Source organism: Rahnella sp. GSA61A (assembly GCF_019969905.1).
Taxonomy (GTDB): Bacteria; Pseudomonadota; Gammaproteobacteria; order Enterobacterales; family Enterobacteriaceae; genus Rahnella; species Rahnella aceris.
On sequence record NZ_JAHXYO010000004.1, the window covers coordinates 230382 to 288052 of the forward strand.

Sequence of the window (57671 nt, forward strand, 5' to 3'; positions counted from 1 at the left end):
TTACCGTGTGTCTGTGAACACCAAACCTTCGACTGTGGCAGAACTGAATCAGACATTGCCACTGCACCCTGCCAGCGTGTTTGTGCTGCACCGCGACTGGATCCGAACCTCCGGGGATCGTTTCGTGGTGGACCCTGGTATTCCTGAGGCGCGCGACTGGATCACCAGCATCGTGGCGGAAGTGGTGGCGCGTTATCCTGTCGATGGTGTGCAGTTTGATGACTATTTTTATTCCGAATCACCGGGTTCCTCGCTGGATGACAGCCTGACGTTCCGGAAGTACGGTCAGGGTTACGCTTCTAAAGCCGACTGGCGGCGTCACAATACCCAGATGCTGATTGAGCAGGTTTCACGCACCATAAAACAGCTGAAACCGGGTGTGGAATTTGGCGTCAGTCCGGCGGGTGTCTGGCGTAACGTGTCGCATGATCCGGCAGGTTCACAAACTTCCGGCGCAGCGGCTTACGATGAAGCCTATGCGGATACCCGCCTGTGGGTGCAACAAGGTTTGCTCGATTATATTGCGCCGCAACTGTACTGGCCATTCTCCCGCAAGGCGGCGCGTTATGACGTGCTGGCAAACTGGTGGGCAAATGTGGTCAAGCCCACACATACGCGGCTCTACATTGGTGTCGCGTTGTATAAAGTGGGTGAACCGTCCAAAAATGAACCGGACTGGATGGTCAGCGGCGGCGTGCCGGAGCTGAAGAAACAGCTCGATATGAATGAATCCGTACCGCAAATTAACGGCACGATTTTGTTCCGCGAAAACTACCTCAACCAGCCGCAGACGCTGGACGCGGTCCGTTACCTGAAAAGCCGCTGGGGAAGCTGAAATAAGTTAGCTGACATCCATCTATGCTGAATTCCTTTGCCGCTGCTTCCAGTCCTCTGATCACGCGACGATAGTCCCGTGCACGGACAGAGAATGACAGTAAGGCACCGCCTGAACTCGCAGGCGGTGCCTTTTTTTTATTGCGCGTTAAACCTTCATATCAGAACGTGTAATTTGCGCTGACCGAGACATTGCGCGGTTCACCGTAAACGGCGTAATCACTGAGCCACGAGTAGTACGTGCGGTCAAACAGGTTGTTGATGTTGGCCTGCACGGACAGCTGTTTTGTCACCTGATAACGCGTGAACAGGTCCACCAGCGCGGTGCTGCCCTGCGATACACGATGCGTTTCGCCGTCCGGCCCGGTGGCATCCTGGAAGGTGCGGTTCTGCCAGTTTACACCGCCGCCGACGGTCAGATCCGGCATCATCGGTAGCTGGTAGCGGCTGAACAATTTCAGCTGGGTCTGCGGCATATTGCTGTTGAGACGGCTGCCGGTTTCGTCTTTCGCCACATAACGCGTCGCACCAAAGGTCATTTGCAGGTTGTCGGTCACCGCGCCGTTGATCTCAAACTCAGCGCCTTTGCTGACGGTGCCGCTGACCGAGACATACGCCTGCTCGCTGGAGCCGTTAACGTGATTGCTGCCATCTTCCTGTGCCACGTTATCCTGTTCGATACGGAATACTGCCATTGTGGCGGTCAGACGACCGTCCATCCACGCGGATTTAAGCCCGGTTTCGTAATTTTTCCCGGTGGTTGGGGACAGATAATGGCCGTTAATATCGCGGTCAGTCTGCGGCTGGAAGATGGACGTATAACTGGCGTATGCCGACCAGGTGTCGTTGATGTCATACACCAGACCGCCGTATGGCGTGATGTTGTTCTTGCTCATGCTGCCGCTGCTGCCATTGGTGCTCCATTGGGTATAACGTGCGCCAACGATCAGCGAAAGCGGATCCGCCAGTGAGAAGCGGGTGGCAAAATAACCGGCTTTCTGGCGGATGACATCGTCCGCATTCAGATACCAGTCTCCCCACTCCGGCTCGCTGACATTGCCGTTCCAGCTGTTGCCAAAACTGCCAATTGTGTCGCTGTCGAGAGAACCGTCTGCGCTGTAAGTCTGGTTGTGCTGGCGGCTGTAACTGACGCCAGCCACCATCTGGTGCTGACGGCCAAACAGTTCAAACGGCCCGGTGGCGTAAGTGTCGAGGGAATCCACTTTGCGCGTGCCACGGTCTTTACTGCCAAAACCGCTGAGACCAGTGCCCGTCGTGTGATCCGGGAAATCCATCAGATACAGCAATTTATCATTAAACGTTTGCTCGCCATGTGTGCCGTTTACACGGAATGTCCAGCCGTTATCAAAGTCATGTTTAACGTTGGCGAACACTTTACGCGACTGAATGGCATAATTCGTCCAGTCGGCGGAAGTGTTGGTACTGCGGTCATAATGCGTGCGCGAGCCGTCTGTGTACCAGGTTGGCAGGCCGCCCCAGGTCGGGTTGCCGGTGTTATTTTCCTGATAATCGTAACCGAGCGACACGGTGGTGTTATCGGTCACATCGGCATCCACTACGCCGTAGAAGAATTTTTTACGCTTGTGATAGCGATCCAGCCAGCTGTCCTGATCCTGATAACCGGCTACCACGCGCCCGCGCACCGAACCTTCCTGATTCAGCGGACCGGAAGCATCGAGCACGTAACGCTGTTTGTTCCAGCTTCCGTAACTGGCGCTGATATCGCCGGTGAATTCTTTGCTGTCGGCGTGTTTACGCACCATGTTGACAGAGGCGGCCGGATTGCCCGCCCCGGTCATCAGGCCTGTGGCGCCACGCACCACTTCGATACGGTCATAAATCGCGGTGTCTTCGGCGGCATCACCAAAATTCCAGGTGTCGCTGACGGACGTTGGAATGTCGTCGTAGGTGTAATTATTGATGTAAAAACCGCGGGAGAAATAGGATACGCGTTCGCTGTCGATGACTTCCGTCGAGATGCCGGTGGTGTTATTCAGCACGTCGCCCACCGACTGGAGGTTCTGATCCTGCATGCGCTGTTTGGTGATCACACTGACCGACTGCGGAATATCGCGCGGCGTCAGGTTCATTTTGGTGCCCGCAGTGGTGGTTTTGACCGCGTAATCCTGCCCGTCGCTGGCAGCGGCGGTCGCCGAACCTTCAATCACCATATCCTGCTGCGAGCCGGATGCGGCGGTATTCGCGGTGCCTGTCGTCCCACTGCCGGTTTCAGCGGCCTGCGCCGGATTCACCAGAACAAAAATCGCCAGCGCCAGTGTGGAAACCGTAAATGTTTTTCTTACCTTTAACGCACCCTGCTGCACGTCATATACCCTGCCATTCAAAGACATAACACATTCCCATAGCAATTTTTTTAAGGGCGAGTCTGTTTCTATTTATTGTTTTAACCAGAACAGCTCGAAATGAGAATGTGAATAGTAATTATTAACATTAACCCTGTCGCGCAGAGGATTCATCTTAATAAGTAACAAATTATGAATGCAAAAAAATTCAGAGGAAAATAAGAACCCGGCGAAGAACTTCACCGGGTTTAATGATGAGGCAAATTGCTTTACGTCCGCACCAAAGCCCGCGACTTATCCAGCAGGAAAGGCCGCAGGTAACCGACAGTATTGGAAAGCAGAATCACGTCCTCGGAAAGGCGAATACTCAGCACGTCCGTCAGGTATTTTTTACGGGTGACCATACGCTGCCAGACCTCCGGGAACTGCGTTTCCAGCTCTTTTCGCAGTGATTCATCTGCCAGCCCTACCGTATCTTCGATGCTGCTGCCACCATAGCCGGGTAATGACGGAATAATATCAATCTGAAACAACATGCCACTTTCAAACGGGATCACTGAGCCACCGTATACCGGAGAACACAGCCACTCCTCATCTGCAACCAGATGACCGGGATTGAGATGCCAGTGATAGATGCTCTGTGGCAGCGTTTGCTCAACAAGCTGATAAAGCTCACCGCCGGTCAGCCCGATACGCAGTGCTTCAAGCCAGGTTACTACCGTGTGGTAATAGGGTATCGCAAGCCGCTGCAACCAGTCCGAAACCTCTTCCGGTAATTCATTTTCCGCCGCCACCACATACGCCGCACGGCTGGTGAGGCCTCCTTTGTATCCGGCGGTGAGCGAAAACTTATCGCCACGCCGGATAGTTTTGTCGGAAGGATACAGATTCGCATGGGCGAAACGCTCACCCGTCGCGGCAATCATAATCACGTTCCCGTGCTGGCCTTCTCCTGCCAGTAACTGACCGATTTCTTTTTCTGATTTGCCGGGTGCAATCGTATCCAGCGCCGCAAGCACCTGAGTGGAGGCCAGGTTGGCGCCGTATTCATAAAACGCCACTTCATTAGCGGTATTAATCCGCCGCGCACCATTTTCTGGCGAGGTAAACAGACCGGTGGCGTTGACCACATCTCCAGCCACGCCCGCGGCCTTTCGGACTGCGTCGAGGACAAACGCGGGCACATCAAAGGTGGTTTTATCCGTGACAGGGTCACATCTGAACAGTTTCCAGCCTGCAATGCCAACGTGCTGCGCGTCAGCAATACCGGCAGATTTAAGCAAATCGTGCAGCGGCTGATGATGTTTCATCGGCTGGTTGGGCAGGGAAAACACCGGCGCATGCAGGCAGCGACCGGCGTTGCGCGCATGGGGAACCAGTTTCAGATTTTCATTCCCCATAACATAAGTCAGCTCACCGGTCGCGCGCACCACCAGCAAGGCTTCTTCAAAGCGCGGGATAAAACCCGCAAGATATTCGAAATTGCCGCCGTGTTCTTTGTCGGCATAAATCACCAGGCTGTCGAGCTGATGCTGTTGCATCGCGTGAAGGATATGACGCAGGCGTGACGCCATGGTTTCATCGGATAATACCGGGGTGGGAATGTGAGGGTAAGTCGCGGGAGCCGGGAGGGTTTTCAGTGAATACTCATGTTCAGCTTTCATTGCCTGTCCTTTTGCATGGCGGGGGGAAAGAGGATTATGCCCCAAACGGCCTCTTAAGGCCGCATTCACCGGACAGGGAACTCTGCTAAATTTAAGGTAATTCCCTGCTGTTGCTGCCTGACGAGGTTAATAACGATGGTTACCGAGAGTGATAAGGGCAAAGACCTCAGTCAGGCTACCGCTGAGCTATTTGCCGAACTTATTCCCTATCTCCAGTTCCGTACTGTCCCCGCGGGCTCGCGCTTCCATCTGTATGAGAGGGGGGAATTTTATTGTTATTTCATTCGCAAAGGCTGGTTTAAAACCTTTCATAACGACGAACCTGTGCTGATAGGTACGTTGTCAGTGCCGGGCATCATTGGTATTGGCGGTGCGGTGCCCTCAGAGGCCAGAATGTTTATTCAGGCGCAGGATGAATCTGAGATTGCCGTCTCCACCGTGGCGGAGATGCATGCCCTGATTGATCGTCTGGAGTTGTGGGAGCCAATGGCAAAGCACTTTTTCAGGATGACCAACAATCTCTATGTCAAAAGCACAATGCTGACGGCACCGACATCCTATGAAATTCTGCGCCACCAGCTCATGGAACTCATGAAAGAACCGCCGGAAATACGCGAAAATATTCCTGCTGCCCATTACATTCAGCTTAAGACGCACCTTTCACGCAGCACGATCATGAAAGTGCTTTCACAATTGAAACAGGGGGGATATGTGAGGCTGCACAACGGTATTCTGAAAGAAGTGATCCGTTTGCCACTGAAATACTGAGCGTGGTATCAGGGGGGAAGAAAGCGTGCCGTTACGCACGCTGTTCTCTCAGTTACGCGGCTTTTACCGCACGGACTTTTTTGGCCGTGGCAGGTTTTTCAGCAACATTTTCTTCGGCAGCATTTTCTTCAGCAGCCACGTTTTCTGCGACCACTTCTTCTGCTTCTGCTTCTGCTGGCGTTTCAGCGGCGGGCTGGTGTGCGATTTCTGCTTCCGGCAATTTGCTGGTGCGCAGAATATGCTGGACGGTGTCTTTCTGCTCGGCGAGGTGAAGTGCAATGTTTTCCGCCAGTGCTTCATCCATCCCGATATTGCTCTGTAACAGCCATTCAGTAAAAGCATCCGCCATGTCCAGCATCTTGTCGTAAGCGTCTGCTTCTTTCTTATTGGCAAAAGTCATTTTCTCTTCACCTTTTCTGACCACAACAAATTTTGTTTCAACAGCCATGATTCGCTCCTTATACTGTAATTATATACAGCATACCAATAATCAGTGCAGGATACATCATCCGGCCTGATTTTTATAGTGCGGCGCGTCAAAGGCCGGGCACATACCCTGGCAACTATAACGCGGGTGAATTTCTCAGCGTTAGCCGGTAAGGTAGAAAACGACCTGTTTTCAACGAACTTGTGAGGTTCCCGTGACAAACCTGAAAGCTGTATGCAACTGGACCAAAGACACTTATCTGATCACTACCGATTTTCAAAAACTGGATATTCCGGCAATTCACGCCTACCTGACCCGGTCAAGCTGGGCGCCGGGCATTGACGAACAGACGGTGCGCGCTGGCGCAGAAAACAGCCTGAACTTCGGGTTGTTCGACGACGGAAAACAGATCGGTTACGCCCGCTTTATCACGGACTACGCCACCTTTGCTTACCTGTGTGATGTCTATGTGCTGGAAGATTATCAGGGGAAAAATCTGGGCGCATGGCTGATCGAATGTGTGCAGTCGCATCCGGTCACAGCAAAACTTCGCCGGATGGCACTCTTTACTTCTACCGCGCCGTGGTTGTATCAAAAGTTTGGTTACACACCGGTTAACGAACCTGACTACACCTGGGTCATCACCCGGCCAGGAATTTACCTGAACAAAGACGGGTAGTTCAGGCTTTCCTGAACGCACGGCTGGAAACAGAAACTGAATTCTGGTCAGGGTCTTTCGCATTGGTGAACTTATCGCCGTCGGCCTGATGGCGCGGGCCACATTCCGGACCGTTCTATATACAGGCAGCGGCTTTGAGATTTTCAGTCACCATCCGCACAAAGTTATCGCGAATGACATCTTCATTCCGGGCGTCCCATGCAATCCCCACCTGCCAGCGCGTCGCAGGGCCGGTGAGCGGAAGTATTTTCAGCTCCGGCGGCGCAATATGCACGACGCTTTCGGGTAGCAACGCCACGCCGATCCCGGCTGCTACCAGTGCGACAATAGTCTGGATATCCTCCGCCCGTTGAACCGATGAAACATGAAACAGATTCTCCTGTAAAAAACGGTCTGTCTGCGCATTCAGCCCCCCCGCCCGCTCAGTATACAAACGCAGTAACGGACGGTTCCTGAGCCTTTCACTCATATCCTCGCCGTTATCTTCAGACACCACCAGCACCAGTTTATCCTCAAACAGCGCGTGGTAACTGAGCGGTGCAGGCGGCGGGACACGCACAAAACCAATGTGCAGTTCCCCGCGTTGCAGCATGTCGTATTGCTGCGCGGAAGGCAGATCTTCCAGCGTGATATCCACGCCGGGATATGCTGCGCGGAATTTCGCAATACATTGTGGCGCCAGGATGAAACTCGACAGGCCGAATCCTGCCGCCAGCAGCCCTTCTCCCCCCTTTTCAACCTGGCTGGCATGTTGCATAAACGCGGCCATTTGTCGCAATACTTTCTCCGCTTCCGGCAAAAGCCGCTGGCCTGCGGCTGTCAGCGCACTGCCGTGTCGTCCGCGGGCAAAAAGCGCCACGTTCAGCGTCGATTCCAGCAGATTGATCTGTTTGGTGAGTGCCGGTTGTGAAACGGAAAGCGCCTGCGCTGCCTGCGCATAATTCCCTTTTTCAGCCAGTGTGACAAAAGCCCTGAGCAAACGTGTGTTCACTTTATATATTCCATTGGGTTATCAGATTTGGAAATCATTTCATTATAAAGTTATCAGTCGCATTGCTCTAATACCAGCGTCAACCGAAATCCCTGAAGACGTATGGAGAAGAACATGTCGGACCCCAAAACACTCAAAGCAGCGGTCATTCAATTTCAGCATCAGGCGGGTAACAAAAAATATAACCTGTTAATTATGGAGCGTTTTATCGAAAAAGCGGCTATTGAAGGCGTCAATATTTTGGCCTTTCCGGAAATGTGTATCACCGGTTACTGGCACGTGCCCAAACTCGATGCTGCTGGCGTTCAGGCACTGGCGGAGCCAGCCGACACCGGCCCCTCTGTTGCGCTGATCCGCTCGCTGGCCGTGAAACATCAGATGCTGATTGGCGCCGGATTTATCGAACGTGCCGCTGACGGGCGTCTGTATAATGCCTACGCCGCCTGCATGCCTGACGGTTCGTTACACATCCACCGCAAAATGCACGCCTTTGAGCATGAGGCTTTCAGTTGCGGTGACAGTTATACCGTGTTCGGGACCCCCTGGGGCGTGAAGGTCGGGATCCTCATCTGCTGGGACAACAATCTGGTGGAAAATGCCCGTGCCACCGCCCTGCTGGGAGCAGATATTTTACTGGCACCGCATCAGACAGGCGGCACACATTCACGCAGCCCGCACGGCATGAAACCGATACCGCTGGCATTGTGGCAGCAGCGTGCTGAACGCAAAGAAGAGATTACCGCAGCGTTTAAAGGTCCCAGCGGCCGGGAATGGCTGATGCGCTGGTTGCCCTCACGCGCTCACGATAACGGCATGTTTATTTTGTTCAGTAACGGCGTCGGTGCGGATGATGATGAAGTACGCACCGGTAACGCGATGATCCTCGACCCTTATGGCCGGATCGTCGATGAAACCTGGGTTGCTGCGGATGCGATGGTCAGCGCGGATCTGGATTTATCGCTGATCCCGATGAGTACCGGCAGGCGCTGGATGGCAGGCCGCAGACCCGATTTGTATCATATTCTGACTGAATATCAGGGCTATGAGCGGGATGCAATGACGGCACGTTTTTCTGAGGAATTACCGGGGATCCCAAAACGCTAAATCACCGTGGATGGATGAAGCGAATAAGGCTCCTTGCGGAGCCTTATTCCTGATCCAACAGCGATGTGCCGTATGAATTATCGATGGTACACAGCCAGCGACCGTCCGGTTCATGGCGGAAAACATAGGTGGCACGGCGGGTAGTGGTCACCTTTCCGCCCTGTCCGTCGGGGAAATGCAGCACCGTTTCCATGATCACCAGCGCATCCTCTGCCCCTTCAATCACCTGCATTTCGCCCTGTTCTACCACCAGCTGATCCTGAAAATAATCCGAGATGGCGATAAAGGCTTTGCGGATGTCGGTTTTGCCGCGGGCAATCATGCCCGGTTTAATTACCAGCGCCGCCTCTTCGGCATAATGCGCCATCAGTGCGTCAAAATCCCTGACGGATATGGCTTTGTCACAGGCTTCGATAACCTGGCGGATCGGGTGTGTACTCATCTGTTAATGTCCTTTTGCTGAGTTCCAGAGTAAAGAGATGCCCGCCAGAAATAACATGATGTCGATCAGGCGGTTGAAGGATGTCTCTGACATCTTAATAACAAATTTTTTGCCAATAAGCATCCCTGTCGTCAGTGTGCCACCCACCAGCAAGCCGCTCAAAAACACCGGCCACGGCATTGCACCAATCACGCTGAACGCTGAGGCCTTGGCGAAATAAATCGCGAACGAAGCGGCAGCCTCGGTGGAAAGCAGCGCACCTTTCACCAGCCCGTAACCGGCGAAAACCGGAATGGTCAGCGGGCCGGTTGAAAATACCACACCGGTCAGAAACCCTGTCAGCGTGCCTGCCATCGCCAGTTGCGCACTGCTGAGGGTAAAAGCCCGGTAACGGGCGTAATGACGCAAGGGGATCAGCAACAAGAAGAACGCGCCGATACACATATTCGACAGCGTGGCGGGCATTTCCCACAGGGTATTTGCGCCGAGAACGGCGGCGGGAATGCCGGGCATGGCGTACAGCAAAAATGCCCGAATGTTGATGTCTTTGCGCCAGAGAAGCACGCGGGAGATATTGCCGACAATAGCGGCAATCGCCATCACCGGAATCGCAGTTTTCGGGCCGAAAGTATACGTCAGCGCCGGCAACAGCATGATGGAACCGCCGGTGCCGACAACGCCGCTGATCACACCCGCCAGTATGCCCGTCAGAGCAATCACCACATACATCACGTCACATTTCCTTTTCTCAGGGGGAATGCGGGCGATGATAGCGTTTAGGAAATGGCGTAACCCGTGATAAAAAGTCACATAATCGTGATTAAAAAGGAACGACCATGCATGCCCTTCCCCCGATAACGGCCCTCCGTGCCTTTCTTGTCGCCTGTCATGCCGGGAGTTTTACCGCCGCAGCGCAGGAGTTATGCATTACGCACGGCGCGGTAAGCCGCCATATTCAGGGGGTGGAAAAGTGGTTTGGGGTGAATTTATTTCGTAAAGAAGGCCAGCGGCGGGTGCCGACACCTTATGCGCTGACGCTGGCACGCGAGCTGGGCAGTGCGTTCGATACCCTGTCGGATATCGCCCTGCGCTACGGTAATGGCGGGCGGAATAACGTGTTCAATGTCAGCGTGCCAACCACCATGAGCCTGAAATGGCTGCTGCCTCGCCTTGATGATTTTTATACGCAATTTCCTGAGGCAAACCTGCAAATCTCTACGGCCAATACCGAGCAGTTACACATTGTGGGGCATTACGATTTGCTGATCCGTCGTGAAACCGGTGCCACGGAATATTCCGCGATCCCTTTTCTGGCTGATACCCATTGCCTGATGGCCGCCCCGGCGCTGCTCAAACGCTTTCCGCTGGAGACGCCGGAGGACGTGCTGAAATGTCCGCGCATTGAAACCCTCACCCGTCCCGGACACTGGAATTTATGGCTGGCGGCGGCAGGGCTGGAGAAACCGCCGGTCAGCGGCTTTCGCCGTTACGATCATTTTCACGTTTCGTTGCATGCGATGCTGGAAGGAATTGGCGTCGGGCTGGGGCCGGTCAGTACGTTGTCGGCGGAAATCCGTCGCGGGAATCTGATACCGCTGTTCCCGCAGATTACCGTCGCGCCCTGCCATTACCACGCCCTGACGCCAGTGGGCGTGCAGAAAACCCTGATCCACCAGGCGTTTGAACGCTGGCTGGTGGCCCAGGGTGAATGCGGCAATCAGTCGTAATTCTCACCATATAAACCAATCAACCGCCGCACGACGCCGTTGGTCCAGCCGAAACCGTCCTGCAGCGGATATTCCCCGCCGCCGCCTTCGCGGGATGTGTCGCCTGAAATATGGTATTTCTCAATCAGTTTATGGTGTTGCTGATAATACTGATTCACGGTTTTCAGCCAGTTACGGGCAATTTCATCGCCCAGTACATCATTGCCGTATTGCTTAAAGCCCTGAATCGCCATCCATTGCAGCGGTGCCCAGCCGTTGGGTTTATCCCACTGTTGACCGGTTTCATATTCTGTCGCCATGATGCCGCCGGGTGTGAGTAAGCGGGTACGCACGGCGTCTGACAGACGTTCGGCCTGATAATGGCTGGCAAGTCCGACATACAAAGGCACCACGCTGGCGGCAGAAAACAGCGCCATTTGCTGACGGTGCCAGTCGTAATCACGGAAACAACCTTCGTTGTCATCCCACAGATAACAGTTGATGGCCTCGCGGCGTGTTTCGGCTTTCCGGCGGAATAACGTTTCGGTGACTTTATCCCCTTTCAGTCCGGAAATATTGGCAATGGTACTTTCCAGCTTGTGCAGAAACGCATTCAGATCCACCGGGATAAATTGCGTGGTGCGGATGCTGGCGAGACGATGCCCGTCACGCAACCAGCGCGACGAATAATCCCAGCCGGATTCCGCGCCAGCGCGCAAATCGCGGTAAACCTCATTTGCCGGGCGGCTCGAAAGTTTCGCGGTTTCGACATCTTCGCGCCACGATTCATCGCGCGGTGTGTCCCTGTCATCCCAGTAACGGTTGAGCAGCGTGCCATCCGGCAGGCAAACCACATGCCGGTAAGCCTGATTCGGCGCCAGAGAATCCGCGCCGTCCATCCAGAACTCATATTCCATTTTCAGATGGTCAAGGTAACGCCGCGCACCGCGCACGCCGTCTTCCTCGAACAGTTCGACCATCAGCGCAAACACCGGTGGCTGGGAACGGCTGAGATAATACGTGCGGTTGCCGTTAGGAATATGGCCGTACATCTCGATAATCCAGGCGAAATTATCCGCCATGGTGCGCAACAGATCATTACGGCCACTTTCCGCCAGCCCTAACATCGAAAAGTAAGAATCCCAGTAATAGGTTTCACTGAAACGCCCGCCCGGCACCACATAGGCCTGGGGCAACGGCATCAGTGACGACCAGGGCACGTGGTCTTCCGGCTGGCGCGTGAGCACCGGCCACAGTTTGTCGATGTGCTCTTTCAGCGAATCGCCGGGGTCGGAGACGTATTCATCATCACGATGTTCCGACAGCCAGAAATGCGCGTCCACAAATCGTTTCAGGTTGAAGCCCGGATGGTTTTTTATCCGCCGATAACGCAGCAATATGTCCAGCGGATCCATTTTCGGCGGGCAGTCGGGAAAGGTTTTGCTGTCCTCGAAAAGCCCTGAAGATTGCACACTGGTAAACAATTCCAGATAACGGTCGGCAGGCGTTAAGGCATCAGAAGGCGGCAAACCTTCGATCATCCCCGGCTCCGGTTCCGCATCCATCATCCGGTCAAGGATCAGTTCAATGGGCTCGAGCTCGCTCAGACGCGTCTCTTCGCTATCAGCGTTTTCGCTGTCAAACAGCGCGTTTTCATTCGTCTGGTAATTCGCATTTTGCATATGCAGCAAGCCTCTTGCTTAGAAAGTTTATGCGACAGCGTTGTTTTTTTCTCCCTGTGGCGAAATGGCGTATAAATCGCGCAAATAGGTTTCGCCCCAGTTCGCAATATCATTTTTACGCAGCACCGCCATCATGTCGTTATAACGCTCAAGCCGTTCTTCCAGCGGCATGGTCAGCGCTTTATCCAGCGCCGCCGCCACGTCATCACGGTCATAAGGGTTGACGATCAGCGCCGACGTTAGTTCATTCGCCGCACCGGCAAATTGTGACAAAACAAGAACGCCGGGATCTGCCGGATCCTGCGCGGCGACATATTCTTTCGCCACCAGATTCATGCCATCACGCAGCGGCGTTACCAGCCCGACATCCGTCAGACGGAATAATTTCATCAGCAGGCTGCGCTGGAAATGCTGGTTGAGGTAAAACAGCGGCGTCTGGTTGATGCCACCGTATTTACCGTTGATGCGCCCCACCTCGGTTTCCAGCTGATGACGAAGTTCCTGATAAGCCTGCACGTCGCCGCGTGATGTCGGAGCGATTTGCGAATAGCGCACTTTACCGCGATGCTGCGGGAATTTTTCCAGCAATGCCTCAAAGGCCAGAAAACGTTCCGGCAGCCCTTTGGTGTAATCGAGACGCTCGCAGGAAATGATGTTTTTCGCTTCGCGAAGTTCACGTTCCATCGCCGCCATTTTCGGTGGCAGCGGGCCTTCGGCCATTTCCTTTATGCTTTCCGGCGCAATGCTGATCGGGTATACGCCAGTGGCAAAGGTTTTGCCAAATGCCTGATGCTGATGCGCGTCGCAATCTTCAATATCGGTCAGTGCCTTGAGATTATCCAGAAATGCCAGGCGGTCCCCTTCGGTCTGGAAGCCCAGTAAATCATACTCACACATCATCTTGAGCAATTCATCGTGCGTCGGCACCGCATTAAAAATTTCCGGGGTCGGGAACGGAATATGCAGGAAGAAACCTATGCGGTTTTTTACGCCGAGTTTGCGCAGCGCAGCGGCAAACGGCAGTAAATGATAATCGTGGATCCACAAGATATCGTCTGCTTTGATCAGCGGCTGCAATCTTTTCGCCAGCATGTCATTGACCCGGCAGTAACCGTCCCAGGCTTCACGCTGGAAATCCACCAGATCAATACGATAATGAAGTGCTGGCCAAAGTACGGCATTGGAAAACTGGCAGTAATACAGATCGTAATCGTTTTGATTAAGCGGAACCGAAGCGTAAGTAATGCCGTCATCTTCCATCAGATTCAGGTCATCCTCTTCTTCGCCCGATATTTCACTTATCTCACCATTCCAGCCAAACCAGAGGCCTGATGTATTTTTCAGCGCATCCAGAATGCCCACGGCCAGTCCACCGGCGGATTTGGAACCGTCAGGAATGGCAATTCGGTTAGAGACAACCACCAGGCGACTCATAATTCAGACTCCTTGTTAAATGTTAATGTGTGACGTTGTAACGCCTCGATCCAACGGTAAACATCGCGAACGGTTTTGACGCGATAATGCGCCAGACTTGAACCTTCGCCGACTTTCACCGTGATCCCCTGCATGGCGTTAACCACTTCGAACCCTTTTTCATCGGTCAGGTCATCGCCGACGAATACCGGAATACGCCCGGAAAATGGCGTCTGTTGCATAAACGTATAAATCGCTGCACCTTTATCTTTTCCGCGGGGTTTAATCTCGAGAACGCATTTACCCGGCTGAAGAACAAGCTCAGGGAATTTTGCCACCACGGATTCAGCCAGTGCTAATACCTGCTGCTGATGCAGCATCGCCTGACGATAATGCAAAGCAAAAGCCATGCCTTTGGTTTCGAGCAAGGTACCCGGCAGTGCGGCCATGCCCGCTTCGAGGGTCTGTTGCACCTCCTGCGCCACATCATCGGGTAAGGTGACACGGTGCAGAGTGCCGTTGCCGTCGCGCATTTCAGCCCCATGAACGCCCGCAGCAGGGAGAACCAGCGGGCTGACCAACTGATCAAGCTGTTCCACCGGACGCCCCGACACCAGCGCCAGCGCGCCGGAAGAGGCCGCAAACAGCGTTTGCAGATGATCACGAACTTCAGCGGGGATGGTGACGGCATCCGGTTCAGCGCGGATTTCAGCAAGTGTGCCATCGACATCGAAAAAGAAGGCGTATTGGCGACTGTCCAATACAGGGAGAAGCGGTGTTTCGGTTGTATTTTCCTGAATTTCTGCAGTCAAAGTGACTCTCCTTTTAATGAGTTACAGCTCAACGCGTCATTGCGTTGAAAACCTCTGAAATGAATTATCAATAGGTAAATATAGCTCTGAACAGGAGAGTTGCAGCGATTATCAGATTAATCCAGACCGCGTCAGGCGGGCATTTCCGGCAAAAAATCCCTGCCGGCTGCCCGTCCGGGGGTTAAGAACCGGGGCCGGTTTCTGCCGCATTGACTATCACACTGATGCCGGAATGCTGCGCCAGTTTTATGCAATCCTGCGTGTCCTCTCCGCCGGAAAAAGCCAGCACCACATCCGGCTGGCTGTCTTTCATCATAAAGAGATTGCGGCGTATTTCGGCGTATTTACCGTGCAGTGACCAGTTAGCGGGATAACGGACAATGTGCACATCGGCGGTGCGTGCCCAGCGTTCGATCATCGCGCCCAGCGACTGATGTCCGCCGTGGATCAGCACGCTTATCGGGTGTGATTGCGAAAACGCATCCAGTGCCCGTTGTACCCTGTTGATATCTGCATAAAAGCGCCCCGCGCAAATCAGTACCCTCATGTTCTATCCTTCTGTTTTTATCATTTTGTTTTTACTTCCGCGTGTCCGTGGTGGCGTCGCTCAGGCGATCAATCACCGGATACGCCACCGCAGCGATATGATGATGAACGCGCCGGTAATCACGCAGCACACGCTGGAAAATATCGCCGGATTCCGCCCAGGCATTTTTATCATCACGCAGATTTTTGAAATGCTCGCGGCTTGCCCTGGCTTCAATCTGGCGGATCACCTCTTTGCGCGAAACCAGCTGATGCGCGGCTGAGAGATCTTCACCCAGGAATGCGGTGACCGCCAGGCGCTGGCTGTTCAGGATCTCCGTGTGCAGCAAACCCATGTTGTGCAGTTCAACGTCGCTGAAAGGTGCATTGCGGCGGGCACGGCGTGTCGCCAGCTCGGTGAGGCTGGTGGAAAGAATGTCTCCGGCGTGCTCAATGTTAATCACAAACATCAGGATTTCCTGCGCGCGGTCGGCATCGCTGTCACTCAGCCCTTCCTGTCCTAAATCCGCCAGATAGGCGCGGATTGCCGCACTCAGACCGTCAAGCGAATGATCTAACCGGCGGATTTCAGCCGCAGACTGATTATCAGCAGTCTTGAATAACGTCCGCAGCCGTTCGAGCATCAGGTTAAGCATGTCGGCCAGCCGCAGGGATTCACGCACTGAATTGGAAAGCCCGATATAAGCCACATCAAGCCCGGTTTCGTCGAGATACACCGGCATTTCTGCATCAGCGGCAGGTTGTTCCTCCGGGAAAATCCTTTCCAGCACACGGGCCAGCGGGCCGGTCAGCCCGATAAATACCCCGGCCAGCACGGCGCTGAACGCGGTGTGAAACCACACAACAAGTTGCGGCGTGGTCAGCGCAAGACCCGCGGCAACATGGCTGAGCAGCGGCATCAGGGCCAGCGCGAAAACACAGCCCGCGCCGCGCACCAGCAGATTACCCAGCGGCAGACGGCGCGCCACCGCCGAACCGGCGTTCAGCACCGGCGGCAGTGCGCCACCGATATTGGCACCCAGCACCAGCACCATGGCGGTCACCGGCGTCATCACGCCCGTGGCGGCGAGTGAGGCAATCAGCAAAATCACTGCCACGCTGGAATGACACACCAGCGTGAGAATGATGGCCACCATCAGGGCAATCAGCGTATCGCCTTCTAATCCCTGCATCACGGCGCTGAATACTTCCGTGTTTTCGATGTGTCCGAGTGTGGCACTCAGCAGGCTGAGTGCCAGCAACATCAGCCCGAGGCCGATCAGCGCACAGCCTGCACTTTCAAACCCGGAATGGTCGCGCATTTTGAACACGACAAAACCGCTCAGTATCAGCAACGGTATGGCGATCGCGGTGTTGAAACTCATCAGTTGCACCACCAGGGTGGAACCGACATTTGCGCCGAGCATGACCGCCAGCGCGGGCGCCAGGCTGAGCGTGCCCGCGGCGGTAAAAGAGGTGGCCATCAGGCTGACTGCGGTGCTGCTTTGCAGCAAACCGGTAATACCGATCCCGGCGAGCAACGCCATCCAGCGGCTGGACAGATGATGGCCCATCCAGTGGCGTAACGGTGTGCCGAAGCCACGTTGCAGCGCGGTCGAAATCATGTGAGATCCCCACAGCAGCAGCGCAATAGCGCCTGCCAGATTGACCAGCAGCGTAGTGCCGGATTGGGAGGTCATGGTTGTTACAGTGTGGGTCATAGACATAGCGGCTCCCCTTTTTCAGGGTTGTCATTGTTATTCGTTACAGCGGTTAACGCGCATCACAGCGGGTGCAGGTGCCGTCATCGCGACGGCACCCGGGTTCTGCGTATAACAGTTCAGCAGATCAGAACCACTGTTTGAAACGGCGGATATAAATCGTTTTCATACCTTGTGCCACGCAGCAGTAAGCCAGCAGCGTACCGGCCAGCCACGGGAAGTATTCCCACGGCAGCGCCTGCAATCCGACAATCGGTCCGAGCGGAGAGAACGGCACGTAGATACCGACCGCCATGACCAGACCGGTCATCAGCATCACCGGCCAGGCGGCAGTGCTCTGAATGAACGGGATCTTCCGGGTGCGCAGCATATGCACCACCAGTGTTTGTGACAGCAGCCCTTCCACAAACCAGCCAGACTGGAACAGCGTCTGCATCGATTCACTGTTGGCGCTGAACACAAACCACATCAGCGCAAAGGTGGTCATATCGAAAATCGATGAGGTCGGGCCAATCCATACCATAAAGCGGCCGATGTTTTTTGCGTCCCACTTACGCGGTTTTTTCAGGAACTCCTTGTCGATTTTGTCCCACGGCAGAGCCAGCTGTGAGATGTCATACATCAGGTTTTGCAGCAGCAAATGAATCGCCAGCATCGGCAGGAACGGAATAAACGCACTGGCGACCAGCACAGAGAACACGTTGCCGAAGTTAGAACTGGCCGTCATATTGAGGTATTTCATGATATTGCCGAAAGTCTCGCGCCCTTTCAGCACGCCCTCTTCCAGCACCATCAGGCTTTTTTCCAGCAGGATAATATCGGCTGACTCTTTGGCGATATCGGTGCCGCTGTCGACGGAAATGCCGACATCAGCATCCCGCAGCGCAGGCGCGTCGTTGATCCCGTCGCCCAAAAATCCGACAGTGTGGCCGTTGGCCTGCAACGCTTTCAGCACGCGGGATTTTTGCAGCGGCGTCAGCTTGGCAAACACCGTGCGTTCTTCCACCAGCTGGCGCAGTGAGGCATCATCGAGGCGTTCAACCTGCGAGCCGAGTAACGGTTCACCCGGCTCCAGACCGACCTGACGGCAGATACGGCTGGTCACGATGGCGTTATCGCCAGTCAGCACTTTCACCGTCACACCGATATCACGCAGTGCGGCAATCGCCGGACCCGCAGATTCTTTCGGCGGATCAAGGAAGGTCAGGAATCCGCTGATCATCAGATCATGCTCATCGTCAGTGCCATACTGTTTTTTGACGTCGGCTTTCAGGATCGTCCGGGTCGCCACCACCAGCACACGGAAGCCATCCTGGTTGTAGTCGTTGGCCATCGCCAGTAACGCGTCACGACGTGAAGGATTCAGTGCCACCACTTTGCCGTTTTCATGCATATGGGTGGAAATACTGAGCATTTCTTCCACCGCGCCTTTGCACACCAGCAGGTGATTCTCCAGCGGATCCTTCACCACGATCGACAGGCGACGACGGATAAAATCGAACGGCATTTCATCGACCTTGCGGTAGCCCTGCGGCCTGACGAAGCCCGGTGTGTTTTCGGAGAAGTAAATCACCGCCTGATCCATCAGGTTTTTGATGCCGCTCTGATGAAAACTGTTCAGCCACGCCAGTTGCAGCACGGAATCATTGTTCTGACCGTGCGTATCGATGTGGTGCTCAAGAATGATTTTATCTTGCGTCAGCGTGCCGGTTTTGTCCGTACACAGCACGTCCATGGCGCCAAGGTTCTGGATAGCGTTCAGGCGTTTTACGACCACTTTGCGCTTCGCCATTGCCACTGCGCCTTTCGCCAGATTGGCGCTGACGATCATTGGCAGCATTTCCGGCGTCAGACCCACGGCTACCGCCACCGCGAACAGCAGCGCGTCCCACCATTCACCTTTAGTCATGCCGTTGAGCAGGAACACCACCGGCACCATTACCAGCATGAAACGGATCAGCAACCCGCTGACGCTGTTCACGCCGCGATCAAAGGCCGTTTGAGCGCGGGTACCGACAATGGCTTTGGCAAGCGATCCGAAATACGTCCGTGCGCCGGTCGCCACGACCACCGCCTGCGCGGTGCCACTGACCACGTTGGTGCCCATGAAACAGATGTTGGGAATATCCAGCAGGTTTTCGTTTTCCTCATTGAGGGCGCTGGCCGATTTAGGGGCGACATCGCCCATCGTGTCGTATTTTTCGACCGGCAACGCTTCGCCGGTCAGCACCGCCTGACTGATAAATAAGTCACGGGATTCGATCAGCCGTACATCGGCCGGGATCATATCCCCGGCGTAAAGCTGCACGATGTCACCGACCACCAACTGACGCATCGGGATTTCACACAGTTTGCCCTGCCTGCCCGGCATGTCGCGGCGCAATACGGTGGCAGTGGTGCGAACCATGGCTTTCAGCGCTTCGGCGGATTTTGCCGAACGGTATTCCTGCCAGAAACGCACCAGCCCGCTGAGGCCGACCATCGCGCAAATGATGTAAACCGACACCAGATCCGTTTCTTCTCCGGCGCGCAGCGGCAGCCAGTAATCGGTAAAGAAGCTGATTATCGCCAGCACGGCGAGCACATAAATAAACGGGTTGTTGAATGCTTTGATTAACTGAACCAGCGCGTGAGGTGGCCTGTCGTGTGCCACTTCGTTGTAGCCTTCTTTCTCCAGCCGTTTCGCCGCTTCACCATGCGTGAGGCCCGAGCGGCTGGCATTAACATTAATCAGCGTCACGTCAATGCCGTTTTTGGCTTCCTGAGCCGCGCGCATGGAGAGCGCCTGTTTCTTTCTTTCTGCCGTTTTTCTTTCGAGTGTATTGTTGTTTTGTACAGTCATGGTGGTACTCCTGTCACCGGATAACGTGCAGGGGAATAATGTCGCCTGTTATTTCAGGCAGTAAAAACCCTTCACGTCATTTCAGTGATCGGTATTAAATTCATATCGCGCAGAATTCCCCGCCGTTTATTATCCTTTAATTAAAAAGGGCCTAAACAGAGTGAAATCGATAGTGTGTCTTTTATTGACGCGTAACTTCCCTGAGTTTTTTATTACGCGAAGAATTTCTATTTCGCGGATAATAAAAAGACAGAGCCGTCAGGCATCAGTCAGGACGATGTTCAGCGCAGCGTAATGCCGGGACTGAATCAGATGAGGGATAACCGACTTTGTGGTTCTTCACTGTCAGAAACGATGCAACGTTGCTCCAGTTGACCGGTGACAGGGCTGACACGCCATGTGGTGATGCGTGCGTTCACCCTGCTGATTTTAGAAGAAAAAATGGATGGAGAGTCTTTCTTATGCGCAGCCAGCGTCCGGTCGCGGGACGGGCGTACACGCAAAGTGGATGTCAGGGTTTTGACATCAGAAAAAAGGGTAGATTTGAACTTCATAACACACCTCGGGACCGTGACATTCAGGTTGAGGTGAGATTACACCAGAGCATCAGGCTCTGGTGAGGCGCACCCAAACGGTGAAATGATCACAATCGATTTTATGTTTACTGTTCCGGTGCGCTATTTCAGCGTCATCCGGCAAGTTACTGGTTACAGTGTCCATTAGTCTCTTATGTAAAGTTAATAAAGGCCGCTACTTCCGGCTCGTGCAATTTACCCATGCGCCCTATTATTGTCAACCCGCAAAAACTGCTTAATATGTTTCGTTTATATTTCAGTGAGGAAATAGCCGGACAGCATGCGCTGACCGGCTGACAGACGTCACACCGTAATGTGATAACGTCAGAAATTATATTGGATCCCCAGGCGTAAACGGGTTTGCCTTTCGTCGGTGGTTTTCCTGACCGAAACATCACCGATCTCGGCATAAGGCGTCCATTGCTTGTTAATATTATACGCGACCTTTAAATCCTGCTCATAATCCCATTTGTCGTTGTCATACAGGATCTGATCGCTGTGTTTATAAATATAGTTATATTCAAATCGCCAGTCTGCCAGACGGTAACCCAGCCATATTTCGCCGCGATTGGTTTTACGGTCTTCGGTATTTTCTTTGGTATAACGGGTATATTCATAACGATAACGGGCATTGAAATAAATGCCGCTGTCAAAGGTATATCCCGCAGTTAAAAATGGTTTGTAGATACTGCTGTCAGAGCTGGACTCCAGCGTGAATCCCGGCTGGACGAACACTTCTGGCGTCACTTTAACCTGATAGCTGATGGTGCTTTCTGTACCATTATCTACCAGATTATTAAAGGGTTTATTCTCATTGTCGCCGCCGGATTTCCATTTAGCCTCCAGCGAGAAACCGAACCCGTTGGCGAAGCGGTGGGAGACCAGCGCCCTGTCTTTATGTTGTTTACTGTCATCGAGCCATTCGTGGCGAAGGTCAATTGTGACGGCCTGACTGCTGGCGCTGGCCAGCAGTAAACCGCAGATCATCAGTCTGCTATTTTTCATTTTTATAAATCCCAGAGATATTGAGTAGTATTGTTTTATATAAAGTATTGACTATTAATAACGCCGCTTTATTTGTTTTTCAAAAAGTCAGCGTAATTAAATCCGCCGTCTGAAAGACGGGTAATCGGATCCGGCAACCGCAGAGAAATATAATCTCCCGGTTTAATTTCCTGATGCTTTGTATTCACCGTTTTGTGGTCAGCGTAAAAATAATTACTGTTATCCACATTACCGGTCACGGCATCGTCATACTTTCCTGCGGTGGTGCGCAGCGAAATGTTGTCCTTAAAAGTGCCCTGCTTGTCAGCCGTGGTGTATGGCGAAGGCCGGAACAGGAAGTTGAAGCGTTTGTTATCGACTGCGCGGTTGTCTTCGATAACCAGCGCACCCGGATTGAAGTTGTCGGTAAAGCCGTCCATGCCGTTGCTGACCGCGACGTTGTGACGCACCACATGGCTGACCGGTAATCCTTCGCCACCCAGTTTGAAGCCATTGCTGCCGTTGTTCACTGACAGGCTGTGCTCAATGGTCACACTGCCGTTCGGGCCGTCTTCGATTTTGTTGAACAGGTCGAAACCATCGTCAATGTTGTCGTGGGAATAACAGTTCACCAGCCGGTTACCCTCGCCCACGCGCATTTTGACGGCAAATCCGTCGGCGTTCTTGCGCCCCGGATCCTGATTTCCCCAGGACTCAGCATTGCTGATGAGATTATGGCTGGCCCATAATGCCCGCCCGATGCCGTCCGGCGATGCCACCCAGATGCCGGTATCATCGGCGTGATGCGCCTTAACGCGGTCGATATGGTTATAGCTTCCGGCAATATGAAAGCTTTTTTGCGTAACGGTAATGCCCTGAATATTCCAGTAGCTGGCATTGAGTGTCAGGCCGTTAAACACTACGTTGTCGCCCTGTGCACGCAGGGTTTTCCGGTTTTTTTCGGTGCCGCTGGCGGTTGCCGGGATCACGCTTTCCGGATAATCACCCTCTTTCAGCCACAGCGTGCCGCCCGGTGCTAAAAGATTAACGGCACTGTTAAAATCCAGCGGATGTTCAGCCGAGCCGTCATTACCTGCCGCGCCAGCCGGTGAAACATACAACTGGTCAGGATTGCTGACCAGCGCCATACTCACCGCAAATTCCTGCGTCACCGGTTTGCCGTCTGCCGGGGTGTAGGTTATTTTCAGCGCTGTCACCGGTTGTTCAGCATGAAACGCAACCGCGACCACTTCACCACCGCGTACCGCTTTTTGCGGCAACAGCGGTTTGCCATTCTGAACAACCTGCACCTGTCCGTCACCGTTAGTACGTAACTGGAACACGCTGTCGCGGCGGGTAATGACCGGCGATGACATCACCTCAATACGCGCATTAAGTGACGGTGTCACATACGGCGCAGAGGGCTGAGTATGCGCTTCGCTGAGTGTCAGCTTTGCGTGATCTACCGTCATTTTGGCATTGCGTGAGGCGAAGAAACCGACGTAATACCCGGTTTTATCCAGTTGTGTCACGCCGTCCGCGCGCTGCACGGATTTGCTTACCCACTGATCGCTGCCTTGTGGCGCATAGGCGACGGTAAAACCGTTGTCCGTGCGGGTCAGTCGCAGCGAAAAACGGGCTGGCGTACTCAGCGGATGATAGCTTTCACGTACCATGCTGATGCCTGTATTTCCCCAGGGTTGCTGTACGCCCTGACGGGCAATCATCGCCAGCACCGGCGGTTTATCGCCGATGGCCATGACGCTGTTCATCACCATATTTGATGCTGCCGGTAACTCCTCAATGCCCGGTTTGGTCACCGGCTCACGCGGATTGCCCAGAATATCGCGTACCAGTAATCCGGCCCCTTCCTGCCCGGCGGGTTTCGCACCATTTTCCGGCCCGAACTGGTTGAGTGTGATCTCCGCTTCAAGCTGGAAATTCACCTCCGCCGGTAAGCGTGTATAGAAATAAGTTAAGCCGTCGTGACTGTTACCGACTTTGCCGCCACGGCTTTCGAGTGTGAACGGCGTGCTGAGCACGGTGCCCGCCGCCGGAACTGCTTTGCCATCTGCCAGTAAGGTTTCGTTCATGCCGATTTTCTCCGGCAGAACGTTGGTGGCGAAATTGACGTCGGTTGACTGACCAAATGTGATGCTGTGCCAGACCAGTTTGCCGGTATCCGGCAATGCAGCGGCCAGGCTTTGTACGCTCATTCCGAGGGACAGCGCGACAATGACAAATTTTGATGCCCACATAATCGTTCTTATCCTAAAAACGTGAGGGGTCACTGGCCGGTGACCCGGCCAGTCGGAAAAGTGGAAAAATAGAGTTAAATCAGGTGTTAAGGTTGTTGTGTGGTACTCACCATCGGTTTGGGTTCGGTGACCTCAACGGCAGGCGTATCGAAAATTTTGCGGCAGACGACGCTGTTACCCCAGCACTGTTCATACGGATAACCAATCAGTTCTTCCATCACCGCCCGTACTTCCGGCTGAACTTGGCTAATCTGCCCGCCCGCTTTGATACGTGCTACTTCGCCCAGCACCACAAGGTGAGTTTTGCGGTTCAGTTTCATCTGATTACTGAACACGATAGCCATCAGCGCCAGCGCAATAACACCGATACAGAACACCAGCGCAATCGCCATCACCGCACTTTCAGGTTGGGTATGAGATTTAGACTGGAAGCCGTAGAAGCTCAAAATGGCACCCATCACGAAAACAATCACCGAGCGCATCAGTTTGCCGGAGAAGGTCATCGCACCGGCGTAAATCCCCTCGCGGCGACGTCCGGTAAAGGCTTCGTCAATGTCCGCCAGGAAGGTATAAACCGTCCACGGAATGTAATACACGCCGCCGGTACCGATACCGAAGATGACCGTGATAGTCAGCATGGCCGCTGTGGCATATTGCTGCGGCAGATGCAGGACGTGCAGCAGGCTGTAGCAAATGACCGAGAAAATCACGATGCCCAGCGCCAGAATGTAAGGCTTGCTGAACCCGTGCCTGACGCAGATGCCGATAAATATCGCGGTAGAGAACAGTTGCAGCATCGAGTTCAGGCTGCTCAGGCCGGCAACCATCGTCGGATCATATTGCAGCACGAAAATGATGAAGTAGGTGAAAACGGAAGCAAACAGCCATTCTGCCCCGAAGCCACACAGATACATGCCCAGATGCTTACGGAACACACGCAGGTGGAATGTCGATTTCATGTCGCGAACCAGCGTCAGCATGGTTTTGCCGAGGGTCATTTTCTTCTCATCGACCGGCGTGGTTTCTTCTACCGGGCGTTCCCAGGAAGAGAGATACAACATGCCCAGGGCGATAAACAAGATCACGCCATACGTCAGTGCGGTGTAGAAAAACGGCTGCGCGGAGTCTTTGCCGTAGATCAGAATGAACTGGCCCGGAATGAACGCGGCGAGGAAGTTCGCTACTTTGCCGAAAATCGCTTTATAGCCGGTCAGTTTTGAACGGGCGGAGAAATCGGTAGTCATTTCGGTCGCGAGCGTTTCATACGGCACCATCACCGAGGTGTAAATCAGCTCGAACATCACGTAAGTCGAGAGGTAATACCAGAATCCGAAGCCTTCAACCCACAGCAACGGATAGAACATCATCAGTGGCACGCCGAGTAAAATGAAGAAACGGCGGCGGCCAAAACGTTTGCCGAGGCGTGTTTTACCAAAGTTATCCGAGAGATAACCCATCAGCGGGTTACTGATGGCATCGATGATGCTGGCGACGGAGAAGATCGCCGATGCCTGTAGCAGCGTCAGGCCACAAAATGTGGTGTAGAAGTACAGCAGCCAGATCCCGGCAATCGCCAGTGCACCGCTGCCCAACAGATTTCCGCCGCCATACGCCAGCTGATGTTTAAATAAAATAGGTTTTTCTGCGTTCATAGGTTATCCGCCCAGAGAGATATTTATAAAATGAACCGGTGTTTTGTTTTTATAGAGATGACGTTTTATATAGGCGGGATGAATGAATAGATGTGAATAACATCACATTTAAAACAGCAGGGGGCGGCTGGCGATAAGATTTTGCGATACGTGTAACATTCCTCACCATCAAAAATACACAATTCACGAGATGGTTCAGATCGTATTAGTTTTAAATCGAATGATTAACTGACTATTGCTCTACAAAACCGCCACTTAACCCATGCGGGAATTTTACATCCGTATCAGAATTTTCGTTGAAGGTCAGGCATAAGCGTTGGGGGGACTGAACAAAAGGCCGTTCCCTGGCCCCTGATACAGCGGGTGATTTACGGGTAAATCTGAGGTCAGGCGTTCAGTAAAGACGCTGTGCTCTCATGCAATTCATCAAGCAAGGTATAACGCTTGCGGTATTCGGAACGTTTCTTGCTGGCAATCTCTTCCATCGGTTTGCGCGGCAGTTCCAGTGGTACGTGATATAAGGCTGAAGACGCGGGCGTGGCGCTGATGGAATCCCAGAATTCGTTATAACTGGCGACAAATACGTTTTTCTTGCGGTGACGGTAGCGCAGGCTGCGGAACACATGGCCGGTATCGCTGACCGCAAGAATGCACTGCACGCCGGTTTCGGCCGCGACACGTTGCAGGCTTTCCAGCAGCAGGCGTTTCGGGAACAACCCGTAACAGGATTTGGTCGCCTGTTTAATCACTTCATGTGGCGTTGAGCGATGTGCCCCCTGGAAGCCGCCGATAATCAGTGTCCTCCCTTGCGGACGTTTCACAATGCTAAACGTCAGCGCCGCAAGCAGCGTGTCCTCCATATAAAGGAACATGTTGGCCTCGCCTTCGCGCTCAGATTTGCCGATGGAACCCAGCACCACCTGGAAAGCTTCACCGTCTTTGCCGGTGAACCGGGTGATGGTGTTGCCGGTTGCGCTCAGAAAAGTATTGCGCAGGCGGACGTTTTCCAGGTTTTTGACGAATGCGTAGTGATCAACCAGTGCATCAGCACGTCCGGCAGAATGTAAACCGAGGTGCAGATACGGCTTATGAATTTTACTCGGCAATTTGGTCTGTACGGTGAAAGCTTCCTGCCAGACCGGCTCAGCAGCCATCTTATTCAACACCTTCAGGGTATCGAGCGGATGCAGTAAGGTGCGCACGGCGTATTTGACCCGGAACATCCGGTCGCGCCACAGGGTGTCCGGCACGCACGTTCCGCTCAGAAGATCGACAAACAGGCTGAATCCGCTGGTTTTTTTGATTGTTTCTTCAACGGAGAAATTGCCGTTGAGGGATTCGGTTTCGTTAAGGGGTGAGTGTTCCATGATCGGTTTCCGCTGCCTGAAATAATCACGGTATCACCCAATTTTTAAACCTCTTTACAACGTAGATTTAAAGAGAACGTACTTCAGCAGGGAAAATGAAGAGCGTTTAGCTGCCGTTTACTTTACGCAATGTTTACGTTTCCCCCTTTATTTCTCCACAAATATTTTACTGAAGTTCAGTGCTGGCTTATATCGGGTCATTGCTGTGAACATTTCCCTATTCGCACATCATATCTGACATGTAATTGAAAAATATATTCTAACTGACTCATTAAAAGACGATTAATGAGTCAGTTGGGTAATTTATTTAACCTGGTTCAGAGTTGCCCGGTTAAATTTTATGATTTCATTTTGATAATTGGCTGATATCAATTTTGTTATTGATGAGATACCTCGTACTTGTTGTTTTTTCATCAATTGTGCATAAGATTGAAGATTGGCATTTCTGGCGTTATCCCTGCTTACGCATTTAAACGTGACTAAATTGTTAGTAACGGATTTTTTATATCCGAATAGCAACAGGCCGAGAATTTCTCTGGCGGTTACAACATGATATCCTTTTTCGTAGTTCCAGAGATTAGCAGGCGAAAGTGATGACATGAGCCTGAAGTCAGCATATCGGTGTATACCCCCTAATATCCAGCAGTCATTGAGAGCGCCAAGCCACTTGTCTATTACCAGAAGGTTACCTTTTGCTCCCTGATCCCAAAGGTTGCTATCTGTTCCCAGGTTATACTTCTCTAAAATATTTTTTTTCCATAAGTCTTCTGTACGACCGATTAATATCGGTCCAGATGATGTATAGGCTTTCATATATACATGCCAACAATACTCAACCAGATCGTTAAGATTGTTTTTCCTGCGTGTGCTGTTGAAAAACTGACATGATATCTTGCTATTAACCTTTCCCTCCTGACCTTGCTGTTCCCAAAGGAAACCGCTATGAGTCTTGGAGAATCCGAGGCTTTCTAAATCTCTTCTAAGTGTCAAAACATTATACATCAAATAAAATCCTGAAAATAAACGACTTCAAAAGTTCGTGATATAGCAAGCGTGCTGAAATTCAGCATCAATACCATCATTCGCAATTTAGGGTGGGGGCAACCGCATGAAAACGTACGGTAAGATGAATATTATCTTTTCACTATCTTCGCTCTTATCTTTCCCTGATGGTTGCTGAGGGCGCACATAATAACACTGTGCGGCGGTCAGCGCAGCCATTAAGGAAGAGGATGCGTCCTTAAGGACGTTATCTTCATGCTATGCAGGAAATAGAAAACCCGGTCAATGCCAGGTTTTTTATTAATATGAGGGGATTAAAAAAGCTATTTATTCTCTACAAATTCAAATGCCAGACGCAGTTGTTCGGCGTTGGGGTTTCCCGGCAACAGATGAATGGATTCTCCGGGCTGGAGCGTGCGCTCAATCAGTCGGGAAAGCTGTTTCTCATCATGAATATCCACCTGCAACTGCGCCAGACTGACCGGCAGATCCAGCACTTTGTACAGCGCGGTTAACTGCTGCACCACTTCCGGTTGATTGAGCAGCGCGCTTTGCACCAGAATGCCGTAAGCGACTTTGGTGCCGTGCAGGAAGGCGTCAGTTTGGGGCAGCGCGGTCAGGCCGTTATGCACCGAATGCGCCGCTGCGATACGCGTATACCGGTCGCCCAGCCCGCCCACTAATCCGCCGCCCGCAATAATGGCGTCGAGCACATTGAGGAATGGCTGCGTCAGTTGATTATCGTCCTGCGCCTGTAATGCCGCTTCGCTTTCGTTGAGCAACACATCCCGAATGGTCAGCGCGGTATTCAGGCCGAGCTGCACGGTTAAGGGCAGTTTTTCCGGCTGCGGGCTGAGTACCACCGCTTCGTACCATTTCGCCAGCGTATCGCCGATCCCGGCCAGCAGATATTCCTTCGGTGCGCGCAGAATAATGCGCGGTTCGACCAGCACCAGATGGTTGGCGTCGTTGAATATTTCGTAACGCAGCGCCTGCCCTTCGTCGTTATACCACACAGACAATGGCGTCCAGGCCGCACAGGTCGCGGCAATGGTCGGAATGGCCACTACCGGCAATCCCAGACGACGCGCCACCACTTTGGCGGTATCCAGCACCGCACCGCCGCCGATGCCGATCACCACCTGCCGGTCATTGCCGCCGATATGCGCAATGCGCTGTACTTCAGTTTCGCTGCAATGTGCCGCGAACAACACACGCTTCGCCTGCGGGGCAGTAAACGCTTGCGGCAGGAAATCTTGCGCAGCCACTAGTGCACGCTCGCCGTAAATCCACAGCGCGTTATCCAGTTGTTGCGGCGTATAAAACTGCGCCAGCCGGTCGATGGCACCGGGGGAAGAAAAGTAGTTGGCAGGGCCGGTAACCACACGGATATCTGTATCACTCATGGGGAAATCCTTAATTTAGAAGCTGTTAACATCCTACGCCCGGACATCTGGATGGCTAATACTCTTTGGCATTAACTTATGCCTTTTCGTTCGTTGCCAAGTGTTACCCGGTCATGAAAACTCGGACAATCAATTCATTAACCCACTATAAAAGCCTGCACAAAGGGCTCGCGTGAATTGTCCTCCCGTTAAATGATGATTAACCACACAGGGTAATAAACATGAAACTGTTCTCCGCGTCGTTACTGGCGTTAAGTTTGCTCTCCGTTTTTCCATCTTTCGCCGCAGATACTGCACCGGTGCCGAAAGCCATTGCCGATCATAAAGGGCCGGTCCGCATAGCGGTGATCCGCAATCTGGGCTCAGATGACAACACCACGCAGTTTGTGTCCGGCGCCATTCAGGAAGGCCGCAAACTGGGCTTTCAGGTGAGTACTTTCCTCAGTAACGGCGATGACGCGAAATTCCAGGATTTCGTCAATCAGGCCATCAGCCAGAAATACGACGGTATTATTTTGTCGCAGGGGCGTGACCCGTATTCCACCGATTTGCTGAAACGTATTACCGCCAGCGGCATTGCGGTATCGGTGTTCGATACGGCGGTGAACGGCGATATTCCCGGCGTGACGGTCACGCAACAGGATGACGCCTCGCTCACCGATCTTTCCGTCGGGCAACTGGTGAAAGATTTCAACGGTAAAGCCAATATCGTCAAACTGTGGGTGGCCGGTTTCCCGCCGATGGAACGTCGTCAGGATGCCTATAAAAAAGTATTAGCCGCCCATCCTGGCATTCATGAGCTGGAATCGGTCGGCGCCGTGTCGTCGGATGTTCAGGGCGATACCGCCAATAAAATCGGCGCGCTGCTGGCGAAATACCCGAAAGGCAAAATCGACGCGATCTGGGGCACCTGGGATGCCTTCAGTCAGGGGGCGTATAAAGCCTTGCAGGAGAATGGCCGCACTGAAATCAAACTCTACAGCATCGATATTTCCAATCAGGATATCGGTCTGATGCGTGCGGCCAACAGCCCGTGGAAACTCAGCGTGGCGGTGGATCCGAAACTGATCGGCGCGATCAACCTGCGTCTGGTCGCTAACAAAATTGCCGGTGAAAAAACGCCAGAGACTTATGAATTCAAAGCCTCGGCTATCCCGCAGGCGTTGCTGACAAGCAACCCTGATGCCGTGAACGTCGCATCGCTGGCGAAAGTGATTCCGGGCTGGGGCAAATCTGATGATTTCATCGCACCGTGGTTCGCCACCCTTGAAGCACAGCACAAAAAATAAGGCCGGACTATGACAACGCAATCTCTCCCTACGCCGGAATACAGTCGTAATATGCGACTGATCGGCCACAGCGATCAGGGCGGAAAACCTGACGGCGTACAGGTAATGGTCCATCGTGGCTACGCGTATATCGGCCACATGGTGTCGCAGGGTTTCTCCATTGTGGATGTGCGTGATGCCAAAAATCCGCGCCCTGCCGGTTTTGTGGCGGCACCGCCGGGCACCTGGAATGTGCATCTGCAGGCGCACGACGATTTACTGCTGGTGATCAACGCCCGTGATTTGTTCGCAGATGTCCGCTTCGCCGATGAAAAAGTCTATTACACCCGCTCCGTCAGCGAGACGGTTCAGGGTACGCAGCAGCGTGGCTGGAGCGCCGGTGTGCGTATCTTTGATATTTCGGTGCCCGATCAACCAAAAGAAATCAGCTTTCTCGCGCTGGAAGGTATCGGCGTGCATCGCATCTGGTATGTCGGCGGGCGCTGGGCGTACGTTTCAGCCCTGATTGATGGCTACAGCGATTATATTTTCCTGACGATTGATCTGGCCGACCCGCGCAATCCGCAGGTCGCCGGACGCTGGTGGCTGCCGGGGATGCATACCGCAGGCGGTGAAACGCCGGACTGGCCGGAAGGTAAACGTTATGCGCTGCACCATGCCATTATCAGCGGGGATACGGCATATGCCAGCTGGCGTGACGGGGGCCTGACGTTGCTGGATATCAAAGACCGCAGCGCGCCACAACTGATTTCTCACCGCAACTGGAGTCCGCCATTTGGCGGCGGCACGCATACCGCGCTGCCGTTGCCGGACCGGGATTTGCTGGTCGTGCTCGACGAGGCAGTGCTGGATAATCAGGAAGATGGCGAGAAGTTGATCTGGCTGTTTGACGTGCGTGAACCGTCGAATCCGGTGAGTATTTCGACCTTTCCGCAGCCGGAGGAACGGGATTACGTCAGCAAAGGTGCGCATTTCGGGCCGCACAATTTGCATGAAAACCGGCCGGGCAGCTTTATCAGTTCAACGCTGATTTTCGCGACCTACCAGAATGCGGGTGTACGTGCGTACGACATCAGCAATCCGTATCAGCCGAAAGAAACCGGTGCGCTGGTGCCCGCTGCGCCCGTTACCATGATGGATAAACGTCCTGGCAGGCCGCAGGTGATTCAGTCCTGCGACGTGTTTGTCGATGCGCAGGGAATTATCTACAGCACCGACTATAACGGCGGATTATCCATTATCGAATATCTCGGCTGATCCCCTGCCCGCCTCTGAACTTATCGGGTTCCGGGTGCGGGCGTTTTTGTTTTTCCTGCCACTGACTTGCCCGGACTGAGGACCAGCCACACCGCCACGCAAATCAGAATGCCGCCAGCAAAGAACCCTTCTGACAGCGTTTCATTCAGCAGCAGATAACCCCACAGAATACCGAACGGCGGGATCAGAAATGTCACGGTCATGCTGCGCAGCGGGCCGATATCGGCTATCAGGCGGAAATACAGAATGTACGCCCATGCCGTACAGATAAACCCGACCGCCAGCACACAGAGCCAGACCAGCGGTTGCGCCCAGGTCACCGGCGCTTCGGTAGCCGAGGTATAAAGGAAAAAGGGCAACAGGAACAGTGTCGCGCCGAGCTGGCTACCGGTCGCCACCAGTTTGGGATCCAACCCGCCGCGTTCGCTGATCCAGCGTCGTGTCAGGAAACCAGCCACTGCATAACAGCCGGTTGCCACCAGGCAGGCAATGACGCCCGCCAGTAATTGCGGCACCGATTCCGCGCTGCCGGTGGTGGTGAGCAAGGTAATGCCGAACAGGCCGGTGAGTACACCGAGCGCTTTTTTCAGCGTCACGGTTTCATTAAAGAATAAACCGCCGAGCACGACACCCATCAGCGGCGTAGTGGCGTTGAGAATGGCGGAATAACCGGCGGGTAACCAACGTGCTGCCAGACAATACATCAGAAAAGGCAAACCGGAGTTGATCACCCCGAGCAGCAGCGAGCGGCCAAATTTATGCTGATAATCACGCGGCGTTCTCAGTACCGCAAGGATCACGACCAGTCCGACAAATCCGAACAGTACGCGAAGAAACGCCGTATTGATGGCACCGAACGCCGGAGCCGCCACGCGCATAAACAGAAAACTGCCACCCCAGATCGCCGCCAGCAGTAGCAATCGGCAATAATCCCCACTTTTCATTCACATCCCCTATTGAACATTGTCTGATGTCTTGTTTTATTGATGCAGGCGAATAACTAAAACGTGTTAATCAGTGTAGTGAATGTTCCGCCCGAAAAACCCTCTTTTTCTTGCTTTGTAATTCTGATGAAGGCGCTGTAATGACTGATTTCTCACAAGCTGATTTTGACGTGCGTCTGGAATGGGGCGCGCAGGCGGTGGAGCATCTGGCGGCAGATGCCGATTGCATCGTGATTATTGATGTCATGTCGTTTTCTACCTGCGTGAGTATCGCCACCGCGCGCGGCGGAACGGTGTTTCCGTATCCGTGGAAGGATGCCAGCGCGCAGCAATATGCCGCTGAGCGGAATGCGCAGTGCGCGCAATTTGACCGGCGTTTTCAGGGGCCGGGGTTCACCCTTTCGCCCTGCTCTCTGCAGGAAATGGTTAGCGGAACGCGGCTGGTATTGCCTTCGCCGAACGGATCGGCGCTGACCTTTCAAGCCAAAACACACAATGCGGCGATTTTCACCGCCTGCTTGCGCAATCTCACCGCCACGGCGCGTGCCTGTGAAAAGTATCCACGCATTCTGGTGATCCCCGCCGGTGAAAAATGGCCGGACAATAGTCTTCGCCCGGCGCTTGAAGATCTGGTCGCTGCGGGGGGATTGATTTCACGGCTGCGCAATCGTCAGTTGTCAGCAGAAGCCCGCGCGGCGCAGACGGTTTATCAAAACCTGACGCTTGCAGAACTTGCAGATTGCGGCTCAGCACGCGAACTCACCCGACGCGGTTTTGCTGCTGATGTTGCGCTGTGTCTGCAGGAAGATGTCAGTGATTTCGCTTGTCAGTTGCAGGATGATTTTTTCACGTCGGCCGACTAAGCGTAAAAATCGCTCTTTTTGATCTTCATTTGATCTATAACCCGTATAAAGGTGTGTGATAGGTTTAATACTTATCATCTATCTTTTGCTGCAGCGTGTAGCGAGTGGGTTTTTCCGGGACAGAACACAATGAGCCACAGTAAACCGGATGCGTCAGAACATCCGCAGGGAGATTCCGCAGTTAATACCGGGATCTCCGTTATTGCTTTATTGGTTGCCGCTGCTTTCTTCATGGAGTTTATCGACGGTACGGTGATAGCCACCGCACTGCCGCAAATGGCGATTTCTTTCGGGGTATCTGCTGTTGATCTGAATGCCGGGATGAGCGCCTATATGCTCACGCTGGCGGTATTGATCCCCGCCAGCGGCTGGGCGGCGGAGCGTTTTGGTGCCCGCAACGTGTTCACGTTTGCGCTCGGCGTTTTCACGCTGGCCTCACTGTTTTGTGCAATGGCCTCCAGCGTCAGTGAATTTATCATTCTGCGTATTATTCAGGGGATCGGCGGCGCGTTGATGGTGCCGGTCGGGCGTCTGACGGTGTTGAAAACGACGCCGAAGCCGCAGCTGATTAAAGCTATTGCCACCCTGACCTGGCCTGCGCTGGTTGCGCCAATCCTCGGGCCACCGCTCGGCGGGTTTATCACCCATTACGCCTCGTGGCACTGGATTTTCTATATCAATGTGCCGCTCGGGATTATCGCGATGATGCTGGCATGGCGTCTGTTTCCGCAGGAACCTTCCGCGGAGCCGAAGCATTTCGACAAACCGGGGTTTGTACTGACCGGTCTGGCGATGCTTTCGCTGGTGACCGGTCTGGAGCTGATCAGTCAGGACCACATTTTATGGACCGCCGCCATACTGTTGCTGGTGACGGGAGTGGTGCTTTCGGTGCTGGCTATCCGGCATCTTTACCGCGACCCCGAACCGATGGTTCATCTCGGGGCGATAGTCATTCCGACGTTTCGTATCAGTATGGGAGGCGGTTCTCTGTTTCGCGTGACCATCAGCGCCGTGCCGTTCCTGCTGCCGCTGATGTTGCAGGTCGGATTTGGCATGGATCCCTTCCATGCCGGCTTGCTGGTGCTGGCGGTATTTGCCGGTAATCTGGCGATGAAACCGGCCACTACGCCGCTGATCCGTCGTTTCGGTTTTCGCCCGGTGCTGGTGGTTAACGGTCTGCTGAGCGTTTTCTCGCTGTTGTTCTGCGCGTTTCTGACGCCTGACTCGCCTGACTGGCTGGTGATGGTATTGCTTTTTCTCGGCGGCCTGAGCCGTTCGATGCAGTTCACCGGCATCAGCACGCTGGCGTTTTCCGACGTGCCTGCGAAACAAATGGCCGATGCCAATACTCTGTTCAGCACGGTGTTGCAACTGTCTGTCGGGCTTGGGATTACCGTCGGCGCGCTCGGTACCCGTCTTGGTGAACAACTGGTTGATGCGCTGGACTGGGCGTCTGTGCCCGGCATGAGTTTCAAAATCTCCTTCGTGGTTATTGCTGTGCTGACGTTGATCGGCTGGCTGGATATGTTGCGCCTGAAACCGGATGCCGGTTCCTCCGTTTCGGGCAAAAAGTGAATCGCTGCTCTATGATGAGTCGTGTTAATTAACCCTTACGGGAGAACCCGATGTTCACAGGATTAAGTGCTTTTCCTCTTACGCCGCTGACTGAAAAAGGTATTGATGAGAAATCTTTTGTCAGGCTGATGGAACGGCTGGTCAGTGCGGGTGTGGACTCCATTGGTGCGCTCGGCTCGACGGGCAGTTATGCCTATCTGAAGCACAGTGAACGCGACCGCGTTGCGCGGCTGGCAGTAGAACACGCCAATGGTATTCCGGTGATGGTCAGTATCGGCTCGGTGCGGACTTCCGATGTATTGCATCTTGCAGAAGATGCCCAGCGGGCAGGCGTCAGCGCCGTGTTGCTGGCACCGGTGTCGTATCAGAAACTGACGCAAGATGAAGTGTTTACGCTGTATGAAACCGTCAGCCGACATCTTTCCGTGCCGTTGTGTGTTTACGACAATCCGGCCACCACGCATTTCGATTTCACCGATGAGCTTTACGGACGTATCGCGCAATTGCCGCATGTGGGCAGTATCAAAATTCCCGGACTTTCAGCGGATCCGCTCGTCACGCGTAAACGGCTTGACCAACTCCGTCGACTTGTCCCTTCTCATGTGACACTTGGCGCGGCGGGCGATCTGGCGGCCGCCACGGTGCTGACGCAAGGCGGCGATGTCTGGTACTCCGTCATTGCCGGATTGTTCCCGGAAATTCCGCTGGCGATCACCCGCGCGGCGCAAAAAGGCGATGCGCAGACTGCGCAGGCACTGTCTGCTCAGTTAGAGCCGCTCTGGGCGCTGTTCCGTCAGCACGGCAGCCTGCGCGTTGTGGCCGCCGCAGCGGAAATTCTTGGCCTGGTATCGGCCCCTTGTCTGCCGTTACCGCTTCAGTCGTTGTCGGCCGATGCCCGTCAGCATCTTACTTCCGTGCTTGATACCTTATTTCAGCACTGAAAAACTGCCTGAAACTGGGTGGATTATTAATTAAGTTCCTTTCTAAATCTAATGACATTCACAGCGTGAATGTCATTATCTTACAGCGTGTTACCCTGCCGTTTTATCCTTGCGTCATATCACTTTTTTCTGATTTTAAGGGGTCGGAATAAATCGCTTTCTATTATTATGCGTCGCGGCTGAAAGGCTATTTTCCGCCGCGCGGAGAGGTTTGTTTTTAACTGAAAGTCAAAAGGAATGATAATGCCATACGGTGATAATGGTCAGGGACTCTTTCGCAGAGGGCAGCTTGAGCAACAAATAATCAGAACCACCAAGTTCTCGATTTACGCGCAGGCGGTGTATTGCGTTAACAGAATGCTGCGCGAGGCCAATGTCGGTATTTCGGAGCAGGCGTACCAAAGCATCTCACGCAATATTACTGCGGTGACAAACGGACGCCTTTACGAAACATCGGCTTCACTTTCAGAAGCCCGGGTATTTGCACGTGATACTGCGGGGGCGATAAAAGCCGGTGATTTTAAATCGGCGGCGATCACAGCCAGTGGCGCTGCGATCAACGCCATTGGCGGGCCGCTGTTTTTTGGTCATTATGACCGTAACAAACTGATGGCGATAGAACGCCATCTGTACGATAACTTCCACCTGTAATTTTCTGACGACCACATGGGGGCTGACAGTGCGTTTTGCCCCCGTACGGGTTTCCCCTCTTTTGCCTCGCGCTCCACGCCACAAACAGCCACCCTTTTTATCGCTTATTCACCCGTTTGATTTCGCTTAAATCGCCTAAAGTGGCAGCATCATGAACCTTTTCTGCCTGCGCGCTGGCGCGGAGCAAAACACATAAAGGCTATTCAGGCGTGGCAAAATCATTTTTACGCAGTGGCAGTCTCAATGACATCCTTGCACTGGGCGAAAACGGGCTACCGGTTTACGCATCAGCCCTGCAATTACGCGAAACCTTACGTCTGCGTAAACAACCGGTGATTGCCGACTGTCTGGCGATCCCGCAGCTTAATGAGGCCGGTGACCGCCTCGACTGGTATTCCCCCCGCGAAGGCAAAGTCGTTTCCTGGGCCGCTGCCACAGATGCCGCGCGCGCATCGGCGTTGCGCCAGCTCGAGAACTGTCTCGACACCGTGTCGCAAATCAGCAAAGCGGCAAAATCTTCTGAGAAACCCGCCACTCAGTTTTTTGGCTCGTTACTGGAAAAAGCCTTCCGTTTTCCGGATCAAAACCATGTGTATCTGGTCGGAGGGCAGCCTGTACTGACCTTCTGGGGCTTCCTGAGTCTCGACAGCGTCAGTAATCCTGATCCTTTTGCGGCGCTGCGCAATACGCTGACCGCCGATGAACCCCTGCCAGCGCTGTCGCTGGTAGCAGAAAAAATCAAAGCGCCGGAACCGGTTATTGAAAAGCCGGAACCTGTGCGGGTAATTAAAACCATTGAAGCCCGCGCGGCTGAACAGGAAGTTACGGCGCCGGAAGCGGTTGCGACCCCGCGCCGTAAAAAATCTCCGCTGATCTGGGCACTGCCGGTCGCGGCGCTGGTCGTCGCCGGTTCTGCCGCAAGCTGGTTATATTCCCGTACGCCTGCGCCAAAAGTTGAAACCGCGAAGACCGAAGCGCCGAAACCTGCTGCGACAACGGAACCGGCGGTGATTGCCCCGCCACTGGTGGCTGAAGAAGTGAAATCCCCCGAAGTGAAGACGCCGGAACCGACACCGTTACCGGTCGCACCGGCCGCTGTGGTGGTGCCTTCTCCGGAGCCCGTCGCGGAAGTGGAAAAAACACCGGTCGCTGCTGTACCGGCTGTGCCTGTCAGTAAAAATGCCTTAGTGATGCCACCTGATGCGGTAAAAATCGGCTCGACCAAATTTCTCAACGGTAACTGGAATGTGGTGGTGGATATCAAAGATCCGGTTACCGGTAAACCGCCGGTGTTGCGTTATCAGTTTAAACAGGGTCAGGGTACGGTGAAAATTACCTACGGCGCGGGCGTGACCTGCCGCACGGTGGCAAATGCCGGTCTGATGCAATCAGGAAATCTGGTGATTAACAGCCGTTACCGGGCGAAATGCAGCGACGGCTCCCGTTATCAGATGCCGGAAATCAGTTGTACTCAGGGCGCGACTGGCGCTGCCGTGTGTCAGGGTCGTTATACCGGCGACACGGTTTACCCAATGACCATTAAGCGTGAAGGTAAATAACAGCATGCTGGCAACCCTTACAGATTTTAAACAAAAGATTACCCTGATCCGCGACAGCGGCATCCAGTTCCTCGACTTCGCGCTGAAGCCGGTGTGGGATGACGGACTGCCTGCCAAATTTGTGCGCAAGAGCGCCAACGGCCCGTTATTGCGCCTCGACTATAACCCGCAAAATGGTCGTCACTTTTTACCGGGAGTGGATGGCGGTGCGCCGGAAGTGGTGCGTCCTGAATTCAGTTTCCCGCTGGAACAATCGCTGAAACTGCTCGATCAGATCTGGCTGCCGTTGCCGTTCCTGCGCTTTAATCCGCCGCGCACCTTTATGGCCGGTCCCGACAACTGGGCGCGGGTGCAAATCCGTGAACTGGATACCCCGGAAGCGGATGGCAGCACGCACCGCGTCGTGATTGCCTTTGATACCCGCGTAGTGGAAGGCGATGACGAACAAACCCAGCTCGCACCGACACCGGATGACGTCAAAAACGGCATCAGCTTTGCGCTGGCATGGCATAACGAAGAACTGCCCGATTTCCTCGATCAGACCTGGGTGGACGGCTGGTTACGTGAAGTGTTCACCGAGCAGTCCGCTATCCGCGAGGAACGTGAAGCGCGCAATATTAAAGTCGCCCTGCGTGAATTCGAATATCAGGCACATTATCTGAATCTGCTGGAAATGCTCGGCAGCCAGCTTGGTATCCCTGAACTGAAAATTAATGGCGCGACGTTGCAGGAACCGGCGATTAACGTCGATCTGATTCTGGATGTGGGTAACTCGCACACCTGCGGCATTCTGGTGGAAGACCATGCAGGCGAAACCGATGGCCTGAAGCAAACCTGCGAACTGCAACTGCGCGACCTCTCTCAGCCGCATTTTCTCTATAACGAACTGTTCGAGAGCCGGGTGGAGTTCGCCCAGGCTCGCTTTGGTAAACCGAACTTCTCCGTCGAAAGCGGCCGTGATGACGCCTTTATCTGGCCGTCAATTTTACGCGCCGGTCGGGAAGCCAGTCGTCTGGCACTGTTGCGCGAAGGAACGGAAGGATCGACCGGGATTTCCAGCCCGCGCCGTTATTTATGGGATGAAGACAGTTATACGCCGGGCTGGCGTTTCAGCCAGGGCGGTCACGGTGCGATTACCGAGCCGGTCGCTGCAGCCATGCCGCTGACATTTCTGATCAATGACGACGGTCAGCCGCTGTCTGATCTGCCTGCGGAAGATCGCCTGCCGGTGTTCTCCGCCCATTACAGCCGCAGCTCGGTGATGACGCTGATGCTGTCGGAACTGCTGGCGCAGGCGCTGATGCAAATTAACAGCCCGGCGCAGCGCACCCGTATGCTGCGATCTTCCGCACCGCGCCAGTTACGCAATATTATTCTGACCCTGCCCTCGGCGATGCCGAAACCGGAGCGTGAAATTTTCCGCCGCCGTATGCAGGAAGCCATCGGGCTGGTGTGGAAATCCATGGGCTGGCATCCCTCTGACGACGCGTTTAAAAACCAGAACGACAAAGCCAAAAGCAGCGTGCCGGTGCCGGATGTGCAGATGGAATGGGACGAAGCAACCTGCGGCCAAATGGTGTATCTCTACAACGAAACGCAGGTGAATTTTGGCGGTCATACCGGCGAGTTTTTTGCCAGCATGGCGCGTCCTGACCGCGAACTGGCCGACGATGAACCGGTGGGCAAAACCCTCCGTATCGCCTCGATTGACATCGGCGGCGGGACGACCGATCTGGCCATCACGCAATACTGGCTCGATGACGGGATGGGGAATAATGTCAAAATCACCCCGCGTTTACTGTTCCGCGAAGGCTTTAAAGTGGCGGGCGACGATATTCTGCTGGATGTCATTCAGCTCTATATTTTGCCTGCGTTACATGCGGCGCTGAAGAAAGCCGGACTGGCTAACCCGGACAGCCTGATGACGCGCCTGTTTGGTAGCGAGGGACGCATGGACGGGCATGCCACCTTGCGTCAGCAAAGTACGCTGCAAATTTTTATCCCGCTGGCGCGGTCAGTGCTGGAAGTTTACGAACGCTTTGATCCGCTGGATACCCACGCAGAAATTGATGCGCCATTCGGTGAATTGCTGGAACAGACACCGACGCTGAAAGTGCTGGATTATCTGCATACCGAAATCCAGCGCGTTCTGCCTGCCGGTTCGGCGGTATTTGATCTTCTTCAGGTACCGCTGGTACTGAAACTCAGCAAACTGCACAGTGAGTTTTTATCCAACCGAATGAGCATTACGCAGAACCTGCGTTCGCTGTGTGAAGTGGTGTCGTTGCATGACTGCGATGTGTTGCTGCTGACCGGTCGCCCTTCGCGTTTCCCCGGCATTCAGGCGTTGTTCCGCCATCTGCAACCGCTGCCGATCAACCGTATGCTGTCACTCGATGGTTATCACACCAGCGGCTGGTATCCGTTTAACAAACTCGGGCGCATCGACAACCCGAAATCCACAGCAGCCGTCGGCGCAATGCTGTGTCTGCTGGCGCTGGATTTACGTCTGCCGGGCTTCTATTTCAAAGCCGGTGATTTCCAGCCGTATTCGACCGTGCGATATCTCGGTATGCTCGACGGCAATCAGGTGCTGACTGAAGATAACGTTTGTTACGGTGATATCGATCTTGATGCCCATGATTACAAACTCGATAGTGCGGCCAGTTTCCGCATTCGCGGTGCCATTTGTCTGGGCTTCCGCCAGCTGGAAAATGACCGCTGGCCAGCCTCGCCGCTGTATACCCTGTCCATCGCGGAACCTGAACTGGCGCGTAAAGTGGCGGGTGACAGTGTGCTGCGGGTGAAACTGGCGGTGAAAAAAGGGGAAGATCATCCGACGCCGGAATTTTTTGATATTGCCAGCGCGGTGCTGGATAACGGCACCAAAGTGCCTCCTCATCACCTGCGCCTGCGGCTAAATACACTGGGCGAGAGCCATTACTGGATCGACAGTGGGAGCGTATTCGTCTCATGACAACAAGCACGACAGAAACAAACGCCGGTCTGACCACCAATGTTTTGCAGCGTCAGTTTGCGGCGGTATCTGACACCATCGGCGAGGCGCTGGGCTGGGTCGACGCCACACGCGCTGAAGCTCCGCGTCTTGATCTGGAAGCCGACCGGCTGAATTTGCAGTTAACACGCTGTCGCGAGAAAGCACAGCGCCTGGCACAGGCCTGTGAACTGCCGCCAGCACTGGGTTTTTACGGGCATTCTCAGGCCGGGAAATCGTACCTGATTTGTTCGCTGGCGGCCGGTAACTACGGGCGACTGGAGACTCGTCTCGGGGGTATCACGCTCGATTATCTGACCCAGATTAACCCCGGTAACCGTGTGGCGCGTTTCGCCACCCGTTTTACCCGTCAGGCAGACGTCAGGGATCGCGCATTTCCGGTTCGTGTGCTGCTGCTCAATGAAGCCGATCTTGCCCGCATTGTTATCCGCGCTTTCCAGCCGGACAGTCATTACCCCGTGGCGGACACACAGCAAATCACCGAGCACCTCAGTAAACTGATGATGCACCGTCAGCCGGAGCCGGTAGACGGCTTTACCAGCGAACAGATTATGGGATTATGGGATTCCATGATTCGCCTCGATCCCCGCCGTTTCCGTCATCTGAATGCACATTACTGGCCAGTGGCGGTGAAGCTCGCGCCTTATCTGAACATCGACGATCGCGCACGTCTGTTCTCTCTGTTATGGGGCAACGACCCTGCGCTGACGGCAGCGTATCGCCACTATGCCCACACGCTGCAACACCTCAGCGGGGCAGAAAGCCTGCTGGCACCGTTGAGCATTCTGGTTGATGACGCCATGCAACCGGCAGACGGTATTTTCAGTCAGTCGCCCGGCTGGGATATTCAGATTCCGGTTTGCCCGCAATGGGGAGATGAAAGCGCGCCATCTGTGACGTTGTCACTGGCTGAGCTGACCATGCTTGCCTCTGAAGTGCAAATACCCCTGCTTTCCCCACCACGCGAAGTCCTGTTCGAACAGATCGATTTACTGGATCTGCCGGGTTATGGCGCGCTGACTGATGAAAGCGGTGAGGATGAACATTCCGATCTGTTCCGCGCAAAAATTTCTTATCTGCCGGAGCGCTATACCGACCGGCATGAAATGAACATGCTGATGGTTTGCACGGCGGCTGACGTGCGTGATGACGTGGTTGCCGTGGGCCGCACGCTGGAATACTGGGTCAAAGAAATGCACGGCGAAAACACGCAGGTGCGTGACCGCCGCAAACCGGGACTGGTGTGGGTATTCACGCCGTTCGATCGCCGCATGAGCGGATCGGCACATTTCGACGAGGCCGTTCAGCGTCATGTGGGCAATCCGGGTGATGCCTGGGGCGCGCTGCTGGCGATGGATGATCGCGGTCTGCAACGTATGGCAGATTATCTGGCGGCTGAAATTCGTCCGGAAATCAGGCTGAACCGTCTGAGCGAAATACGTGACGAGCTGCGTCGTGAACTGGCGGATAACCTGCTCGGACGCTGGTATCAGGCGGGCGACAAAGCCGATCCGGCACAAAAACAACGCACAGTTCAGACCGTCATTAAAGCGCTGCAAACCCGCACGGGTGTTCACGGCGAGCTGCTGGAAAAACTGCTGCCCGGCCGCGACGAACTGCACCGTATTTATCACGAACATGCCGGTAAGCAGGCCGAAACGGGCGAGCAGGATGAATCTGGCGTGGAAAGTTTTGGTATTGGTATTGATATCGATTTATTCGCTGAGCAGCAGGACGTGCAGGTCTGGCAGGAAAAACCGGACGACGGCACGGCGTTTGCGCGCCAGGTACAGCGTTACTGGATTAACCATCTGCGCAGCCTGCCGGAAAACGAACCGCTGATCGCCCTGCTTGGCGTGGCTAAGCCAACAGTCGAATTGCTGATGGAAGAGTTGATCACCGCCAGTTTCCGTCTGAACATGGGCGATGCGCTGGTACGTTCACTCAGTGGTACGTTATCTGCGGGGACGCGTGAACATGAGCATCATGCGGATCGTCAGGTTTCACGTGCCCTGACGGTGCTCGGTGATTTTGTTGCCTGGCTGGGCTTTGAGAAGCAAGCAGAAGCCGGACGCCCGGAAAGCCGTATCAATAAGGGCAATAAGATTTTTGCCAAGCCGAAGAAAAGCGTTGCAAGCTGGAAGTCATCCCGCCGCCTGACAAAACTTTCGGCCACGCCGACCAATTCCACGGCGTTTTACATTTACGACTGGCTGGTCGGTTTGCAGGAAAGCATCATGCGCAACGCCGGTTACGCGGCGGGCGGGGAAATCCCTGCGCAGCGGCGGGAAAGTCTGGAGCGATTACTCAATACACTGAAAGCCAACAACTAATATCAAAAACCGGAACCGCACAATGCTGTTCCGGTTTTTTTTTACAGTGAGTGTCTGCGCGTGGCTGACGTCAAACAGAGACATAACCGCAGCATGAGTCACACAAACCCGGCGTAATCCGTCTATACCTAGTGGGGTAAGAAAATATCATTCACCGCTTTGTGCCCCGCACAGAGCAGAAACGGAGTCCATTATGACTGATATCACTAAGTTGTTAGGCAAAGAAGCCGATTCACTTCTTCAGCATCAATGTTCCACCATCACCTCAGACCAGCTATACCTGCCGGGCGCCGATTTTGTTGACCGTGTGATGATCGACAATAACCGTTCGCCGCGCGTACTGGCTGCGATGCAAAACTTGTATAACACCGGACGGTTAGCCGGTACCGGTTATCTGTCGATTCTGCCGGTCGATCAGGGTGTTGAACACTCTGCGGGCGCCTCGTTTGCCGCGAACCCGTTGTATTTCGATCCTAAAAATATTGTTGAACTGGCGATCGAGGCAGGCTGTAACTGCGTAGCGTCAACTTACGGCGTGCTGGCTTCCGTTTCACGCCGCTACGCCCATAAAATTCCGTTCCTGGTCAAACTCAATCACAACGAAACCCTGAGTTATCCGACACAATATGACCAGACACTGTATGCCAGTGTGGAACAGGCGTTTAATCTCGGTGCGCAGGCTGTGGGCGCGACCATTTATTTTGGCTCAGAAGAGTCACGTCGCCAGATAGAAGAAATTTCAGCCGCTTTCGAGCGGGCGCATGAACTGGGCATGGTGACCGTGTTGTGGGCATATTTGCGTAATCCTGCGTTTGTGAAAGACGGCAAAGATTACCATTCCAGCGCCGACTTAACCGGCCAAGCAAACCATCTTGCAGCGACCATCGGCGCAGACATTGTGAAACAGAAAATGGCAGAAAATAATGGTGGCTACAAAGCGGTTAAATTCGGTTATACCGATGACCGCGTCTATTCCAAACTGACGACCGAGCACCCGATTGATCTGGTGCGTTATCAGCTGGCGAACTGTTACATGGGGCGGGCCGGATTGATTAATTCCGGCGGTGCCGCAGGTGAAAATGATATTCAGGAATCCGTGCGTACAGCGGTCATCAATAAACGCGCTGGCGGGATGGGACTGATTCTGGGGCGTAAAGCCTTCAAGAAATCAATGAAAGAAGGCGTGGGCTTGATTAATGCCGTTCAGGATGTGTACCTGGATACGAAAGTGACGATTGCCTGATCCTGATTTTGCACAATAAACATGGCCGGAAGATTGCCCTTCCGGCCATGTTTACTTGTTTCGATTATTTGTTCAGTTGCTGAACTAATAATTCTGCCGCTTCTGCGGAAGAACCCGGATTCTGCCCGGTGATCAGCAGACCATCCTGCACTACGTAAGAACCCCAGTCAGCGCCTTTCGAATACACACCACCCAGTGCTTTCAGTTCATCTTCCACCAGGAAAGGCACTACGTCGGTCAGCTCAACCGCCGCTTCTTCGCTGTTGGTGAAACCGGTGACTTTTTTGCCCTGTACCAGCGGATTACCCTGTGCATCTTTCACATGACGCAGCACGCCAGGCGCATGACACACCAGCGCAACGTGTTTACCCGCAGCCTGGAATGACTGGATCAGCTCAATGGAGGTTGTATCTTCCGCCAGATCCCACAACGGGCCATGACCGCCCGGATAAAAGACTGCATCAAAATCAGCCTGAGAAATGTTGTCCAGACGCACGGTGGAGGCCAGTTGCGCCCTCGCCTGTTCATCGGCTTCAAAGCGGTGGGTTTGCTGCGTCTGGAAATCCGGTTCGTTACTTTTCGGATCCAGCGGTGGCTGGCCGCCAGCCGGGGACGCCAGCACAATTTCTGCGCCTGCATCTTTAAAAGCGTAATACGGTGCTGCCAGCTCTTCCAGCCAGAAACCCGTTTTACGGCCCGTGTTGCCCAGTTTGTCGTGCGAAGTCAGAACCATCAGAATTTTCATGTTGTTTATCCAGGTAGTTGAAGCAGTTGAGATACTTATATAGTAGACCAGTCGTCTTGTAATCACTTTCAAAAAAACACCTCAACGTGAGGTGTCATTTGTTACGCATCAGCTTACTGCGGCTGATGGATAATCTGTTGTGTCATCGTCATGGCGGCGTCAAAAGGTTGCGTATTACGTAAAATTTTCACCATCACACTTGACCCGAGCCACAACTGATACAGCCCTTGTGCGGCAATCAGCGGTGCATCATTGACGGCCATCGATCCTTCTTTAATTCCCGCTTCAATCGCCCGGGCAATGCGGCTGATAATGCCGGAAGTGCCATCATTCAGCGCCTGACGCATCGGTTCAGAAAGATCCGCTACTTCGGCACCCAGTTTCACGGCGAGGCATTTACCCTGGCAGTCGTAAAATGACTGACTCTCCTGCCATTGCTGCCAGTAATTCATCAGACGCTGCGCCATCGTCAGCCCCGGCTGGGCCAGGGTAACATCCATCGCAGACAGGTAATCCTGAAAATAGCTTTTCAGCAGTTCCTCACCAAATGCATCTTTCGACGTGAAGTAGTAATAAAACGACCCCTTCGGTACGGACGCGGTGGTCAGAATTTCATTCAGGCCGACTGCCGAGAAACCTTTCTTCGCCATGAGGGACTGTCCCACAGCAAGAATGTGTTTACGCTGGTCAGTTTTGCCTGTGTCAGATGCTTTTGTCGTGTTCATGGGCTGACAATACATTGAATTAGACCAGTCGTCTAGTGGTTAAGAAAAAAATTGATGTCCACTGTTCCTCAGTGCCGGTAAATGTCGGTTTTTCGTCAGGAATTAAATCCGGCAATCTACAAAATCTCCTCAACTTTCTGTAAATTTGGCCGATGAAAGTTCTTTCGGTTATATACAGTTTACGCTTCTGGGGTGATACGGATGTTGATAGGAATAGATTTAGGCACTTCAAACTGCGCAGTTGCCATCTGGCAAGACGGTCAGTCCGTTCTGGTTCCTAACGTCTATGGAAAAAATCTGACACCCTCAGTGATCGGTCTCGATGATAACGGTCATGTCCTGGTCGGCGCGCCTGCACAGGCGCGGTTATTTACCCACCCTGACCTCACCCTTTCCAGTTTTAAACGTTTCATGGGCACGGAACATCAGTTCCGGCTTGGACATCAAAACTTTCGTGCGGAAGAGCTCTCCGCCCTTCTGCTGCGCAGTCTGAAAGCGGATGTTGAGCAACATTGTGGCTGTGAGGTGAAGCGCGCCATTATCACCGTTCCTGCTTATTTTAATGATATTCAGCGCAAGGCCGTGAAGGCTGCCGGTGAACTGGCGGGACTGCATGTTGAACGTCTGCTCAATGAACCGACGGCGGCGTCACTGGCCTACGGGCTGGTGAATCAGCAGGAGCAGAAATTCCTGGTGTTCGATCTGGGGGGCGGCACGTTTGACGTTTCAATTATCGATATGTTCGAAGGCGTGATTGAAGTGCGGGCCAGCAGCGGCGACGTGTTCCTCGGGGGCGATGATTTTACCCGCAGTCTTGCAGGCTGGATGCTGGCGCAGTATCCGGAGCTGGATAAAGACGATAACGCCCTTTTCGGTCAGTTGATTACGCTGGCGGAAAAAGCGAAATGCCAGCTGACCACGCAAGACAGCACGCCACTCAGATACCAGTGGAATGACAGATCGCTGAACTGGACGCTGACCACTGAAATTCTGGCGCAATGCTGTGAAAGTACGCTGGAGCGGATGAAAAAACCGGTGATTCAGGCGCTGCGCGATGCCAGGTTCTCCGCCGATGAAGTGGATCATGTGGTGCTGGTGGGCGGTGCAACGCGAATGCCACTGGTGCGTCAGGCGGTGGCCCGTCTGTTCGGGCGCTTCCCACGCAGTGAGTTACAACCGGACGAAGCCGTGGCGCTCGGTGCCGGTATTCAGGCCGGACTGGTCTTGCAGGATCAGGCGCTCGATGACATCGTGCTGACCGATGTGATGCCGTTTACGCTCGGCATCGGAATTTCCCGCCCTAAAGGCGACGGCTACGAAGACGGTCATTTTCTGCCGCTGATTGAGCGAAACAGCTTTGTACCGGTGAGTCGCGTGGAAACGATTGTCACGATCTCCGATCAGCAAAAGTACCTGAATCTGTCCATTTATCAGGGTGAAGCACGGCGGGTCGCCGACAATATACTGCTCGGATCGCTGGCCGTTGATGTGCCTCCGCGCCCGGCAGGTGAAATGAGCGCCGAGGTGCGTTTCACTTACACGCTCGACGGCATTCTGGAAGTGGAATGTAAAATCACCAGCACCGGACAGGTGGAAAAACTGGTGATTGAGAAAGCGCCGGGCAGCCTGACACCTGCGCAAATTACCGCAAGTCTGCTGAAACTGGAAAACATCAAACAGCATCCCCGTGAGCAACTGGTAAACCGCCAGCTGGTAGCAGAAGCCAACGCGTATTATGAACAAAGCCTTGGCGACCAGCGGCAGTTTATCGCTGCTCAGCTGTATCGCTTTGAACATGTGCTCGACACGCAGGATGCCCGGCAGATTGCGGCAGCGCGTAAGGAATTTGAGGCGCTGCTGGTGCATCTGCGCAGTGAGTGGGAATAGCCCGATGGCGATCTGGTCAGTTTTGGGGATAGAAGCCACGCAGGACATCAGCGCGATCAAGCGGGCCTATGCACGGCAGCTCAAAAACACGCGACCCGATCAGCATCCCGAAGCGTATCAGCGTCTGCGGGAAGCGTTTGAATCAGCCCGGCGCGGCGATTATGTGTGGAATGCCAGTGACGCTGTCACTTATTCATCTCCCCTTTTGCCGATGACTGATGACGCATTAATCAGCCGGACGCAGGTCCACCATCTGGTATCCGATACCGTCAGCCTGCTGCTGGAAAATGAACAGGCTGGCGTGGCGTTGCTGAAAGTTTGTCTGTCAGAAGAATTGCTACAAAATCTTCAGTTGCGCGAAATGTTCAGTCAGCAGCTGGCGTGGGATCTGGCGGAGCGTGAAGGACTGACCCGCCCGGTGCTGGTGAACGTTGCCGTGCTGATGGGATGGGAAATTGACCATTATCAGCCCGTCGGGATTTCGCTTTGTCAGCTTGATGCGTTGCATCAGCAAATTGAAAATACTGCCGGAAGTCGTTGCCGGGATGATTCCGGTACACGCTGGGGTGAAGACTGATGTTTCTTTTGAATTCAGGATTAATGACGTGGGCGATGGAATGAGCAGCCAGGGAATTTGGTCAGTTTTAGGCATTGAGCCCACTCAGGATCTCAGCGTGATTAAACGGGCTTATGCCCGACAGCTGAAAAATACCCGTCCGGACCAGGACCCGGAAGGGTATCAACGTTTGCGTGAAGCCTTTGATGCGGCGAAAAATCAGGGGAATGACGCGACAATCAGTGACATTGTCACAATGCATGAGCCGCCTGCTGAGGTTGTCCCACAGACCTTTTTGCAAAAACCTGCTCCGTTTAACCCCGTCAATGAGATCAGGCAGGAAACCTATCGTGATACTGCGCTACGGCGAAAAATCATTTCACAGGCAACTGAAATTACTGATGAAATGATGGACGATGAAACTGCCGGCCTTAAGCGTCTGGATGTTTTTCTCAAGAGCAATGTGCTGCAAAACCTTGAACTGCACGAATTGTTCAGTCAGGAACTGGCAGCGCAATTAAGTGATCGTGAAGGGTTATATTCCGCACTTCTGATCAAGGTCTCCGACATTATGGGCTGGGATGTCGACCATTATCAGCCCGGTGGCATCTCACCTTACAGGCTGGCGGCCCTGCAACGTCAGGTTGAGATGACTGGTGCGAAACGTTACTGGTCGGTGATGGTACGTGCATATCAGGATTCAACACTGAATCGGTTGCGCTTGCGGTTACTCACGGTTGAAGGTGCAACCGTGCCCTGGTGGGCAAAGCTGGTACCCGATTTTATGACATCACTGAGCAATAAACTCAGAGAGATCAGAATGTATCATCCTGCGTTATTACCCTATTTAAATTCTGTGCTGCTGAAAACCCTGTCTGAAACCCGGGTAGCGCTAAGTTGGGGAACTGTTTTCCTGAACGGCTTCTGGCTTTTGCTGATCATGCTGGCGACGCGTGAGCATCCAGAGCCGTGGCGCTCGCGTATCTTACTCATCGCGATTATCGGGTTGTATATTCACGGTTACCGTTATCTGGAGCGAAAGTTGCGTTACCGCCCGCGTATGTTGTGCGCGACAGAATGTGTGTTGTCGGTGCTCTCGACCGCGATTATGGTGAAAATAATGCTGGGCTTCTTCACGATGTTTAAGCCTGACGCAGGAAATATGGTTATGGCATTCACCAATTATGGTGTACTCAGTGCCAGCAGTTTTTGCGTGCTCTGGATGATGGCACCAAAACACTGGAAATGGTACGGCGTGCCGTTAAACGCGATTATCATATTGGCGATGCTGCCGCGGCAGTTGATGGGAAAAAGTGCCGGAATCGTCAGAGCTGTAGCGTTTATCGCATTACTGGGGGGGTATTCCCTGCTGATTGCTTTCGGCTTCCGTTAAGGTTGCGGGTGGTTAATCCACCCGCTGTTGTTTTACTCTGCCAGAGTCCAGACACTGACGCTTCCGGCAGCGCAGTAAAATTGCGCGCTGCCTTGCTCGTCGGTTGTAATGATATCCTCGCGGTTTTCCAGCACGTCCCGCCATTTTTTACCGGCGAAGTTGTCGCCCAGATCAATCGTTTTCTCACCTGCTTCGCCGTTGGACATCACCACCACGCAGCCCGGGTGTTCTGCGGTGCCGCTGCGTGAAAACGCAATGCAGTTCGGGTGATCGAAATAATCGGTTTGTGCCCCCCATGCGTAGCGCTGACGGGCTCTGATCAGCGCTTCCAGTGGCACAATCGCAGGCAGTTCAATCGTGTAATTGTTACCGTCGTCCCCTTCATCCTCGTAACTTGCGCCGAATAAATCCGGATAAAATACGATCGGCACGCCCTGTTCCCGCAACAGGATTAACGCGTAGGCCAGCGGTTTGAACCACGGCTCAACCGGTGCTTCAAGAGACTGTAACGGCTGCGTGTCGTGATTGGCCACCAGGGTCACGGCATGCTCCGCATCGGCGGCAACCAGGGTGTTATCAAAAATGGTGGTCAGGTCAAAATCCGCTCCCTGCTTCGAAGCATGGTGGAAATTCAGCTGCAACGGCGCATCGAACAGCATGGTTTTGCCCTCCACCTGATGGATGTAATTTTGCAGCGTCTGGACATCGAATGACCAGTATTCCGCGACCAGATACATCGGCTGTTCGGCTTCCGCCTGAATATGGTCAATCCATTCTTTATAGAACCAGGCCGGAATATGTTTCACTGCATCAAGACGGAAACCGGTACAGTTCGTTTGTTCCATGATCCAGCGGCCCCAGTATTTGAGTTCCTCGCTGACCGCGTTATTGCGAAAATCGACGTTGGCTCCCATCAGATAATCGTAATTGCCAAACTCGTCGTCGACCTGATCGTTCCAGCCGCCGCCGGTGTAGTCGTTAACGATTTTGAAAATGCCCTGTTCATCCGGGTTTTCAATATGGTCGACACCGCTGAAGCAGTGAAAATCCCAGATAAATTTCGAATACCGGCCCTCACGGGCGGCAAAAATGAAACGTGTCCACGCTTCCGCTTCAATGATGTCATCACTGATTTCTTCACGGTTATCAATGTTAACGCGGTTAACCTGCACGCGTTCTTTCTCATCCGCCCCCATTTTATGATTGAGCACCACGTCAAGAATGACGCCCAGCTTATGCTGTTTCAGTGCGCCGATGGCCGCAAGTAATCCCTCTTTGTCGCCATATTTAGTGGCTCGGGAGCCTTTCTGTTCAAACTCGCCCAGATCAAACAAATCATATGTGTCATAGCCAACCGAATATCCCCCGGATTCGCCTTTATAGGCGGGCGGGAGCCAGGCAGCGGTAATGCCAATCTCAGCCAGCCAGGCTGCTTTTTCGGCCACCTCCGGCCAGAGCTTCCCCCCATCCGGGTAATACCAGTGAAAGAACTGAAACAACGTAGGATTCTGCATACAGACTTTCCATTCAGATGACCAGGAAATGAAGTATGGAGCAGGAACGAAAAAAATGCGGTAAAAGGCAAAAAAAAGCCGGTCAGCAAAGTGACCGGCTATGGGCATGTTGGAAAACGGAATCAGTTGATATCAGGATGCTGAGCAATCAGATTTTTTCTTTTTGCTTCAAGTTCAACAATCTGCGCATCAATATCTTCAATTTTCTGTTCGATGTTATCGTGATGTTCCTGGAGGATTTCACGCGCTTCCGCACGGTCTGAGGCCGCCGGTGTGGCGCCTTTCAGCGGACGGTTGGCGGTTTCTTTCATAAAGATACCGGTCACCAGACCAATCATCGCCACCACCATCAGGTAATACGCGGGCATGTACAGGTTATTGGTTGTTTCTACCAGCCACGCCGCGATCGTGGGCGTCAGACCCGCAATCAGTACTGAAATGTTGAAAGCAATCGCCAGCGCGCTGTAACGGATATGCGTCGGGAACATTGCCGGTAACGTTGACGCCATCACACCGATGAAGCAGTTCAGTAGCACCGCGAGGATCAGCAGACCTAAGAAAATCAGGCCTATCACATCACTGTTAATCAGAATGAAGCACGGGATAGCCAGAATGAACAGGCCGATGCTGCCGATGATCACGAAAGGCTTACGGCCAAAGCGGTCGCTCAGCATCCCCATGAATGGCTGTACAAACAGCATACCGACCATGATGGCGATGATGATCAGCACACCGTGATCTTCAGAGTAATGCAGGCTGTGGGACAGATAGCTCGGCATGTAGGTCAGCAGCATGTAGTAGGTGACGTTTGTGGCAATCACCATGCCGACACAGATAATCAGAGGCCGCCATTGCTTGGTCAGGATTTCACGGAACGAGACTCTTGGCGGTTCAGCGATGTCTTTGCGTGCATCACTGTCGATTTTATCCACGTGCTGCTGGAATGTCGGGGTTTCTTCCAGCGCATGACGCAGATAAATACCGATCAGGCCCAGCGGCGCAGCAATGAAGAACGGAATACGCCAGCCCCATTCGAGGAAGTTCGCCTCACCCACAATGCTGGAAATCAATACCACGACGCCCGCACCGAGAATAAAACCGGCGATGGAACCGAAATCCAGCCAGCTACCGAGGAAGCCGCGTTTCCTGTCAGGAGAATATTCCGCAACGAAAATCGCTGCACCGGTATATTCGCCACCCACCGAGAAACCCTGCGCTAATTTTGCCAGTAACAGCAAAATGGGCGCCCAGATACCGATGGAGTTATAACCGGGTATCAGCCCGATACAGAAGGTGCTGACGGACATGATGATGATGGTGACGGAAAGGACTTTCTGGCGACCAAATTTGTCGCCAAGCGCACCGAAGAACAGGCCGCCCAGAGGCCTGACAAGGAACGGTACGGAAAAGGTTGCCAGGGCGGCAATCATTTGAATACCCGGGTCTGCACCCGGGAAAAACACCTGCCCTAAAGCAAAGGCCACAAATCCATACACACCGAAATCAAACCATTCCATCGCATTGCCCAGTGCTGCGGCGGTAATGGCTTTTTTCAGTTTGGTGTCGTCAATGATAGTAATGTCATTGATTTGCATAGGTTTCACACGTTTTTTTCTTAATCTCATCTTTTACATCCCTTTTCTAAAATACTCCACCGTGTAAGCGTGAGATATTTTGTTCGTACTCTTTAATCATCCAGAGTATCAATAGCATTTGAGTAAGCTATATCATTATAGGATGGTTTTACGCTGTGGCAAAAGCCAACCGTTTTGTGATCAGCTTTGCACTTTTGTTTTCACCCGACGCCGTTTTATCTCACTAAGTGGTAATGTGTTTTCAAATTAATGAAACTGCATTTTAATTAATGAAAAGGAAGCCAGAACACCGGCTGATTTCAAACTACTTGTGGGGTGAATCATGGCAAAAGGTTCTCAGATTCAATTTAATTTCCATACCGTTCAGGACCCTCAGACCGGTGCGCGGGTAACCCGTTTAACGCCGCCCGATGTGTTGTGTCATCGCAATTATTTCTATCAGAAATGCTTTACCCGTGATGGCAATAAACTGTTGTTTGCCGGTGAGTTTGACGGCAACCGCAACTATTACCTGCTGGATTTGAAAACACAGAATGCGGTGCAACTGACGGAAGGCAAAGGCGATAACACTTTTGGCGGTTTCCTCTCTCCGGACGATCAGTATCTTTACTACGTCAAAAATGAACGTAGCCTGCAGCGCGTAAAACTGGCTGATTTTAGTGAGCACACCGTGTATCAGGTGCCGGAAGAATGGGTTGGCTACGGCACCTGGGTGGCCAACAGCGAATGCACCCGTCTGGTGGGTATCGAGATCAGTCGTGAGGACTGGACGCCCCTGTCAGACTGGAAAATCTTCCAGGCGTTTTATCACAGCAATCCGCACTGCCGTCTGTTGCGCGTCGATTTACTCAGCGGGAAATCCCGTGTGATCCACGAGAAAAACGAATGGCTCGGACACCCGATTTATCGCCCGTTTGATGACAACACCGTCGCTTTCTGCCACGAAGGCCCTCACGATCTGGTTGATGCACGCATGTGGCTGGTGAATGAAGACGGCAGCAATGTGCGTAAAGTGAAAGAGCATGCGCCAGGCGAAAGCTGCACACATGAATTCTGGGTACCGGACGGTTCTGCGCTGATGTATGTGTCTTATCTGAAAGGCCAGCATGACCGCCACATCCGCCGTTTCGATCCGCAAACTGGTGAAGATGTCTGTCTGATGACTATGCCGGCCTGTTCGCATCTGATGAGCAACGAGAATGGTACGCTGCTGGTCGGTGACGGTTCCGGTACGCCGGTAGATGTGAAAGATACTGCCAGCCATACGATTGAAAACGATCCGTGGTTGTATATTTTCGATGCCAAAACCCGTCAGCATGCTCCTCTGGCCGCGCATAACAGTTCATGGCAAGTGCTTGATGGCGACCGGCAGGTGACGCATCCGCACCCATCTTTCTCGCCCGATGACCGTCACGTGCTTTTCACCACCGATTACGAAGGCTTACCGGCACTGTATCTGGCGGAAATCCCGGATGCCCTCCTCAGTTCATTACGCAAGGACTAACCGATGTTTACGTTTAAAAAAGATATTCCCTTACAGGATCTGGGTGACGGTGTGAGCCGTCGCGTTCTGGCGCATGACGGCACCATGATGGCCGTTGAAGTGTATTTTGAAGAAGGCGCCATTGGACCGATGCATAACCACGTGCATGAACAACTGACATATGTGTTGTCCGGTCGCTTTAAATTCACGATCGGTGAAGAAACCCGTGAAGTAAGCGCAGGCGATACTCTGTATAAAAAACCGTACATCATGCACGGCTGCGTCTGTCTGGAAAAAGGTGTGTTGCTCGACACATTCACGCCGCAACGACAAGATTTTTTATAATTCTTTCTGATCATAAAAAAACCGGTGCCATGAGCACCGGTTTTTTGACCCCACAGAAAACAAAATCTTATGCGAGGATTTCACGCACAAAGGTTTCGATCTCTTTGTTCTGGCAGTTTTCAAAGAAACATTTCTGGAAACGTTCGCCGGTGACAGCGGTTTTTACCAGTTCAGGATCGATAGCACGCAGCGTATCCAGATAGTTTTCTTTTACCACTGCGGCTTTCACCTGATTCAGAATACCGGCGTTGCGCACCTGAGGTTCTTTGCGGTCAGCCGGATAGCCTTCTCCTTTCACACCGGTAAAGGCCTTTTCAAAGATGAAACGCACGTTCAGCTCAGCGCCCCAGCCGAAGCCTTTAGCGAATGGCAGTGATAAGGCGTTGCCGTTGTTGATTTGCGCGAACAGGAAGGCATCCGCCGGATCAATACAATAACCGCAGTTAACGCCCGGGTGAATGTTCAGAGACATCAGTGCGCCCTGACCGGTGCCGCAGCCTGCAACGACAAAATCCACAGCTTTAGAATTGAGCAGAATACTGGCCATGATGCCCAGATGGATGTATGTCAGGTGGTGATCCTGTTCGTCAGACATGCCCACGTTGTAGACCGGATACTCTTTTTCCGATGCCACGGCGTTGAGTTCTTTCAGGATGATCGCGTTTTTAGCGGCCTGACTGTTTTCCATCATCAATGCAATTTTCATGAGATTTCCTCTTTGGGCAGCGGTGTGACCCGCTGCTGTCGGTGAATATTTGTCAGTAATTAGCGTGATTAACGCGCCAGCCAGCCGCCGTCAACGGCAATCGTGTAGCCATTGATATAGTCGGAAGCCGGTGAAGACAGGAACACAACCGGCCCCATCAGATCAGATGGCAAGCCCCAGCGGCCAGCAGGAATACGCCCCAGAATCTCTTCGCTGCGTGCTTCATCGGCACGAAGTTGCTGGGTGTTGTTGGTCGCCATATAACCCGGTGCAATCGCGTTCACGTTGATGTTGTGTTTCGCCCATTCATTGGCCAGCAGACGAGTCACACCCATGACGGCGCTTTTCGATGCGGTATAAGAAGGCACGCGGATACCGCCCTGATAAGAAAGCATCGACGCGATATTAATGATTTTGCCGCCGGTGCCCTGAGCAATAAATTGCTTCGCGACAGCCTGTGACATGAAGAACACGGATTTGATGTTCAGATTCATCACATCATCCCAGTTCTTTTCGCTGAACTCGATGGCATCTTCACGGCGGATGATCCCGGCGTTATTGACCAGAATATCCAGATGTCCCATTTCTGCGACAGCGCGTTCGAGCAGCGCCGGAATGACTTTCGTGTCGCTCAGATCAGCCGTCAGGCTCAGGAAACGGCGGCCTGTTGCGCCAACGCGTTCGATAGTTTCTGTGGGCTCGACAATGTTGATCCCAACAATGTCACAACCGGCTTCGGCGAGGCCGATTGCCATACCCTGACCTAAACCGGTATCGCAACCGGTCACTACCGCGACTTTTCCCTGAAGCGAGAAATTATCCAGAATCATGATGGTTCCTTTATGCATAAAACGGAGGCGAATACGCTTTTCCGCAGGACTATTGGTTGTCGGGCTGTGCCCGGCGCCGAAATGATAAAAGGAGTTTAGCGATAAAACTCCCGCAACTCAAGAAATTGAAACGTCATTTCAATTTATGTGAACTTTGATGTCGTTTTTTGTTGGGTTGATCACGTCCTGACGCAGGGGGTCGTGCAAATGCCAGAAACTGAACGCTGTAAACAGGAAAAATGCGCAGCAAAGCGCCTGATGAAATTAATCATCCGGAGGAATTCTGGAGAGGAAAGGGAAGTTTATGAGGGAGAGAAAAATTCACTGCCCGGCAGGGAAGCCGGGCCAGCGGTACACGCTCACCAGGTAAGCAGAGGCAACCGTTAGTGCAGGCAGCCCTGACATTCCGTTGCCAGATTCAGACCACGACGCCAGTCGCCCGGAGTCTGACCAAACTGGCGTTTGAAACTGCGGGTGAAAGATTGCTGTGAGTCGAAGCCCAGAGAAATCGCAACGCTGACAATAGGTTCGCCACTACTGGCCAGCATATCGGCAGATTTCTTCAGTTTTTTCTCACGAATGTATTCACCCATCGGCAAGCCGGTGTGCTCTTTAAACATACGCTGCAGATACCAGCGGGAATACCCTGCCCGTTTGGCAACAGTTTTAATATCCAGACGTTCTTCCAGATTGTGATCGATCCACTCGATCAGGTCGTGAATGAAATCCTCGGTTCTCATGGCAAGTCTCCTGCTTCTTTTTTGTTTGCGCCCCCCGAGGGCGACTCGTCTTTTAATACGTTGACCCAGTTTTCGATTAAATGCAAGTTTTACTATTGCATTTAATTGGCCGTTACCGGATAGTCTCTTTCCCGAAGTAAACGTTCTGTAAAATAGCACAGAAAGTGTAACAGTAATTCTTGCACTTTAGTAAGCGCATCCCTACAATCCCCTCGAATCAATTGTATCAATATTTGATACATTATTGTGCTGATGAACGGCGCAAGTCCCAAAAAAGTCAGATCAGGCAAAGGACGTTACCCG

At 53.3% G+C, this 57671-nt stretch carries 47 protein-coding genes (1 of these 47 only partly in view); 20 read left to right on the forward strand and 27 right to left on the reverse strand.

All coding sequences use genetic code 11. From position 1 onward, the window contains the following. A protein-coding gene (locus tag LC431_RS07480) for a glycoside hydrolase family 10 protein (RefSeq protein ID WP_370633766.1) crosses the window boundary here: on the forward strand, positions 1 to 835 show its 3' portion. The gene continues 500 nt to the left of window position 1, outside the view; only the last 835 of its 1335 coding nucleotides appear in the window; its start codon lies off the left edge, out of view; the stop codon is at positions 833 to 835. A gap of 160 nt (positions 836 to 995) precedes the next feature. Here LC431_RS07480 and fhuE read toward each other — a convergent pair whose 3' ends face one another. Both fhuE and LC431_RS07490 read right to left on the reverse strand, forming a co-directional pair. Continuing rightward, a complete protein-coding gene (gene fhuE, locus LC431_RS07485; RefSeq protein WP_223509567.1) occupies positions 996 to 3206 on the reverse strand; it encodes a ferric-rhodotorulic acid/ferric-coprogen receptor FhuE in 2211 nt (736 codons plus the stop codon). A gap of 221 nt (positions 3207 to 3427) precedes the next feature. Next, the gene (locus tag LC431_RS07490) at positions 3428 to 4822 is read right to left on the reverse strand and encodes a Xaa-Pro peptidase family protein (RefSeq protein WP_223509568.1); all 1395 of its coding nucleotides are present in this window, start codon (positions 4820 to 4822) and stop codon (positions 3428 to 3430) included. A 135-nt stretch (positions 4823 to 4957) separates the two neighbouring features. Between LC431_RS07490 and LC431_RS07495 the strand changes: the two genes are divergently transcribed. After that, a complete protein-coding gene (locus LC431_RS07495; protein ID WP_013577710.1) occupies positions 4958 to 5590 on the forward strand; it encodes a helix-turn-helix domain-containing protein in 633 nt (210 codons plus the stop codon). A 52-nt stretch (positions 5591 to 5642) separates the two neighbouring features. Here the strand turns inward: LC431_RS07495 and LC431_RS07500 are convergent, their stop codons facing one another. Next, on the reverse strand, positions 5643 to 6038 hold the full coding sequence (locus LC431_RS07500; protein WP_013577711.1) for a YebG family protein: 396 nt from the start codon (positions 6036 to 6038) through the stop codon (positions 5643 to 5645). Between the two features lie 193 nt (positions 6039 to 6231). Here LC431_RS07500 and LC431_RS07505 point away from each other — a divergent pair, with 193 nt between their 5' ends. After that, complete coding sequence (locus tag LC431_RS07505) at positions 6232 to 6696, forward strand: GNAT family N-acetyltransferase (protein ID WP_013577712.1); 465 nt, start codon at positions 6232 to 6234, stop codon at positions 6694 to 6696. 115 nt (positions 6697 to 6811) lie between these two features. Here the strand turns inward: LC431_RS07505 and LC431_RS07510 are convergent, their stop codons facing one another. Beyond that, positions 6812 to 7687 (reverse strand): LysR family transcriptional regulator, encoded by an 876-nt coding sequence (locus LC431_RS07510; protein ID WP_112151376.1) that lies wholly within the window; start codon positions 7685 to 7687, stop codon positions 6812 to 6814. A 114-nt stretch (positions 7688 to 7801) separates the two neighbouring features. On the opposite strand from LC431_RS07510, the gene LC431_RS07515 reads away from it, so the two are divergent. Beyond that, a complete protein-coding gene (locus tag LC431_RS07515) occupies positions 7802 to 8791 on the forward strand; it encodes a nitrilase family protein (RefSeq protein ID WP_121019914.1) in 990 nt (329 codons plus the stop codon). A 43-nt stretch (positions 8792 to 8834) separates the two neighbouring features. Here LC431_RS07515 and LC431_RS07520 read toward each other — a convergent pair whose 3' ends face one another. Continuing rightward, positions 8835 to 9233, reverse strand: coding sequence for an SgcJ/EcaC family oxidoreductase (locus LC431_RS07520; RefSeq protein WP_013577715.1), 399 nt, complete (start codon positions 9231 to 9233; stop codon positions 8835 to 8837). A 3-nt stretch (positions 9234 to 9236) separates the two neighbouring features. Beyond that, positions 9237 to 9962: a sulfite exporter TauE/SafE family protein gene (locus LC431_RS07525; RefSeq protein WP_217244601.1), complete on the reverse strand. Its 726-nt coding sequence runs from the start codon at positions 9960 to 9962 to the stop codon at positions 9237 to 9239. 107 nt (positions 9963 to 10069) lie between these two features. Here LC431_RS07525 and LC431_RS07530 point away from each other — a divergent pair, with 107 nt between their 5' ends. Continuing rightward, a complete protein-coding gene (locus LC431_RS07530) occupies positions 10070 to 10960 on the forward strand; it encodes a LysR substrate-binding domain-containing protein (protein ID WP_131637545.1) in 891 nt (296 codons plus the stop codon). Here LC431_RS07530 and LC431_RS07535 read toward each other — a convergent pair. From LC431_RS07535 to LC431_RS07595, 13 genes are all read right to left on the reverse strand, one after another. Further along, the gene (locus LC431_RS07535) at positions 10951 to 12621 is read right to left on the reverse strand and encodes an alpha,alpha-trehalase (protein ID WP_223509570.1); all 1671 of its coding nucleotides are present in this window, start codon (positions 12619 to 12621) and stop codon (positions 10951 to 10953) included. The genes LC431_RS07530 and LC431_RS07535 overlap by 10 nt on opposite strands. Before the next feature lie 27 nt (positions 12622 to 12648). Then, positions 12649 to 14055 carry an alpha,alpha-trehalose-phosphate synthase gene (gene otsA / locus LC431_RS07540; protein ID WP_014416480.1) on the reverse strand — a complete coding sequence of 469 codons (1407 nt, stop codon included), beginning with the start codon at positions 14053 to 14055 and terminating at the stop codon, positions 12649 to 12651. Continuing rightward, positions 14052 to 14846 (reverse strand): trehalose-phosphatase, encoded by a 795-nt coding sequence (gene otsB, locus LC431_RS07545; RefSeq protein WP_013577720.1) that lies wholly within the window; start codon positions 14844 to 14846, stop codon positions 14052 to 14054. The genes otsA and otsB overlap by 4 nt, the downstream gene beginning before the upstream one ends. A 181-nt stretch (positions 14847 to 15027) precedes the next feature. Next, positions 15028 to 15393: a DUF2493 domain-containing protein gene (locus tag LC431_RS07550; RefSeq protein WP_013577721.1), complete on the reverse strand. Its 366-nt coding sequence runs from the start codon at positions 15391 to 15393 to the stop codon at positions 15028 to 15030. A 31-nt stretch (positions 15394 to 15424) separates the two neighbouring features. Continuing rightward, on the reverse strand, positions 15425 to 17098 hold the full coding sequence (locus LC431_RS07555; protein ID WP_223509572.1) for a Na/Pi cotransporter family protein: 1674 nt from the start codon (positions 17096 to 17098) through the stop codon (positions 15425 to 15427). A gap of 121 nt (positions 17099 to 17219) precedes the next feature. Further along, the gene (gene mgtA, locus LC431_RS07560; protein ID WP_223509574.1) at positions 17220 to 19934 is read right to left on the reverse strand and encodes a magnesium-translocating P-type ATPase; all 2715 of its coding nucleotides are present in this window, start codon (positions 19932 to 19934) and stop codon (positions 17220 to 17222) included. 308 nt (positions 19935 to 20242) lie between these two features. Next, positions 20243 to 20488 carry a hypothetical protein gene (locus LC431_RS07565; protein WP_013577724.1) on the reverse strand — a complete coding sequence of 82 codons (246 nt, stop codon included), beginning with the start codon at positions 20486 to 20488 and terminating at the stop codon, positions 20243 to 20245. 345 nt (positions 20489 to 20833) lie between these two features. Further along, positions 20834 to 21514, reverse strand: a complete 681-nt coding sequence (locus LC431_RS07570; RefSeq protein ID WP_013577725.1) for an oligogalacturonate-specific porin KdgM family protein — start codon at positions 21512 to 21514, stop codon at positions 20834 to 20836. A 68-nt stretch (positions 21515 to 21582) separates the two neighbouring features. Further along, positions 21583 to 23751, reverse strand: a complete 2169-nt coding sequence (locus LC431_RS07575) for a right-handed parallel beta-helix repeat-containing protein (RefSeq protein WP_223509576.1) — start codon at positions 23749 to 23751, stop codon at positions 21583 to 21585. 86 nt (positions 23752 to 23837) lie between these two features. Continuing rightward, a complete protein-coding gene (locus LC431_RS07580; RefSeq protein WP_014416485.1) occupies positions 23838 to 25403 on the reverse strand; it encodes an MFS transporter in 1566 nt (521 codons plus the stop codon). Between the two features lie 386 nt (positions 25404 to 25789). Then, positions 25790 to 26770, reverse strand: coding sequence for a VirK/YbjX family protein (locus LC431_RS07585; protein WP_013577728.1), 981 nt, complete (start codon positions 26768 to 26770; stop codon positions 25790 to 25792). Positions 26771 to 27073: 303 nt separating this feature from the next. Then, positions 27074 to 27772, reverse strand: coding sequence for a hypothetical protein (locus tag LC431_RS07590; protein WP_112151369.1), 699 nt, complete (start codon positions 27770 to 27772; stop codon positions 27074 to 27076). A gap of 323 nt (positions 27773 to 28095) precedes the next feature. Further along, complete coding sequence (locus LC431_RS07595; protein WP_013577733.1) at positions 28096 to 29178, reverse strand: oxidoreductase; 1083 nt, start codon at positions 29176 to 29178, stop codon at positions 28096 to 28098. A gap of 221 nt (positions 29179 to 29399) precedes the next feature. Between LC431_RS07595 and LC431_RS07600 the strand changes: the two genes are divergently transcribed. Then, positions 29400 to 30467, forward strand: a complete 1068-nt coding sequence (locus tag LC431_RS07600) for a sugar ABC transporter substrate-binding protein (protein WP_112151368.1) — start codon at positions 29400 to 29402, stop codon at positions 30465 to 30467. Between the two features lie 9 nt (positions 30468 to 30476). Further along, on the forward strand, positions 30477 to 31724 hold the full coding sequence (locus tag LC431_RS07605) for an LVIVD repeat-containing protein (protein ID WP_112197989.1): 1248 nt from the start codon (positions 30477 to 30479) through the stop codon (positions 31722 to 31724). A 20-nt stretch (positions 31725 to 31744) separates the two neighbouring features. Here the strand turns inward: LC431_RS07605 and LC431_RS07610 are convergent, their stop codons facing one another. Beyond that, complete coding sequence (locus LC431_RS07610) at positions 31745 to 32668, reverse strand: DMT family transporter (protein WP_223509578.1); 924 nt, start codon at positions 32666 to 32668, stop codon at positions 31745 to 31747. A gap of 140 nt (positions 32669 to 32808) precedes the next feature. On the opposite strand from LC431_RS07610, the gene LC431_RS07615 reads away from it, so the two are divergent. From LC431_RS07615 to fbaB, 8 genes are all read left to right on the forward strand, one after another. Beyond that, positions 32809 to 33531 (forward strand): 2-phosphosulfolactate phosphatase, encoded by a 723-nt coding sequence (locus tag LC431_RS07615; protein WP_112151367.1) that lies wholly within the window; start codon positions 32809 to 32811, stop codon positions 33529 to 33531. A 129-nt stretch (positions 33532 to 33660) separates the two neighbouring features. Then, positions 33661 to 35106, forward strand: coding sequence for a DHA2 family efflux MFS transporter permease subunit (locus tag LC431_RS07620; protein WP_223509580.1), 1446 nt, complete (start codon positions 33661 to 33663; stop codon positions 35104 to 35106). 50 nt (positions 35107 to 35156) lie between these two features. Beyond that, positions 35157 to 36047, forward strand: coding sequence for a dihydrodipicolinate synthase family protein (locus tag LC431_RS07625; protein ID WP_112197988.1), 891 nt, complete (start codon positions 35157 to 35159; stop codon positions 36045 to 36047). A gap of 243 nt (positions 36048 to 36290) precedes the next feature. Continuing rightward, the gene (locus LC431_RS07630) at positions 36291 to 36698 is read left to right on the forward strand and encodes a hypothetical protein (protein WP_013577740.1); all 408 of its coding nucleotides are present in this window, start codon (positions 36291 to 36293) and stop codon (positions 36696 to 36698) included. A gap of 209 nt (positions 36699 to 36907) precedes the next feature. Next, positions 36908 to 38257 carry an SrfA family protein gene (locus LC431_RS07635; RefSeq protein ID WP_223509582.1) on the forward strand — a complete coding sequence of 450 codons (1350 nt, stop codon included), beginning with the start codon at positions 36908 to 36910 and terminating at the stop codon, positions 38255 to 38257. Between the two features lie 4 nt (positions 38258 to 38261). Beyond that, a complete protein-coding gene (locus tag LC431_RS07640; protein WP_013577742.1) occupies positions 38262 to 41234 on the forward strand; it encodes a virulence factor SrfB in 2973 nt (990 codons plus the stop codon). Continuing rightward, entirely contained in the window at positions 41231 to 43606 is a 2376-nt protein-coding gene (locus LC431_RS07645; RefSeq protein WP_223509584.1) for a virulence factor SrfC family protein, read from the forward strand. Before LC431_RS07640 ends, LC431_RS07645 begins: the two co-directional genes overlap by 4 nt. Positions 43607 to 43799: 193 nt before the next feature. Continuing rightward, a complete protein-coding gene (gene fbaB, locus LC431_RS07650) occupies positions 43800 to 44849 on the forward strand; it encodes a class I fructose-bisphosphate aldolase (protein ID WP_112151362.1) in 1050 nt (349 codons plus the stop codon). A 64-nt stretch (positions 44850 to 44913) separates the two neighbouring features. On the opposite strand, the gene LC431_RS07655 is transcribed toward fbaB, so the two are convergent. Continuing rightward, positions 44914 to 45594 carry a type 1 glutamine amidotransferase domain-containing protein gene (locus LC431_RS07655; protein ID WP_223509585.1) on the reverse strand — a complete coding sequence of 227 codons (681 nt, stop codon included), beginning with the start codon at positions 45592 to 45594 and terminating at the stop codon, positions 44914 to 44916. Positions 45595 to 45707: 113 nt separating this feature from the next. Continuing rightward, a complete protein-coding gene (locus LC431_RS07660; protein WP_112151581.1) occupies positions 45708 to 46319 on the reverse strand; it encodes a TetR/AcrR family transcriptional regulator in 612 nt (203 codons plus the stop codon). Between the two features lie 201 nt (positions 46320 to 46520). Between LC431_RS07660 and LC431_RS07665 the strand changes: the two genes are divergently transcribed. The 3 genes from LC431_RS07665 to LC431_RS07675 are packed head-to-tail and all read left to right on the forward strand — an operon-like array spanning position 46521 to position 50155. After that, complete coding sequence (locus LC431_RS07665) at positions 46521 to 48206, forward strand: Hsp70 family protein (RefSeq protein ID WP_013577747.1); 1686 nt, start codon at positions 46521 to 46523, stop codon at positions 48204 to 48206. 4 nt (positions 48207 to 48210) lie between these two features. After that, positions 48211 to 48783 carry a J domain-containing protein gene (locus LC431_RS07670; protein ID WP_223509586.1) on the forward strand — a complete coding sequence of 191 codons (573 nt, stop codon included), beginning with the start codon at positions 48211 to 48213 and terminating at the stop codon, positions 48781 to 48783. A gap of 28 nt (positions 48784 to 48811) precedes the next feature. Continuing rightward, complete coding sequence (locus LC431_RS07675; RefSeq protein ID WP_223509587.1) at positions 48812 to 50155, forward strand: hypothetical protein; 1344 nt, start codon at positions 48812 to 48814, stop codon at positions 50153 to 50155. 32 nt (positions 50156 to 50187) lie between these two features. Here the strand turns inward: LC431_RS07675 and amyA are convergent, their stop codons facing one another. Both amyA and proP read right to left on the reverse strand, forming a co-directional pair. Continuing rightward, complete coding sequence (gene amyA / locus LC431_RS07680) at positions 50188 to 51669, reverse strand: alpha-amylase (RefSeq protein WP_112151358.1); 1482 nt, start codon at positions 51667 to 51669, stop codon at positions 50188 to 50190. Between the two features lie 122 nt (positions 51670 to 51791). Beyond that, positions 51792 to 53294: a glycine betaine/L-proline transporter ProP gene (gene proP, locus LC431_RS07685; protein WP_013577751.1), complete on the reverse strand. Its 1503-nt coding sequence runs from the start codon at positions 53292 to 53294 to the stop codon at positions 51792 to 51794. 292 nt (positions 53295 to 53586) lie between these two features. On the opposite strand from proP, the gene LC431_RS07690 reads away from it, so the two are divergent. Both LC431_RS07690 and LC431_RS07695 read left to right on the forward strand, forming a co-directional pair. Further along, a complete protein-coding gene (locus LC431_RS07690; protein WP_013577752.1) occupies positions 53587 to 54768 on the forward strand; it encodes an oligogalacturonate lyase family protein in 1182 nt (393 codons plus the stop codon). Positions 54769 to 54771: 3 nt separating this feature from the next. Then, positions 54772 to 55092: a cupin domain-containing protein gene (locus LC431_RS07695; protein ID WP_013577753.1), complete on the forward strand. Its 321-nt coding sequence runs from the start codon at positions 54772 to 54774 to the stop codon at positions 55090 to 55092. 67 nt (positions 55093 to 55159) lie between these two features. Here the strand turns inward: LC431_RS07695 and LC431_RS07700 are convergent, their stop codons facing one another. The 3 genes from LC431_RS07700 to LC431_RS07710 all read right to left on the reverse strand — a co-directional run bounded on the left by LC431_RS07700 (position 55160) and on the right by LC431_RS07710 (position 57368). Next, on the reverse strand, positions 55160 to 55798 hold the full coding sequence (locus tag LC431_RS07700; RefSeq protein ID WP_013577754.1) for an RpiB/LacA/LacB family sugar-phosphate isomerase: 639 nt from the start codon (positions 55796 to 55798) through the stop codon (positions 55160 to 55162). Positions 55799 to 55866: 68 nt separating this feature from the next. Continuing rightward, entirely contained in the window at positions 55867 to 56628 is a 762-nt protein-coding gene (kduD, locus tag LC431_RS07705) for a 2-dehydro-3-deoxy-D-gluconate 5-dehydrogenase KduD (protein WP_013577755.1), read from the reverse strand. 383 nt (positions 56629 to 57011) lie between these two features. Then, positions 57012 to 57368, reverse strand: a complete 357-nt coding sequence (locus tag LC431_RS07710) for a helix-turn-helix domain-containing protein (RefSeq protein WP_013577757.1) — start codon at positions 57366 to 57368, stop codon at positions 57012 to 57014. Positions 57369 to 57671 lie beyond the last annotated feature (303 nt).

What these genes read in the sequence shown, in the direction of transcription:
- LC431_RS07520 (WP_013577715.1), bottom strand. Translation starts at nt 9,233, where the DNA reads ATGAGTACACACCCGATCCGCCAGGTTATCGAAGCCTGTGACAAAGCC.
- LC431_RS07535 (WP_223509570.1), bottom strand. Translation starts at nt 12,621, where the DNA reads ATGCAAAATGCGAATTACCAGACGAATGAAAACGCGCTGTTTGACAGC.
- LC431_RS07690 (WP_013577752.1), top strand. Translation starts at nt 53,587, where the DNA reads ATGGCAAAAGGTTCTCAGATTCAATTTAATTTCCATACCGTTCAGGAC.
- LC431_RS07615 (WP_112151367.1), top strand. Translation starts at nt 32,809, where the DNA reads ATGACTGATTTCTCACAAGCTGATTTTGACGTGCGTCTGGAATGGGGC.
- LC431_RS07595 (WP_013577733.1), bottom strand. Translation starts at nt 29,178, where the DNA reads ATGAGTGATACAGATATCCGTGTGGTTACCGGCCCTGCCAACTACTTT.
- LC431_RS07620 (WP_223509580.1), top strand. Translation starts at nt 33,661, where the DNA reads ATGAGCCACAGTAAACCGGATGCGTCAGAACATCCGCAGGGAGATTCC.
- LC431_RS07530 (WP_131637545.1), top strand. Translation starts at nt 10,070, where the DNA reads ATGCATGCCCTTCCCCCGATAACGGCCCTCCGTGCCTTTCTTGTCGCC.
- LC431_RS07515 (WP_121019914.1), top strand. Translation starts at nt 7,802, where the DNA reads ATGTCGGACCCCAAAACACTCAAAGCAGCGGTCATTCAATTTCAGCAT.
- LC431_RS07655 (WP_223509585.1), bottom strand. Translation starts at nt 45,594, where the DNA reads ATGAAAATTCTGATGGTTCTGACTTCGCACGACAAACTGGGCAACACG.
- LC431_RS07665 (WP_013577747.1), top strand. Translation starts at nt 46,521, where the DNA reads ATGTTGATAGGAATAGATTTAGGCACTTCAAACTGCGCAGTTGCCATC.
- LC431_RS07610 (WP_223509578.1), bottom strand. Translation starts at nt 32,668, where the DNA reads ATGAAAAGTGGGGATTATTGCCGATTGCTACTGCTGGCGGCGATCTGG.
- LC431_RS07590 (WP_112151369.1), bottom strand. Translation starts at nt 27,772, where the DNA reads ATGTATAATGTTTTGACACTTAGAAGAGATTTAGAAAGCCTCGGATTC.
- LC431_RS07605 (WP_112197989.1), top strand. Translation starts at nt 30,477, where the DNA reads ATGACAACGCAATCTCTCCCTACGCCGGAATACAGTCGTAATATGCGA.
- LC431_RS07630 (WP_013577740.1), top strand. Translation starts at nt 36,291, where the DNA reads ATGCCATACGGTGATAATGGTCAGGGACTCTTTCGCAGAGGGCAGCTT.
- LC431_RS07660 (WP_112151581.1), bottom strand. Translation starts at nt 46,319, where the DNA reads ATGAACACGACAAAAGCATCTGACACAGGCAAAACTGACCAGCGTAAA.
- LC431_RS07525 (WP_217244601.1), bottom strand. Translation starts at nt 9,962, where the DNA reads ATGTATGTGGTGATTGCTCTGACGGGCATACTGGCGGGTGTGATCAGC.
- LC431_RS07695 (WP_013577753.1), top strand. Translation starts at nt 54,772, where the DNA reads ATGTTTACGTTTAAAAAAGATATTCCCTTACAGGATCTGGGTGACGGT.
- mgtA (WP_223509574.1), bottom strand. Translation starts at nt 19,934, where the DNA reads ATGACTGTACAAAACAACAATACACTCGAAAGAAAAACGGCAGAAAGA.
- LC431_RS07625 (WP_112197988.1), top strand. Translation starts at nt 35,157, where the DNA reads ATGTTCACAGGATTAAGTGCTTTTCCTCTTACGCCGCTGACTGAAAAA.
- LC431_RS07670 (WP_223509586.1), top strand. Translation starts at nt 48,211, where the DNA reads ATGGCGATCTGGTCAGTTTTGGGGATAGAAGCCACGCAGGACATCAGC.
- LC431_RS07555 (WP_223509572.1), bottom strand. Translation starts at nt 17,098, where the DNA reads ATGTCTATGACCCACACTGTAACAACCATGACCTCCCAATCCGGCACT.
- LC431_RS07640 (WP_013577742.1), top strand. Translation starts at nt 38,262, where the DNA reads ATGCTGGCAACCCTTACAGATTTTAAACAAAAGATTACCCTGATCCGC.
- LC431_RS07585 (WP_013577728.1), bottom strand. Translation starts at nt 26,770, where the DNA reads ATGGAACACTCACCCCTTAACGAAACCGAATCCCTCAACGGCAATTTC.
- LC431_RS07570 (WP_013577725.1), bottom strand. Translation starts at nt 21,514, where the DNA reads ATGAAAAATAGCAGACTGATGATCTGCGGTTTACTGCTGGCCAGCGCC.
- LC431_RS07580 (WP_014416485.1), bottom strand. Translation starts at nt 25,403, where the DNA reads ATGAACGCAGAAAAACCTATTTTATTTAAACATCAGCTGGCGTATGGC.
- LC431_RS07495 (WP_013577710.1), top strand. Translation starts at nt 4,958, where the DNA reads ATGGTTACCGAGAGTGATAAGGGCAAAGACCTCAGTCAGGCTACCGCT.
- fbaB (WP_112151362.1), top strand. Translation starts at nt 43,800, where the DNA reads ATGACTGATATCACTAAGTTGTTAGGCAAAGAAGCCGATTCACTTCTT.
- LC431_RS07645 (WP_223509584.1), top strand. Translation starts at nt 41,231, where the DNA reads ATGACAACAAGCACGACAGAAACAAACGCCGGTCTGACCACCAATGTT.
- LC431_RS07600 (WP_112151368.1), top strand. Translation starts at nt 29,400, where the DNA reads ATGAAACTGTTCTCCGCGTCGTTACTGGCGTTAAGTTTGCTCTCCGTT.
- otsA (WP_014416480.1), bottom strand. Translation starts at nt 14,055, where the DNA reads ATGAGTCGCCTGGTGGTTGTCTCTAACCGAATTGCCATTCCTGACGGT.
- fhuE (WP_223509567.1), bottom strand. Translation starts at nt 3,206, where the DNA reads ATGTCTTTGAATGGCAGGGTATATGACGTGCAGCAGGGTGCGTTAAAG.
- LC431_RS07565 (WP_013577724.1), bottom strand. Translation starts at nt 20,488, where the DNA reads ATGAAGTTCAAATCTACCCTTTTTTCTGATGTCAAAACCCTGACATCC.
- proP (WP_013577751.1), bottom strand. Translation starts at nt 53,294, where the DNA reads ATGAGATTAAGAAAAAAACGTGTGAAACCTATGCAAATCAATGACATT.
- kduD (WP_013577755.1), bottom strand. Translation starts at nt 56,628, where the DNA reads ATGATTCTGGATAATTTCTCGCTTCAGGGAAAAGTCGCGGTAGTGACC.
- LC431_RS07700 (WP_013577754.1), bottom strand. Translation starts at nt 55,798, where the DNA reads ATGAAAATTGCATTGATGATGGAAAACAGTCAGGCCGCTAAAAACGCG.
- LC431_RS07490 (WP_223509568.1), bottom strand. Translation starts at nt 4,822, where the DNA reads ATGAAAGCTGAACATGAGTATTCACTGAAAACCCTCCCGGCTCCCGCG.
- LC431_RS07500 (WP_013577711.1), bottom strand. Translation starts at nt 6,038, where the DNA reads ATGGCTGTTGAAACAAAATTTGTTGTGGTCAGAAAAGGTGAAGAGAAA.
- LC431_RS07575 (WP_223509576.1), bottom strand. Translation starts at nt 23,751, where the DNA reads ATGTGGGCATCAAAATTTGTCATTGTCGCGCTGTCCCTCGGAATGAGC.
- amyA (WP_112151358.1), bottom strand. Translation starts at nt 51,669, where the DNA reads ATGCAGAATCCTACGTTGTTTCAGTTCTTTCACTGGTATTACCCGGAT.
- LC431_RS07550 (WP_013577721.1), bottom strand. Translation starts at nt 15,393, where the DNA reads ATGAGGGTACTGATTTGCGCGGGGCGCTTTTATGCAGATATCAACAGG.
- LC431_RS07710 (WP_013577757.1), bottom strand. Translation starts at nt 57,368, where the DNA reads ATGAGAACCGAGGATTTCATTCACGACCTGATCGAGTGGATCGATCAC.